The following is a 46602-nucleotide window of genomic DNA, read 5'->3' on the forward strand; positions in this document are numbered from 1 at the left end:
ACTTGGCATCATCGTTGATCTCAACCGTTTCGATTTTTGGTTTTTCTATTTCGATCATCAAATAACCCTCCTTCAAAACGTCGAAACCTCAATTATTTATAATTAATAATTGAAATTCCCCCATGTATACGTTCCCGTTTTGTGCACAACAACTGGAATAAATTTTCTGGAAAAATAAGTATCATATCCATTATAGACGCATGATACGAGTTCTATACAGAAAAATTAAACACGGCGGCGTTTTGGTGGACGGCATCCGTTATGAGGAACAGGTGTAACGTCTTTGATTGCTGTTACTTCAAGACCAGCAGCTTGAAGAGCACGGATAGCAGCTTCACGTCCTGCGCCAGGTCCTTTAACAGTAACTTCTAAAGTTTTCATGCCGTGTTCAATAGATGTCTTAGCTGCAGTTTCAGCTGCCATTTGAGCTGCGAATGGAGTAGATTTACGAGAACCTCTAAATCCAAGTGCACCAGCACTTGACCATGAAATTGCATTACCATGAACATCAGTGATAGTTACGATTGTATTGTTAAATGTTGAACGGATATGCGCGATACCAGATTCAATATTCTTTTTAACACGACGTTTACGTGTATTCGTTTTACGTGCCATTTAAATAACCTCCTTTGCCGATTACTTCTTCTTGTTCGCAACAGTCTTACGAGGACCTTTGCGTGTACGAGCGTTGTTTTTCGTATTTTGTCCACGAACCGGTAAACCACGACGATGACGTAATCCGCGGTAGCAGCCGATTTCCATTAAACGCTTAATGTTAAGAGAAACTTCACGGCGAAGATCACCTTCAACTTTTAATTTGTCGATGATGTCACGGATTTTGTTTAATTCTTCTTCAGTTAAATCACGCACACGAGTATCTTCAGAAACACCAGCTTCTGCTAAAACTTTTTGTGCGGTATTTTTACCAATACCATAAATGTAAGTTAATGAGATTACTACACGTTTTTCACGTGGAATATCTACACCAGCAATACGTGCCATATTGAAGCGCACCTCCTTCAAAATTAACCTTGTTTTTGTTTATGTTTAGGGTTTTCACAGATAACCATAACTTTTCCGCGTCTACGGATAACTTTGCACTTTTCGCAGATCGGTTTAACAGATGGTCTTACTTTCATTATCCTAACCTCCTTAATGGTACGGAGTGCAAGCTGATTATTTGAAGCGGTAAGTAATTCTTCCGCGTGTTAAGTCATATGGAGAAAGCTCAACAGTCACCTTGTCACCCGGAAGGATTCGAATGAAGTGCATTCGAATTTTACCAGAAACATGAGCTAGCACAGTATGACCATTTTCTAATTCTACCTTAAACATTGCATTTGGCAAAGTTTCAATAACCTTACCTTCAATTTCAATAACATCATCTTTGGCCATCATCTCGTCTCCCTTCTGATCATCATATATAAAGCATTTCTTCTCAGTTGTACTACAATAGCAACCTTATAATATTAACATATTGTTCGTCTTCTGTCCGCAAGTAATTTCTACATTATCAGGAATAACGAATTCCACATGTAAGTCTTGCCCAACTCTCGGTCCTACATACTCAGTACAATAGAAAAGCTTTTGCTTCCACATACTTTTGATTTCTTTTGAAGAGATGTTCGAGAGTCGCTCGCTCGGTTTCACTAATGAGCATTAATGCAAGTCCTCAAGCAATTGCTCGATATCAGCGAATACTTTTTGAATATCCTGCTGACCATCAATCGTGCGGAGGTAGCCTTTTGTTTCATAAAAAGTAAGTAATGGTTCTTGCTGTTTGATATTGACGTCTAAGCGATTTTGAACGGTTTCTGCATTATCATCAGCTCTTTGATAAAGCTCACCGCCACAGCGGTCGCATACACCCTCTTTTGCAGGAGGATTAAATACTAAATGATAAGTCGATCCACATTCTTTACAAATCCGGCGTCCCGTCAAACGGTCCATTAGAATACTCTTGTCTACATTTATATTTATCACATAATTGATTTTTTTATTTAAATCAACTAATAGATTTTCCAATGCTTCTGCTTGAGGTACTGTTCTAGGAAAACCATCTAGTAGGAAGCCTTTTTGACAGTCTTCTTTACTTAATCGTTCCCGTACAATCCCAATCGTAACTTCATCAGGAACAAGTTCACCCTTATCCATAAAGGATTTCGCTTTTATTCCTAGTTCAGTTCCTTCTTTCATCGCTGCACGGAACATATCTCCTGTAGAGATATGAGGGATGCCGTATTGTTCGACGATTCTTTCAGCCTGAGTACCTTTGCCGGCACCTGGAAGGCCCATTAATACTAAATTCACACGTGTTCCCCCTCGTGCTATAAATGGGGTTCAGGGAACCAACGGCCCCCAAAACCTATTACTTAATAAAACCTTTATAATGACGTTTAACTAATTGTGATTCAAGCTGCTTATACGTATCAAGTGCAACCCCGACGACGATCAGCAAGCTTGTTCCTCCGATTTGCGCCGATTGCGGCAAATTCGCTATTTTTATAAAAATAGTCGGAAGGACAGCAATCACTGTTAAGAAGATTGCCCCAACAAAAGTTAAACGGTATAAAACGCGAGTTAAGTATTCCTGCGTGCTCTTTCCTGGACGAATGCCCGGAATATAGCCGCTTTGCTTCTGTAAGTTTTCCGCTGCTTGTTCAGGGTTAACTTGGATAAAAGCATAGAAATAAGTAAACGCGATAATCAGTGCTGCATATAGCGTCATCCCAACAGGATGAGAATAGTCAAGATATTTATTAATCCAAAGTGTTACATCATTTTGTGAAAAAAATGATGCAATTGTCCTTGGTGTTACAATAAACGAAACAGCAAAGATTACAGGAATAACGCCGGCTGCGTTAACCTTTAACGGCATGTGCGTGGATTGACCACCTACCGGATTCCGTCCTGCTACTACGCGTTTTGCATATTGAATTGGAATTTTACGGTTTGCTTGTTGAATGAAAATAACTCCAACGATAATGGCAATAACCGCAAGTGCTATTAGAACTACAGTTACAATACGTAAGAAAAGAGCTTCTCCTGCGTTTTCAAATTGCTGTACAAAGATTTGATTAATGGTACTAGGCATACCAGCAACGATCCCGGCAAAGATGATAATGGAAATTCCATTTCCAACACCTTTTTCAGTAATTTGCTCGCCTAACCACATCAAGAAAGCTGTACCGGCAGTTAAAGTAACTGCAATCAATAAATAAGTACCAATTCCAGTGTTTTGAATCAATTGTCCACCGGCTAAGTTATTAAAACCATAAGACATTCCTAATGCTTGGATAAATCCAAGAACGATCGTGAAATAACGGGTGATTTGAGCAATCTTACGACGCCCTGATTCACCTTGTTTGGACCATTCTGTAAACTTCGGAACGACATCCATTTGCAGAAGCTGAATGATAATCGATGCAGTGATATACGGCATGATACCCATCGCGAAAATGGAGAATTGTTTTAATGCTCCACCGCCAAAGGTATTTAAAATACCGAATACACTAAGCTTATCTTGATTAGCAAGCACTTCTGCATTTACATTCGGTACTGGTATAAATGTACCAAGTCGAAATACGACTAACATTAAAAGGGTGAAAATAATCTTTTTTCTTATATCACCCACGCGCATAAAATTGGAGATTGTCTGGAACATTAGTTCACCTCAGTAGTTCCACCGGCAGCTTCGATTGCTTCCTTAGCAGCAGAGGAGAATTTGTGAGCTTTTACAGTCAACTTTTTCTCTAGCGTTCCATTAGCAAGAATCTTAATTCCTGCTTTTTCGTTACTTACTACGCCTGTTTCGATAAGAAGTTCTGGAGTAACTTCTGTACCGTCTTCAAAGCGATTTAACGTATCAAGATTGACAATGGCAAATTCTTTACGGCTGACATTGGTAAAACCACGTTTTGGTAAACGACGGAATAAAGGAGTTTGACCACCTTCGAAACCTAGTCTTACGCCACCGCCGGAACGAGCATTTTGTCCCTTATGACCTTTACCAGCAGTTTTCCCTTGACCAGAACCGATACCGCGTCCTAATCTTTTACGTTCTTTACGGGAACCTTCGGCAGGTTTTAATTCATGAAGTTTCATATTGGCACCTCCTTATGAAAGAAAACAATCAATTATTGTTCTTTAACTGTTACAAGGTGAGCAACTTTGTTAATCATACCGCGAATCGCAGCGTTATCTTGATGCTCAACTGTTTGATTTAATTTACGTAAACCTAATGCAGTAACTGTTGCACGTTGGTCCTCAGGGCGACCAATTACACTGCGGTTAAGGGTAATTAAAAGTTTCGCCATTTGAATTCCCCCCTTATCCTAACAGTTCTTCTACTGATTTACCACGTAATTTCGCTACGTCTTCAGCACGTTTTAATTGTTTTAACCCTTCAACTGTAGCTCGCACCATGTTGATTGGTGTGTTCGTTCCTAATGATTTAGAAAGGATATCAGCTACCCCTGCTAACTCAAGTACGGCACGAACTGGACCGCCGGCAATAACTCCTGTACCTTCAGAAGCAGGTTTTAGAAGAATTTCACCAGCACCAAAACGACCAATTACTTGGTGAGGAACAGTCGTTCCAACCATTGGCACTTCGACTAAGTTTTTCTTTGCATCTTCGATGGCTTTACGAATCGCATCTGGCACTTCTTGTGCTTTACCAGTACCGAATCCGACATGACCGTTTTTATCCCCGACTACTACTAGAGCAGAGAAACGGAAACGACGTCCACCTTTAACAACTTTCGCAACACGGTTAACTGTAACTACGCGTTCTTCAAGTTCAAGTTTGTTTGGATCAATACGACGCATCTTTTTGTGTCCCTCCTTTGTCTATTAAAATTGTAAGCCGTTTTCGCGGGCAGCGTCAGCTAATACTTGAACACGTCCATGGTATAGGTATCCTCCGCGATCAAAGACAACAGAAGTGATACCTTTTTCTACCGCACGTTTAGCGACTAATTCACCGACCGCTTTTGCTGCTTCAACATTACTAGAAGAATCAAGAGTAAATTCTTTATCTAAAGTAGAAGCACTTGCTAAAGTTACTCCGCTCATATCATCAATCACTTGAGCATAAATATGTTTGTTAGAACGAAACACATTTAGACGCGGACGAGCTGAGGTACCGCTAAGTTTCGCACGAACACGAGCATGTCTTTTCTTGCGAGTAGCGTTTTTATCAAGCTTCGTAATCATTTACGTCACTCCTTTCATTTACCTTATGCGGCATTACTTACCTGTTTTACCTTCTTTACGACGAACGAATTCACCTTCGTAACGAATTCCTTTGCCTTTATACGGCTCTGGAGGACGTACTCCGCGAATATTGGCAGCTAATTCGCCAACACGTTCTTTATCAGTACCTTTAATGGTAATCTTTGTATTGGAAGGTACCTCAATTTCAAGACCGGCTTCAGGTTCAAATTCAACTGGATGTGAGTAACCAACGTTTAAAACAAGCTTGTTCCCTTGCTTTTGCACACGGTACCCAACCCCGATTAACTCTAAGTTTCTTGTAAAGCCAGTGGAAACACCTTCAATCATGTTCGCGATTACCGCACGAGTTGTTCCGTGCAATGCGCGGTGTTCCTTCACGTCAGAAGGACGAGTGATTGTAATAATGTTTTCTTCAATGTTAATTGTAATGTCAGGATTAAAAGAACGAGTTAGTTCGCCTTTAGGTCCTTTAACAGTAACAGTATTGTTGTTTAAAGTAACCGTAACTCCTGCTGGAATTTCAATCGGTTTTTTTCCTATGCGAGACATTTAGTGCACCTCCATTCATTCAGAAACTCTCTTACCAAACGTAAGCTAATACTTCTCCGCCGACTTGTTTTGCACGAGCTTCTTTATCAGTAATAACACCAGTAGATGTTGAGACTAATGCGATACCAAGACCATTTAAAACGCGTGGTACCTCAGTAGATTTAGCGTAAACTCGAAGTCCAGGCTTGCTTATGCGCTTAAGACCAGTAATAACACGTTCGTTATTTGCTCCGTACTTTAAGAAGATACGGATGATACCTTGTTTATTGTCTTCGATAAATTCGACATCACGTACGAAACCCTCGCGCTTTAAAATTTCAGCAATTTCTTTTTTCAAATTAGAAGCAGGCACTTCTAACTTTTCGTGACGCACCATGTTCGCATTACGAATGCGAGTAAGCATATCTGCAATTGGATCTGTCATGACCATTATTTTTACCTCCTTCCCAAACTTCTAGTTTTACCAGCTAGCTTTTTTAACACCAGGAATTTGTCCTTTGTATGCTAATTCACGGAAACAAATACGGCAAAGCTTAAATTTACGGTATACAGAGTGTGGACGTCCGCAACGTTCGCAGCGTGTGTACTCTTGTACTTTGAATTTAGGCGTGCGCTGTTGTTTCGCAATCATTGACTTTTTAGCCACGTTTTCGCCTCCCTTATTTAACGATTACTTTTGGAATGGCATTCCAAATTGAGTTAAAAGTTCACGAGATTCTTCATCAGTGTTAGCAGTCGTTACGATAACGATATCCATACCACGAACTTTGCTTACTTTATCGTAATCAATTTCAGGGAAGATTAATTGTTCTTTAATTCCCAATGTATAGTTGCCGCGACCATCGAATGCTTTTTTAGAAACACCACGGAAGTCACGAACACGGGGTAAAGAAACGGAAACTAATTTATCCAAGAATTGGTACATGCGCTCACCGCGAAGTGTAACTTTTGCACCGATTGGCATACCTTCACGAAGACGGAAGCCAGCAATTGATTTTTTCGCACGTGTTACGACAGGTTTTTGACCTGTAATGGTTGCAAGCTCTTCCACTGCATTATCAAGTGATTTTGCATTTGCAACAGCGTCACCAACGCCCATATTAATAACAATCTTATCAAGTTTTGGAACTTGCATAACTGATTTATAGTTGAACTTGCTCATAAGAGCAGGTGTCACTTCTTTAACAAACTTTTCTTTTAGGCGGTTCACTTATTGTACCTCCCTTCTTAATTTTAACTATTTATCTAAAACTACACCGGATTTTGCTACACGTACTTTTTTGCCATCAACCGTTTTGGAACCTACACGGGTAGGGTTACCTGATTTAGGATCGATAGGCATAACATTTGATACATGGATTGGAGCCTCAAAGCTGATAATTCCGCCTTGTGGGTTCACTTGAGAAGGTTTCGAGTGTTTCTTAACGATGTTTACACCTTCGACAAGAACACGGGATTCTTTAGGATAAGCAGCGAGGATTACACCTGTTTTGCCTTTATCCTTACCAGAGATCACTCTGACCTTATCACCTTTTTTAACATGCATCCGTAAGCACCTCCTTAAAGGCAATTTGGATTTAAATTATAATACTTCTGGAGCTAAAGATACGATTTTCATAAAGTTGTTGTCGCGAAGTTCGCGGGCAACTGGTCCAAAGATACGCGTTCCACGTGGGCCTTTATCATCTTTGATAATGACACATGCGTTTTCATCGAAACGAATGTATGAACCATCAGGGCGGCGGGCACCGCTCTTTGTACGAACAATAACAGCCTTAACAACGTCACCTTTTTTAACAACGCCACCAGGTGTTGCTTGTTTCACGGTACAAACGATCACATCACCGATATTAGCGGTTTTGCGGCCAGAACCACCAAGAACTTTAATCGTAAGTACTTCACGAGCACCAGAGTTGTCAGCAACTTTTAAACGTGATTCTTGTTGAATCATGTGTGTAACCTCCCTTCGGAATGTTGCGTAATCCGAACAATTAAATAATAACTGCTTTTTCTACTACTTCAACTAAACGGAAGCGTTTAGTAGCTGAAAGCGGACGAGTTTCCATGATGCGTACTACATCACCAATTTTTGCCTCGTTTTGCTCATCATGAGCTTTAAACTTTTTAGAGTACTTAACGCGTTTACCGTATAATGGATGCTTTTTGTGTGTTTCGACTAAAACAGTAACGGTTTTATCCATCTTGTCAGAAACAACGCGTCCAGTGTAAACTTTGCGCTGGTTGCGTTCACTCATATTCGTGAACCTCCTCTCAATGATTACTTGTTAAAGCTGATTTCTCTTTCGCGAACAACTGTTTTCATACGAGCAATCGATTTACGTACTTCACGAATACGAGCTGTGTTTTCAAGTTGTCCTGTCGCCAATTGAAAGCGAAGGTTGAAAAGTTCTTCTTTTAAAGATTTTACTTTTTGTTCAATTTCAGCAGTGGTAAGGTCACGCAGTTCATTAGCTTTCACTTGATTCACCACCAATTTCTTCTCGTTTTACAAACTTACATTTAACTGGAAGTTTGTGCATTGCTAGTCGAAGTGCTTCACGTGCGATTTCTTCAGAAACGCCAGCGATTTCGAACATGATTTTTCCAGGCTTAACAACAGCTACCCAGCCTTCAGGTGCCCCTTTACCGGAACCCATCCGCACTTCTAACGGTTTAGCAGTGTAAGGCTTATGTGGGAAGATTTTAATCCATACTTTACCGCCACGTTTCATGTAACGTGTCATCGCAATACGGGCAGCTTCGATTTGACGGTTTGTAATCCATGAAGCTTCAGTAGCTTGGAGACCGAATTCACCGAAAGTTACTTCAGTGCCGCCTTTTGCGTTACCACGCATTTTACCACGGTGTTGACGGCGATATTTTACGCGTTTTGGCAATAACATGATTATTTGCCTCCTTCCGCATTTTTCTTCTTAGTAGGAAGGACTTCGCCCTTATAGATCCATACTTTAACGCCTAACTTACCATAAGTAGTATCAGCTTCAGCTGTAGCATAGTCGATATCAGCGCGAAGTGTATGAAGTGGAACTGTTCCTTCGCTGTAGTGTTCAGCACGTGCAATATCAGCACCGCCAAGACGACCAGATACTTGTGTTTTAATACCTTTTGCGCCAGCACGCATTGCACGTTGAATTACTTGCTTTTGTGCACGACGGAAAGATACACGGTTTTCTAATTGACGAGCAATATTTTCAGCAACTAATTTCGCATCAACATCAGCTCTCTTGATTTCAAGAATGTTGATATGAACTCGTTTGCCAGTTAATGAGTTTAATGCTTTACGAAGTGCTTCCACTTCCGTACCGCCTTTACCGATAACCATACCAGGCTTAGCTGTATGGACTGTTACGTTCACACGGTTTGCAGCACGTTCGATTTCTACTTTAGAAACAGAAGCATCTTTTAAACGCTTCGTGATATATTCACGAATTTTAAGGTCTTCGTGTAAAAGAGTAGCGAAGTCTTTGCCTGCGTACCACTTAGATTCCCAATCACGAATGATTCCAATACGCAAACCGACAGGATTTACTTTTTGACCCACAGCTTATCCCTCCTTCTTTTCTGATAATACGATTGTGATGTGGCTTGTGCGTTTGTTAATTTGGCTTGCACGGCCCATAGCGCGAGGACGGAAACGTTTTAAGGTTGGTCCTTCGTCAACAAATGCTTGCTCAACAACTAGATTGTTTACGTCCATTTCATAGTTGTGCTCGGCATTTGCCATAGCTGATTTTAAAACTTTTTCCACGATTGGAGAAGCAGCCTTAGGAGTGAGATTTAAAATCGCCACCGCTTCACCAACTTGCTTACCTCGGATTAAATCAACGACTAAACGTGCTTTACGAGGAGCAATACGAACTGTTCTTGCAACAGCTTTAGCTTGCATTTGGATGCCCTCCTCTCTTAACGTCTTGTTTTCTTGTCATCATTACCATGGCCTTTGTAAGCACGAGTTGGAGCAAATTCTCCAAGCTTGTGTCCTACCATGTCTTCAGTTACATATACAGGCACATGTTTACGACCATCATAAACTGCGATTGTGTGGCCGATAAATTGTGGGAAAATCGTTGAACGGCGTGACCAAGTTTTAATAACTTGTTTACTTTCCGTTTCATTTAACTTTTCGACTTTAACCATTAAATGATCATCAACAAATGGTCCTTTTTTTAAGCTGCGACCCATGAAGGAACCTCCCTTCGTGACTGTTCTACGGCTCTATCCTTGAACCGTAGCAGAGTCCCGTTATTTTTTACGACGACGTACAATAAATTTATCTGATTTATTCTTTTTCTTACGAGTCTTGTATCCAAGAGTTGGTTTGCCCCATGGAGACATTGGTGACTTACGTCCGATTGGTGAACGTCCTTCACCACCACCGTGTGGGTGATCGTTAGGGTTCATAACAGATCCACGAACAGTTGGGCGCTTGCCTAACCAGCGTGAACGTCCTGCTTTACCAATTTTAATAAGTTCATGTTGTTCGTTTCCAACTTGACCGATAGATGCACGGCACTCAGCAAGAATCATACGAACTTCACCAGAAGTTAAACGTACTAGTACGTATTTACCTTCTTTACCAAGTACTTGTGCGCTTGTTCCAGCAGAACGAACTAACTGGCCGCCTTTTCCTGGTTTTAATTCGATGTTGTGTACTACTGTACCAACTGGGATATTTACTAATGGAAGGGAGTTACCCACTTTAATATCAGCCTCAGGGCCTGACATTACTTCCATGCCAACTACTAGGTTTTTCGGAGCTAAGATATAACGCTTTTCTCCATCCACGTAATTAATTAATGCAATGTTTGCAGATCTGTTTGGATCGTACTCGATAGTGGCAACGCGTCCTGGAATGCCATCTTTGTTACGTTTAAAATCGATTAAACGATATTGACGCTTGTGGCCGCCACCTTGATGACGAACAGTTAACTTACCTTGGTTATTACGGCCGCCTTTTCTTGTTAGCGGTGCTAAAAGAGATTTCTCTGGAGTACTAGTTGTGATTTCAGCAAAATCAGAAGTAGTCATTCCGCGACGACCATTGGAGGTAGGTTTGTACTTTTTAATCGCCATTTTATTTCCCTCCTCTTCTTGTTAGGTTCTTATGCTTCAAAGAATTCAATTTCTTTGCTATCAGCAGTTAATTTTACAATTGCTTTACGGCGTTTGTTTGTGTATCCGCCAAATTTACCCATACGCTTGAATTTCCCTTTATAGTTCATGATGTTAACCTTCTCAACATCAACACCAAAGATTACTTCAACAGCATCTTTAACTTGTGTTTTGTTAGCTCTAACATCAACTTCAAACGTATATTTCTTTTCAGCCATTAGGTCAGTAGAACGCTCAGTAATAACGGGGCGCTTAATGATATCGCGTGCATCCATTATGCAAGCACCTCCTCTACTTTTTCAACCGCTGCTTTAGTCATGATTAATTTATCATGATTGACAACGTCCAATACGTTGATTCCATCAGCTGTTACAACTGTTACACCAGGGATGTTACGAGCAGATAATGCTACGTTTTCATCTAAGTCAGCAGTAACGATAAGTGCCTTTTTCTCTACAGAAAGGCCGCCTAATACTGTTTTGAAATCTTTTGTTTTTGGTGCTTCGAAAGCTAAGCTTTCTAATACCAGGATGTTTTCTTCTAATACTTTAGAAGATAATGCAGATTTGATCGCTAAGCGACGAACCTTTTTCGGTAATTTATAGCTGTAGCTGCGTGGTGTTGGTCCAAATACTGTACCACCTCCGCGCCATTGTGGAGAACGAATTGACCCTTGACGAGCACGGCCAGTTCCCTTTTGACGCCATGGCTTACGACCACCGCCGCGTACTTCAGAACGAATTTTAGTTTTATGAGTTCCTTGACGTAATGAAGCGCGTTGCATAACAATTGCTTCAAATAATACGTGTTGGTTAGGCTCAATCCCAAAAACAGATTCATTAAGCTCGATATCACCAACTTGTGATCCGCTTTGGTTTAATAATGCTACTTTAGGCATTCCTTTGTTCCTCCTTTCTTAAAAGGTAATTATGCTTTTACCGCACCTTTAATTTTAAGTAATGCTTTTCTAGCTCCTGGAACGTTACCTTTGATTAAAAGTAAGTTACGCTCAGCATCAACCTTTACAATTTCAAGGTTTTGAACTGTAACTTGGTCTCCACCCATACGTCCTGGTAAAAGTTTACCTTTGAATACGCGGTTTGGAGCAACAGGTCCCATTGAACCAGGGCGACGATGATAACGTGAACCGTGAGCCATCGGGCCGCGGGATTGTCCGTGGCGTTTAATAACACCTTGGAAACCTTTACCCTTTGAGATTCCTGTTACATCTACGATATCGCCTGCAGCGAAAATATCAACTTTGACTTCTTGACCAACTTCATATGCTGCTAAGTCGTCTCCGCGGAATTCGCGAATGAAGCGCTTAGGAGCAGTGTTTGCTTTCGCAACATGGCCCTTTTCTGGTTTGTTAGATAACTTTTCACGTTTGTCTTCAAAACCAACTTGAACAGCTGTGTATCCATCGCTATCAACTGATTTCTTTTGAAGGATTACGTTTGGAGCTACCTCAACTACAGTTACAGGAATTAAGTTGCCGTTTTCTGCAAACACTTGAGTCATACCAATCTTTCTTCCTAAGATTCCTTTGGTCATTTAAGTCACACCTCCTGAATAATTTTTCTTTTATTTAGATTAAAGCTTAATTTCGATATCAACACCTGATGGTAAATCTAAACGCATTAACGCATCAACTGTTTGTGGTGTTGGGTTAACGATGTCGATTAGACGTTTATGTGTCCGCATTTCGAATTGCTCACGTGAATCTTTGTACTTATGAACCGCACGAAGAATCGTATAAATGCTCTTTTCCGTTGGAAGTGGAATCGGTCCTGAAACGGCCGCACCTGAACGTTTTGCTGTTTCTACGATTTTTTCTGCTGATTGATCAAGGATTCTGTGATCATACGCTTTTAAACGGATACGAATTTTTTGTTTTGCCATTATTTTCCCTCCTTTATTCGCCTATTTTTCAAATAGACATTCTCAGTGAAAATTTCCCACACACTCGCCATGGCAAAGCGGCCGGGTGTGTCAGCAACCTTTCACATCATCGCAGTCAAAGACCAACATTGTCTATTATACATAAAACATAAAGCAAACGCAACATTAATTACGAATTTTTTTAGGCTTCTCTGCTGAACACTTTTCCTATTATATAGACTGCATTAATTTTTTTCAATAGCTTTTGATTATCTCCAATAATCTCCTAATTATATATGAGGATTTAATGAGGAAACATTATATATAGAAGGAACTCAGTCTTTATTTTTAAAAAACAAGGCTGTGTTAAGGAACATTGTTGATTACGAGCACAATGTTGATTGGAGTGGAAGGCGCGAGACTCCTGCGGGAGCAGCGGGACAGGTGAGACCCCGCAGGCGCTTTAGTGCCGAGGAGGCTCACCGCTCGCGCCTGGAACGGAAATCAACATTCTCTTTTAACACAGCAAAAAACAAAAAAGCAGATGGGTCGTCACCCATCTGCTTTTTCTATATTGTGATTACTCTTGGATTGTTGTGATTGAACCTGAACCTACTGTACGTCCACCTTCACGAATAGAGAACTTAGTTCCTTCTTCGATAGCAACTGGAGCGATAAGTTCAACAGTCATTTCAATGTGATCGCCAGGCATAACCATTTCTACGCCTTCTGGAAGATTACAAATACCTGTAATATCAGAAGTACGGAAATAGAATTGTGGACGATAGTTTGTGAAGAATGGAGTATGACGTCCACCTTCTTCTTTAGATAAAACGTAAACTTGTGCTTTGAACTTTGTGTGTGGAGTGATTGATTTCGGCTTAGCCAATACTTGGCCACGCTCGATTTCTTCACGTGCTACACCACGAAGAAGGGCACCAATGTTGTCTCCAGCTTCTGCAAAATCAAGAAGCTTACGGAACATTTCTACACCTGTTACAGTAGTAGATTTTGGCTCTTCAGTGAAACCTACGATTTCAACTACGTCACCAACTTTAACTACACCACGCTCAACACGTCCTGTAGCAACTGTTCCACGACCAGTGATTGAGAATACATCCTCAACTGGCATCATGAATGGTTTGTCAGTGTCACGTGTTGGTGTTGGAATGAACTCATCAACAGCAGTCATAAGTTCGATAACTTTTTCTTCCCATGCAGCTTCGCCTTCTAATGCTTTAAGAGCAGAACCTTTGATAACTGGAGTGTCATCGCCAGGGAAGTCGTATTCTGATAATAGATCACGAATTTCCATTTCTACTAACTCAAGAAGTTCTTCGTCATCAACCATGTCACACTTGTTCATGAATACTACAAGGTATGGTACGCCTACTTGACGAGAAAGAAGAATGTGCTCACGAGTTTGTGGCATTGGGCCATCAGTTGCAGATACAACTAGGATACCGCCGTCCATTTGTGCAGCACCAGTGATCATGTTTTTAACATAGTCAGCGTGTCCTGGGCAGTCTACGTGTGCATAGTGACGAGCATCAGTTTCGTACTCAACGTGTGATGTAGAAATTGTGATACCACGCTCTTTTTCTTCAGGTGCTCCGTCGATTTGATCATAACCGCGTGCTTCTGCTTTACCAGATTTAGCAAGTACAGAAGTGATTGCAGCTGTTAAAGTTGTTTTACCATGGTCAACGTGTCCAATTGTACCAATGTTAACGTGTGGCTTAGAACGGTCGAATTTAGCTTTTCCCATTAGAAAATCCTCCTCTTAATATAAAAGTTAAGTATATTTTTTATGGAAGCTGCAGGTGGTTGTCCCAACTTATCAGCTTCCATGCTTACAATAGTAGTTATACTTTAAAGAAAGGCGAAAATCAATTACTCACCTTTATTTTTTTTGATGATTTCTTCAGAAATTGATTTTGGTACTTCTTCGTAGTGATCAAAGTGCATAGAGAATACTCCACGGCCTTGTGTACTTGAACGAAGTGCAGTTGCATAACCAAACATTTCTGAAAGTGGAACCATTGAACGAACGACTTGTGCGTTACCACGAGCATCCATACCTTCAACACGGCCACGGCGAGCAGTGATTTGTCCCATGATATCTCCTAAATATTCTTCAGGAATTGTAACCTCAACCCTCATCATTGGCTCAAGGATTACTGGACTACACTTAGATGCAGCATTCTTAAGTGCCATTGAAGCGGCAATCTTAAACGCCATTTCTGAGGAGTCGACATCATGGTATGATCCATCGAACAATCTTGCTTTGATATCAACCAATGGATATCCAGCAAGAACACCACGATCAAGGGAATCTTCTAGACCAGCTTGAACGGCTGGGATGTATTCACGAGGAACGACACCACCGACAATTCCGTTAACAAACTCGAAGCCTTTACCTTCATCATTCGGTCCGAATTCAATCCAAACGTGTCCGTATTGTCCACGACCACCAGATTGACGAGCAAATTTACCTTCAACTTGGGCAGAACCACGGAAAGTTTCACGATAGGCAACTTGTGGTGCACCTACGTTAGCTTCAACCTTAAATTCACGACGCATACGGTCAACTAAAATATCAAGGTGAAGCTCTCCCATACCGGCAATGATAACCTGTCCAGTTTCCTGGTCAGTATGTGCACGGAATGTTGGATCTTCTTCTTGAAGCTTTTGTAATGCCGTAGTCATCTTGTCTTGGTCTGCTTTAGATTTTGGTTCTACTGAAAGTTGAATTACTGGCTCAGGGAATTGCATAGACTCTAGGATGACAAGGTTTTTATCATCACAAAGAGTGTCGCCAGTTGTTGTATCTTTCAGACCTACAGCTGCAGCAATGTCACCAGCAAAAACCTTTGAGATTTCTTGACGGCTGTTTGCATGCATTTGCAGGATACGTCCTACACGTTCACGTTTCCCTTTAGTAGAGTTCTGAACATATGAGCCAGACTCTAGCATTCCGGAGTAAACGCGGAAGAATGTTAATTTACCAACATAAGGGTCAGTCATAACTTTGAATGCAAGAGCTGAGAATGGCTCTTCGTCACTAGAATGACGTTCTACGACTACATCTTCTTCATCAGGTGCATGACCTTTGATTGCAGGTACGTCTAATGGAGATGGAAGATAATCGATAACTGCATCCAGCATCAGCTGAACACCTTTGTTTTTGAATGCTGATCCACAGATTACAGGGTAGAATTCAACATTAACGGTACCTTTACGAATGCCGGCTTTAAGCTCTTCTTTAGTGATTTCTTCACCACCAAGGTATTTCTCCATTAACTCTTCATCAAGTTCTGCTACTGCTTCAACTAGCTTCTCACGATATTCCTCTGCCAGTTCTTTATACTCTTCGGGAATCTCACGTACTTCAATATCAGTACCTAAGTCATTTCCGTAGAATGTCGCGTTCATTTCCACAAGGTCAATGATTCCGTTAAACTGATCTTCAGCACCAATTGGTAACTGAATTGCGTGCGCATTTGCTTGCAGACGGTCATGGATTGTTCCTATAGAATATAAGAAATCAGCACCAATTTTATCCATCTTATTAACATATACTACACGTGGTACACCATAAGTTGTTGCTTGACGCCAAACTGTTTCAGTTTGCGGTTCAACACCTGATTGTGCATCTAGAACAGCTACAGCGCCATCAAGGACACGAAGAGAACGTTCAACTTCAACTGTGAAGTCTACGTGTCCTGGTGTGTCGATGATATTTACGCGGTGACCCTTCCATTGTGCAGTTGTAGCTGCGGAAGTGATTGTGATTCCGCGTTCTTGTTCCTGCTCCATCCAGTCCATCTGAGAAGCGCCTTCGTGTGTTTCACCGATTTTATGAATCTTACCAGTGTAATAAAGAACACGCTCAGTGGTCGTCGTTTTACCAGCATCAATGTGAGCCATGATACCAATATTACGAGTGTTTGCTAAGGAGAACTCTCTTGCCATTGGGTCTTTCTCCTTCCTAGTTTAAAAGTTATAAGGTTAAATTACCAACGATAGTGCGCAAACGCTTTGTTTGCTTCTGCCATTTTGTGTGTATCTTCACGCTTTTTAACAGCTGCACCAGTGTTGTTAGCTGCATCCATGATTTCATTAGCTAAACGCTCTTCCATCGTCTTTTCTCCACGATTACGTGAATAGTTCACTAACCAGCGAAGACCAAGAGTTGTACGGCGGTCAGGGCGCACCTCAACTGGAACTTGATAGTTTGCACCACCTACACGGCGAGCTCTTACTTCAAGTACTGGCATGATGTTTTTCATCGCCGCATCGAAGATTTCCATTGGCTCTTTGCCGGTACGTTCACGAATGGTATCAAACGCTGAATAAAGAATCTCTTGAGATTTACCTCTTTTACCGTCAACCATCATTTTGTTGATTAGACGAGTAACTAATTTTGAATTATATAGCGGATCTGGTAATACGTCTCTTTTTGCTACAGGACCTTTACGTGGCATGTATTTTCCTCCTTTCAAAGAAGCTTCTATTTAAAGTGATTATTTTTTCGCTGCTTTTGGTCTCTTTGTACCATATTTTGAGCGACTTTGCATACGGTTGTTTACACCAGCTGTATCAAGTGCGCCACGGACGATATGATAACGTACCCCTGGTAAGTCTTTTACACGTCCTCCACGGATAAGAACAACACTGTGCTCTTGAAGGTTGTGGCCAATACCAGGAATGTATGCAGTCACCTCGATACCGTTTGTCAAACGTACACGAGCATATTTACGTAACGCTGAGTTCGGTTTCTTCGGAGTCATAGTACCAACACGAGTACATACTCCGCGTTTTTGTGGTGAAGATACATTCGTTTGTGATTTCTTAAAGCTGTTATAACCTTTATTAAGCGCAGGAGATTTTGACTTCTCCGCCACTGATTGACGAGGCTTGCGCACTAGTTGGTTAATAGTAGGCATGATTTGTTTCCTCCCTTCATTATTTGTAAGCCCACACATCCAGGTGGTTCATTTTTTGGCAAAAACAAAGTTTTTGCAGACTTCTCTATCTACAAAAACAGTTTTTAACGGATAATTGCAACTGCTGCAGCACCCACTTCAATCCCGCATGCTTTCCCAAGTTTTTTCTTGGAGTCTACATAGAGGACGGGAACATCCGATCCAAGAGCTTCACTGATAATTTTCGCTGTCAAGCTATTGTCAGCGTCATTAGCAACTACCATCTCTTTTACAAGTCCCTCTTTAAGTGCCTTCACTGTTTGTTTTGTTCCTATAACGATTCTTTGTGCCTGTAATACTTTTTCATAAGACATAAAGCATATCCTCCAAAGTATCAGGTGAATAGGAGCACCTTTGATATAGTAACATCTTCGCAAATGGATGTCAACACCACATTTTACTTTTCTTTAAATACGGTATCCGCCCAGAGGGCAGATACCGCGTTAATTAATCAATTGTTACGGTTTCTTCGGATGTTGTATCTCTTAGCACCGGCTCAGCTTTACGGTAACGCGGCATGCCAGTTCCAGCTGGAACAAGTTTCCCGATGATAACATTCTCTTTTAAGCCGAGTAATTCATCGCGCTTGCCTTTAATAGCTGCATCGGTAAGAACTCTTGTTGTTTCTTGGAACGATGCGGCAGACAAGAATGAATCTGTTTCAAGGGAAGCTTTCGTAATTCCAAGTAAGACTGGACGTCCTGTCGCTGGTAATTTCCCGCTTAAGAGTGCTTTTTCATTCGCATCCCTAAACTGATGAATATCAAGAAGTGTGCCTGGAAGAACATCTGTTTCACCTGCATCACTCACACGAACTTTACGGAGCATTTGACGAACCATTACTTCAACGTGCTTATCGCCAATTTCAACCCCTTGCATGCGGTAAACCTTTTGTACTTCACGCAATAGGTATTCTTGAACCGACTTAACGTCTTTCACTTTGATCAGTTCTTTCGGATCAATTGAACCTTCCGTTAACTCTTGGCCGCGTTCAATTGGATCATTGATTGCTACCTTCAAGCGCGCTGTATATGGCGCATTATAAGTACGTGATTCGACCTCACCTTGAACAACGATTTCATGCTGACGATCACGACCCTCATTAATGCCAACGACAATCCCGTCAATTTCTGAAATTACCGCAACCCCTTTCGGGTTACGAGCTTCAAAAATTTCTTGGATACGTGGTAAACCTTGGGTAATATCGTCTCCTGCTACACCACCAGTATGGAAAGTACGCATCGTTAACTGTGTACCTGGCTCACCGATGGATTGAGCAGCAATAATACCAACTGCTTCACCAACCTCCACCTCTTGACCAGTTGCCAAGTTACGGCCATAACACTTTTTACATACACCATGACGGGTATTACATGTAAATGCAGATCGGATTTTAACCTCTTCCACACCGGCACCAACAATGATTTCAGCTAAATCCTCAGTAATCAAGCCATTTTCCGGAACAAGAACTTCTTTTGTTTCAGGATGCTTGATAGCATTTCTTGCATAACGGCCAATTAGACGTTCGTCCAATCCTTCGATTATTTCAGTACCGTCTTTTAAGGCACTGATTAAGAAGCCGCGGTCAGTTCCGCAATCATCTTCACGAACAATAACATCCTGAGCAACATCAACAAGACGGCGTGTTAAATATCCAGAGTCAGCCGTTTTAAGGGCTGTATCAGCAAGACCTTTACGCGCACCGTGTGTAGAGATAAAGTACTCTAATACCGTTAATCCTTCACGGAAACTTGATTTGATTGGTAACTCAATGATTCGTCCAGCCGGGTTGGCCATCAGACCACGCATACCAGCAAGCTGTGTAAAGTTGGAAGCATTACCACGGGCACCGGAATCACTCATCATAAAGATTGGATTCGTTTTATTCAAGGATTTCATCAGTTTACCTTGAATAACATCTTTTGCTTGGCTCCAGATAGCGATAACACGATCATAACGTTCATCTTCAGTAATCAGACCACGTCTGAATTGCTTTGTCACATTATCAACTTTTGCTTGGGCCTCATGGAGGATCTGTTCCTTTTCGCCAAGAACGACAATGTCTGCTACCCCTACGGTAATACCAGCTTTTGTCGAATGTTTGAATCCTAAATCCTTCATGCGGTCAAGCATTTTGGACGTTTCGGTAATTTTGAAACGTTTGAATACTTCTGCAATGATATTTCCAAGAATCTTCTTTTTGAATGGATCAACTAAAGGCATTTGAATAATTTTCGCCCTAATGTCTTCCCCTTTTTCAACAAAATACTTCTGAGGCGTTTCAACCTCTAGATTATTTCTTGTTGGTTCATTGATATAAGGGAATGATTTCGGCAGAATTTCATTAAAAATAAGCTTACCAACCGTGGTAATTAACAGCTTATTGTTTTGTTCTTCCGTAAATGTTTCATTTCCCAATGAGCCAGCATGAACAGCAACTCGCGAATGGAAGTGAACATAACCATTTTGATAAGCAAGGATTGCCTCGCTTGTATCTTTAAAAATCATACCCTCGCCAATTGCGCCTTCTCGTTCTAGGGTTAAGTAATAGTTCCCTAATACCATGTCCTGGGAAGGAGTAACAACTGGTTTACCATCTTTAGGGTTCAAGATGTTTTGCGCAGCCAGCATTAACAGGCGTGCTTCCGCTTGAGCTTCAGATGATAGCGGTACGTGAACAGCCATTTGGTCACCGTCAAAGTCCGCATTGTATGCCGTACATACAAGTGGATGAAGACGAATTGCCCGTCCTTCAACAAGGGTTGGTTCAAATGCCTGAATTCCTAATCTATGCAATGTTGGGGCACGGTTTAATAAAACCGGATGCTCTCTGATGACATCTTCGAGTACATCCCAAACATCTGGTGAAACTCGTTCGATTTTACGTTTTGCTGATTTGATGTTGTGGGCTAAACCTTTCTCAACAAGTTCCTTCATCACAAATGGCTTGAAAAGTTCAAGTGCCATTTCTTTTGGAAGACCACATTGATACATTTTCAAGTTTGGTCCAACAACAATAACGGAACGTCCTGAATAGTCAACCCGTTTTCCAAGCAAGTTCTGACGGAAACGTCCTTGCTTTCCTTTTAGCATATGGGAAAGTGACTTTAATGGACGGTTACCAGGACCTGTGACCGGGCGGCCGCGACGGCCGTTATCAATCAAGGCATCAACCGCTTCTTGAAGCATCCGCTTTTCGTTTTGAACGATAATGCTCGGTGCACCAAGATCTAATAATCGCTTTAAACGGTTGTTACGGTTAATAACACGACGATAAAGGTCGTTTAAGTCAGATGTTGCAAATCTTCCCCCATCCAATTGAACCATTGGACGAAGCTCTGGCGGAATGACTGGAAGAACATCAAGAACCATCCAATCTGGCTCATTTCCTGAACCACGGAATGCCTCTAACACTTCAAGACGTTTAATAGCTCGTGTGCGGCGCTGGCCTTGAGCGGTTTTTAATTCTTCTTTTAAAAAGTCAACTTCCTTGTTTAAATCGATATCAGAAAGAAGTTTTTTTATCGCTTCTGCGCCCATGGCTGCTTGGAATTTGTTTCCGTACTTATCACGGTACGCGCGATATTCTTTTTCAGATAGAAGCTGCTTCTTATCAAGGGCGGTATCACCGGATTCTGTCACTACATACGAAGCGAAGTAAATGATTTCCTCCAAAGCCCGTGGTGACATGTCTAATACTAGTCCCATTCGGCTTGGAATCCCTTTGAAATACCAAATATGTGAAACAGGTGCAGCAAGCTCAATATGACCCATTCGTTCACGACGAACCTTTGCACGGGTTACTTCCACTCCACAGCGGTCACAAACGACGCCTTTATAGCGGACACGCTTGTATTTGCCGCAATGACATTCCCAGTCCTTTGTTGGACCGAATATTCTTTCGCAGAATAGACCGTCCTTTTCAGGCTTTAAAGTACGATAGTTAATGGTTTCTGGCTTTTTAACCTCTCCGAATGACCACGAGCGGATTTTATCCGGTGAAGCAAGACCAATTTTCATATACTCAAAATTATTAACGTCCAGCAAGGGGCCTACCTCCCTTTCGATCTCCAGGTTTTTCCCTTATTGCGAAGTAAAGCTGAAGCGCACGAAAGTGCGCTGCAGCTAGAATAAATAATTACTCTTTTGAACCGACTTTTTCTGATTCTAAGTTTTGCGCTTCAGGTGCAATGTTTAACGTATCGACTTGCTGTAAGTCATCATCATCTTCCGTATCGCGCATTTCAATTTCTTGTTCGTCACCGGAAAGAATTTTCACATCCATACCAAGACTTTGAAGTTCTTTAATTAATACCTTGAATGATTCTGGAACGCCTGGTTCCGGAACATTCTCACCTTTGACAATTGCTTCATATGTTTTCACACGGCCAACAACGTCATCTGATTTAACGGTAAGAATTTCTTGAAGTGTGTATGCTGCACCGTAAGCTTCAAGTGCCCAAACCTCCATCTCACCGAAGCGCTGTCCGCCAAATTGTGCTTTACCGCCAAGTGGCTGCTGCGTTACAAGTGAGTAAGGTCCAGTTGAACGGGCATGAAGCTTATCATCAACCATGTGTGCCAGTTTAATCATATACATGACACCAACAGAGACACGGTTATCAAATGGTTCACCGGAACGTCCATCATATAGAACTGTTTTTGCATCACGGGACATTCCCGCTTCTTCAATCGTTCCCCACACATCCTCCTCAGTGGCTCCATCAAATACCGGAGATGCCACATGAATACCAAGGTAACGGGCTGCCATCCCAAGATGAAGCTCTAACACCTGGCCAATGTTCATCCGTGATGGAACACCTAAAGGATTTAGCATGATATCAACAGGCGTGCCATCTGGTAAATACGGCATATCCTCTTCAGGTAAAATCCGAGAGATAACCCCTTTATTTCCGTGACGGCCAGCCATCTTATCGCCCTCATGAATCTTACGTTTCTGAACAATATATACACGGACAAGCTGATTTACTCCCGGTGGAAGTTCATCACCATCTTCACGATTAAACACTTTAACGTCGTGAACAATTCCGCCGCCGCCATGTGGAACTCTTAATGAGGTATCGCGTACTTCACGAGCTTTTTCTCCAAAAATAGCATGGAGTAGACGTTCTTCTGCCGTTAATTCGGTTACTCCTTTTGGCGTAACTTTACCTACAAGCAGGTCACCGTCTTTTACTTCCGCACCGGTGCGAATAATTCCACGCTCATCTAAATTGCGAAGCGCATCTTCACCCACGTTTGGAATATCACGGGTAATTTCTTCCGGTCCGAGCTTTGTATCACGGGATTCAGATTCGTATTCTTCAATATGAATCGATGTATAAACATCGTCTTTTACAAGACGTTCACTCATGATAATCGCATCTTCATAGTTATAGCCATCCCATGTCATAAACGCAACAAGTACATTACGTCCAAGGGCAAGTTCACCTAACTCCATGGAAGGACCATCGGCAAGGATTTCACCTTTTTTCACCCGGTTACCGACAGCAACGATTGGACGTTGGTTATAGCAAGTACCTTGGTTGGAGCGGATAAATTTCAAGAGCCGGTATTTTTTAAGATCACCTTTTACCTCTTGACCATCTACTTCTTTAATTTCACGTACCCAAACTTCACGCGCTTCAACATGTTCGACAATACCCTCATGCTTACAAATCACTGCTGCACCTGAGTCTTTTCCTGATACATATTCCATCCCCGTACCTACTCTTGGTGCTTCCGGCTGCATTAGTGGTACAGCCTGCCGCTGCATGTTCGCACCCATCAAGGCACGGTTAGAGTCATCGTTTTCAAGGAATGGGATACACGCCGTTGCCGCAGAGACAACCTGTTTAGGCGATACATCCATATAATCGATGCGATCGCGATTTACAACCGTGTTTTCACCACGGAAACGAGCAACAACATCGTTATCAAGGAATGAACCATCGTCATCAAGACGGGAATTTGCCTGTGCTACTACATAGTTATCTTCTTCATCTGCGGTTAAGTAATCGATTCGGCTCGTTACCTTTCCTGTGTCAGGATTAACACGACGGTATGGCGTTTCGATAAATCCAAAGCGATTAACTTTTGCATATGATGATAATGAGTTAATTAATCCAATGTTCGGACCCTCTGGTGTTTCAATCGGACACATCCGCCCATAGTGGGAATAGTGTACGTCACGAACCTCAAATCCGGCGCGTTCACGGGTTAAACCACCAGGCCCAAGGGCTGATAGACGACGCTTGTGTGTTAATTCAGCAAGCGGGTTTGTTTGATCCATGAACTGCGATAACTGCGAGCTTCCAAAAAACTCTTTTATCGAAGCAATAACTGGACGAATATTAATTAATTGCTGTGGTGTAATCGTTGCTGTATCTTGAATGGACATTCTTTCACGAACCACACGCTCCATCCGAGACAAACCAATACGGAACTGATTTTGCAGTAATTCCCCAACAGAACGAAGACGTCTGTTTCCTAAATGGTCGATATCATCCGTGTCGCCTACTCCATGTAATAAATTGAAGAAATAGCTAATTGATGAGATGATATCTGCAGGGGTAATATTTTTAATTGGTTCAGCCACATAGGCATTACCCAGTACATTAATGACCTTTTCATTCTCATCACCAGGCGCATAGATTTTGATTCCCTGAAGAATGATTTCATCTTCCACAACTCCGCCAACAGGACTGAAGCCTCTGAAATTAATATTTTTTTCAAGTGCCGGAATAATTCTGTCAAGATTTCTTCTGTCAAGAACAGTTCCCTTTTCAGCAATAATTTCCCCTGTTTCCGGATCGGCGAGTGATTCTGCTAAACGTTGATTGAATAGGCGGTTTTTAATATGAAGCTTTTTATTGATTTTATAACGCCCTACATTAGCAAGATCATAGCGCTTTGGATCAAAGAAGCGAGATACCAATAAACTCTTAGCATTATCAACGGTTGGCGGTTCACCTGGACGCAGACGCTCATAGATTTCTAAAAGCGCTTTGTCGACACCTTCCGTGTTGTCTTTCTCTAACGTATTGCGAATATACTCGTTATCTCCAATCAACTCGATAATTTCTTGATCAGAGCCGAAGCCTAGTGCACGCAAAAGAACCGTAACGGGCAGTTTCCGAGTACGATCTATTCTCACATATACGACATCTTTGGCATCTGTTTCATACTCCAGCCAAGCGCCGCGGTTCGGAATTACAGTAGCTGTAAATCCTTTCTTTCCATTCTTATCAAGTTTTCCATTATAGTACACGCTCGGTGAACGGACTAATTGTGAAACAATAACGCGTTCTGCCCCATTAATGACAAACGTGCCAGTCTCCGTCATAAGTGGAAAATCACCCATGAAGACATCTTGGTCTTTTACTTCACCAGTTTCTTTGTTTACAAGACGTACTTTCACACGCAATGGAGCAGAATATGTAACGTCCCGTTCTTTTGATTCTTCAACTGAATACTTTGGATCGCCAAGGCTGTAATCAATAAATTCCAGTGATAGGTTACCAGTAAAGTCTTCAATTGGTGAAATATCCTGAAACATTTCACGCAAACCCTCATCAAGAAACCATTGATATGAAGAGGTTTGGATTTCAATGAGATTTGGTAATTCTAATACTTCACTGATTCGTGCGTAACTTCTTCGTTGGCGGTGTCGTCCATACTGAACTAGTTGACCTGTCAACTGATTCACCCCTCAAATCAAGCGTTATTTATTAAATCTATTTACGTCTACCAGGAGGAAATAAACATCTTCCCAGCAGACAAAAAGAAAAAGGGTTTTTTAACCAAAAAACCACATTTTCACATTTTGGCTATTATTTTGTCATCTTTTCCTTCTTACTCCGTTTTTATACTAAAAAATAAGTATTTTTAGGAATAAATCGGAAATTATTATGATGGCATTTTATAATGCTACCACAACGGATATTTAGAGTCAACTACTTTGTTGCCTTTATGATAAAATAACCTTTGGATTTGTCAATAGTCTCTACAACGGAAAACATCGTCTCTAATTTTTCAAATGTAGATGGCGCCCCTTGTTTCTTTTGAATGACTACCCAAAGCGCGCCTCCAGAAACAAGATGCTCAAAGCTTTGTTCATATATATCATGAACCGTCTTTTTCCCTGCTCTTATTGGCGGGTTTGTTATGATGGCGGCAAACGTAGTTTCTTTTACACTTAGCAGCCGGTCACTCTCATAGATTTCAACATTGTTGATTCCATTCAGGGCTGCATTTTCCTTGGCCAGCTCTATCGCTCGTTCATTAACATCCACCATATGAACCTTACGTCCATGGTTTTCTTTCGCAATCGATAAACCAATCGGTCCATAGCCGCAGCCTACATCAAGAACAAGCCCTTCCACCTCCGGCATGATAAAAGACTCAATTAGCAAACGGGAGCCAAAATCTACTTCCTTTTTCGAAAAAACACCGTTATCGGTTTTAAAACGAAAAAGATGATTCTTTAGGGTGAAATCCCAATACTTCGGATCACTTTCAACCTTTTGAGTTCGAGAATAGTAGTGTTCAGACATCAGACTCACCTCCCGGGGAGTATTAAAAATAGAGGTAATCGGGGATATTTATCAAGCGAAAAAAAGCCCGCTTAAAAAGCGAGCTTTTTTATAGAAAAATTACTTAACTTCAACGTTAGCTCCAACTTCAGCAAGCTTAGCTTTAACTTCTTCAGCTTCTTCTTTAGAAACGCCTTCTTTAAGAGCTTTTGGTGCGTTGTCAACAAGGTCTTTTGCTTCTTTAAGTCCAAGACCAGTGATTTCACGAACAACTTTGATAACTTTGATTTTTTGGTCGCCAGCGCTAGCTAGGATTACATCAAATTCAGTTTGCTCTTCAACAGCTGCAACAGCCGCGCCGCCCATTGCTACTGGAGCAGCAGCAGTTACGCCGAATTCTTCTTCGATTGCTTTTACTAGATCGTTAAGTTCTAAAACAGTCATAGATTTAACTGCTTCAATGATTTGTTCTTTAGTCATGATTAAGTTTCCTCCTTAGTTTTCGTTCAAGTTTATTGGTTAAAGCTTAAGTTTAACTTACGCGCCTTGTTCTTCTTTTTGATCTGCCACAGCTTTTGCAGCAAGAGCAAGATTGCGAATTGGAGCTTGTAGTACGCTGAGTAGCATAGATAGCAAGCCTTCGCGTGATGGTAGGTCAGCAAGAGCTTTGATTTCTTCAGCCGTTGCAACGTTCCCTTCAATTACACCTGCTTTAAGTTCAAGTGCTTCATGCTTCTTCGCGAAATCATTCAAAATTTTAGCTGGTGCTACAACATCTTCGGTACTGAACGCGATTGCGTTTGGACCTGTTAATGCTTCGTTTAAGCCTGAAAGCTCAACAGCTTCAGCCGCACGGCGTACCATTGAGTTTTTGTACACCTTAAACTCGACGCCAGCTTCGCGAAGTTGTTTACGAAGTTCAGTAACTTCAGAAACAGTAAGACCACGATAATCAACAACAACAGTTGATACACTCGCTTTTAATTTATTTGAAATTTCTTCAACAATGTGTTTCTTTGCTTCGATTGCACTGCTCATCTTTACACCTCCTGTAGAATATCTACATTTATACCAGGTAAGTAAAAGCCTCCATATCAGTTTTCAGACATGGAGGCAGCATACATCAGCTGAAACGGTTCAGCTAAATCTATTCTCTAACCTCGGCAGGAAATTAAGCGCAAACGCACCTGCTGTCTACAGTACAAATGTTTATTATTTTAAACAACATAACAGATTATATAAAATGTAGTTATGTTTGTCAATTGGAAAAATTACTTAACTGCAACGGATGAAGGATCTACCTTCACTCCAGGTCCCATTGTTGAAGCAACAGTTACGTTCTTCATGTATGTGCCTTTTGCAGCAGCAGGCTTAACTTTTAACAAGGTTTCAAACACAGTGTTAAAGTTCTCAACCAACTTTTCGTTTTCGAAAGATGCTTTACCGATTGGTACGTGGATGTTGCCAGACTTATCAACGCGGTATTCAACTTTACCTGCTTTAATTTCATTGATTGCTCTTGTTACATCAAATGTAACAGTACCTGTTTTAGGGTTTGGCATTAAGCCTTTTGGTCCTAATACACGTCCAAGTTTACCAACTTCACCCATCATGTCAGGAGTTGCAACGATAACATCAAATTCAAACCAACCTTGTTGGATTTTGTTGATGTATTCTGCATCGCCTACATAATCAGCGCCAGCTGCTTCTGCTTCCTTCACTTTTTCACCCTTCGCGAATACTAATACGCGTTGAGTTTTACCAGTTCCGTTTGGAAGTACAACTGCACCACGGATTTGTTGGTCTGCTTTCTTAGGGTCAACGCCTAAACGGAAAGCAACTTCAAGAGTCGCATCAAATTTTGTGTAGTTTGTTTTCTTTGCAAGATCAATTGCTTCTGCAATTGGGTATGCCTTTAGGCGATCTACAAGCTTAGTCGCTTCTAAATACTTTTTACCTTTTTTAGCCATTTTTATTTCCTCCTAGAATGTGGTTTTAACGTTGAATAACTCCCACTTATTAAAGCGGAGGCGCCTTGTTCAGCCCCGACAGGCATAAGACGAGCCGGCTAGAAGGTTGTTCTTTAACCTTCTGGGCGGATTGGCTTATGACCCGAGGGGCTAGGCGCCGCAGCTAGCAAAGAATAAAGGTTGCGTAACCACGCAACCCCCACTCATTACAAACAGTTCACATGGATTAGTCTTCGATAACGATTCCCATGCTGCGTGCAGTACCTTCAACCATGCGCATTGCTGCTTCAACGCTTGCTGCGTTTAGGTCAGGCATTTTTTGTTCCGCAATCCCGCGTACTGTATCACGCTTTACTGTTGCTACTTTATTACGGTTAGGTTCACCTGAACCAGACTGAATTCCAGCTGCTACTTTCAATAGAACGGCAGCAGGAGGAGTTTTCGTAATAAATGTAAATGAACGGTCTTCAAAAACCGTGATTTCAACAGGAATGATCAATCCAGCTTGATCTGCTGTACGAGCGTTAAATTCTTTACAGAATCCCATGATGTTAACACCGGCTTGACCTAGTGCAGGACCAACTGGCGGCGCTGGGTTTGCTTTACCAGCAGGAATTTGTAATTTAACAACTTTAATTACTTTTTTAGCCACGAGACACACCTCCTTAAAGTCCGTGATGTGGTAATTGGGAACCTTTGGAACCCTCCCACTCAGGTATCTGTCCTTATATATTAATCATAAAGAACTTGATTAAAGTCTTGTCTCATTAAGAGACATACTGACCTATGAAATATTACCACTTTTTAAAAATGATTTCAAGTTTTTTTACAATATCAGTTTATTTTTCTTTAAAACCTAATTAAATTATAGTTTTTCAATTTGTGTAAAATCTAGTTCTACCGGGGTATCCCGTCCGAACATATTTACAAGAACTTTTAGTTTTGATCTGTCCTTGTCCAATTCTTCAATAGACCCCGTGAAGTTTGCGAATGGACCTTCCTTCACCCGTACTGTTTCCCCGAGTTCATAATTAACATCGACACGTTTTTCTTCTACGCCCATCCGTTTAAGAATCATCACTACTTCTTCCGGAAGCAGCGGGGTTGGTTTGGAACCCGATCCCGCAGAGCCGACAAATCCTGTTACACCAGGGGTATTGCGAACAACATACCAAGAATCGTCCGTCATCACAATTTCAACCAGGACATACCCTGGAAACACTTTCCTTTTGACTACTTTTTTCTTGCCATTTTTGAAATCAGTTTCTTCTTCTTCTGGAACAACGACACGGAATATTTTATCCGACATCCCCATTGATTCCACACGCTTTTCTAAGTTGGCTTTTACTTTATTTTCATACCCCGAGTACGTATGAACTACATACCAATTCTTTTCCATTTAAGAGGACTAGAGCGTCCGTCCCTCCCTATTCTATCAGTTCAAAATTTGTTTTTAAGCAAATGAAAAAACCCGCATAGACGGGCTTTTAGATAAAATTTCCTTATTAATCACCATTATACCACGAAAGGTAACTTATTATTCAAGAATTAAACGAATCAATTTTGAAATTCCTAAATCAAGAACGGCGAAGAACGCTGCGAAAAAAACAACGGTCGATAATACAGTAACGGTGGAACGAGTTAATTCACCGCGCTTTGGCCAACTGACCTTTCTCATTTCACGGATAACATCACTGAAGAACTTCGTTATGCGCTGCATCTTTAGTAACCCCCAAAATCTAAAAATAACTGCTAGAAAATCTATCTACTTTTATTTTGTTTCCCGGTGTACCGTTTGGGCTGTGCAAGTTTTGCAGAATTTCTTCAATTCTAACCTTTTTGTTTGTGTCTCTTTGCTGACGGTCGAATAATTCCGCGAGCCGCAGTCAACACAAGCAAGAATTACCTTTTTGCTCATATTTCGACACCTTCACCCATTTTTCTTTATATCCTTAAAAATGTAACACGACACCTAATTAATGTCAATATCTAATAAGAACGGATTCAACATAATCGCAATGATTCAATTTACAAGGAAAATTCCCGAATTTCTAAGTATCGTTCAAGCTTTCTTTTCACTCGCTGCAAGGCATTATCAATCGATTTAACATGGCGGTTAAGCTCCTCCGAAATCTCTTGATATGATTGACCATCTAAGTAAAGGGCTAGAACTTTCCGCTCTAAGTCGCTTAATAATTCAGACATTTTTACCTCTATATGGTCATATTCCTCTTGATTAATAATTAATTCTTCCGGGTCAAGTACTTTAGCACCTGACAGAACATCCATTAATGTCCGGTCTGATTCTTCATCATAAATAGGCTTGTCCAAAGAGACATAGGAATTCAACGGGATATGCTTCTGCCGTGTTGCCGTTTTAATCGCAGTAATAATTTGTCGGGTTATACACAGCTCGGCAAACGCCTTGAAGGAGGTAAGCTTGTCTTCGCGGAAGTCTCGAATCGCCTTATAAAGTCCGATCATTCCTTCTTGGACAATATCTTCCTTATCAGCGCCAATTAAAAAATAGGATCTTGCTTTTGCACGTACAAAATTACGATACTTATGGATTAAATAATCCAATGCTTCACTATCACCCTGATGCACTAAGTCGACAATTTCCTCATCTTCCATTACGAAGAAATGGTCATTGCTTTTTGTCCTGAAGTCCGTACTCAACGTAGATCCCCTCCACCGAACAAGCATAGATATTAATAGTATACATTAGAAGTAATTTGAAGTCGAGAGCTCATTTCTGTCCTCTGCGCCATTTTTCAAAAATTTCTGCCATTTCTTCGCTAATCGGTATTTTGGAAACTGGTTTTTTTTCTTGAATGTTCTTCACTTTTTTTTCAATGCCTTTTTCAATCGAGGACATTTCTATAAGGAGCTCGCGTGCTGACTTCCTTAGAGCCCCTTGTCCGAAAATCGCCCATTGTTCTGTGAAATCCGACGTGGCAACATGCACCTGCGTTCTCCGATTATTTAAACTAATGGCTAACTTTTCAATCCGCTCATCCGCTGTTTCATTTTCCTTTGTAAAAATGACCTCTACTTTATGGTTTTTATATTTTTTTTCTGTCCCTTGCACATAATAGGCATCGAAAACAACTATTACACGGTAACCGGAAAATGCCTGGTATTCCGCCATTCTTTCCACTAAGCGGTCCCTGGCCGCGGGCAGGTCACGATCCTTTAACACCTTTAGTTCTGGCCAGGCACCGATAATGTTATATCCATCAACGAGCAGGATATCCATAAGCTACCTCTCGAGCGGATGCCGTTTTCGATAAACCTCATACATGAGCAATGACGCAGCCACAGAGGCATTCAAGGATGTTACTTTCCCGGCCATCGGCAAATGAATGAGAAAATCACATTTTTCTCCGATAAGCCGGCCCATCCCTTTCCCTTCACTGCCGATGACTAAGCCCAGTGGCAGTGTGCCATCTATTTGGCGGTAATCTTGTTTGCCTTTGGCGTCCGTTCCGGCAATCCATACGCCTCGTTCCTTTAATTCATCAATCGTCCGCGCCATATTGGTCACGCGGGCTACCGGTATATATTCAATTGCGCCTGTCGAAGCTTTTGCGACTGTCGCCGTTAACCCCACAGCCCTTCGCTTCGGAATTATAATCCCATGGGCGCCGACCGCATCCGCCGTTCTCATAATCGAACCAAGGTTATGCGGGTCCTCAATTTCATCCAACAACAAGAAGAATGGAGGTTCATTTTTCTTTTCAGCCGCCGCAAACAAATCATCAATTTCCGCATATTGATAGGCAGCAACATAGGCCAAGACCCCTTGATGATTTTCTCCTGAGATTTGGTCTATTTTTTTCTTCGGGACAAATTGAACGAGCACATTTGCTTCTTTTGCTAATTGGGTAATCTGCTGCATCTGCCCGCGCTGCGACCCTTCTGCAATTAAGATTTTATTAATATCCCTTTCTGATTTAAGTGCTTCGATAACTGGATTTTTCCCCACGATGTATTCCTGGTCCATCTAGCGCTCCTCCTTTCTTTCCTCCACATATAAAAATGCTTTCTGAATAAGCTCCTCTAAACGATTCTGCTTACCAGTCAAATATAAATATCCCATCAACGCTTCAAACGCTGTACTGTAGTGATAGGTCTGGACATCTGTATTTTTCGGAACGGTCCCTGATTTTGCATTTCTGCCGCGGCTAACCACAGCTAATTCTTCCTCATCCAACAGGTTATCTTCCTTCATTTGAAAAAGAATATGGCATTGCGCCTTCGCTGAAACGTACTTCGTTGCCGTACGATGCAGCTGATTCGGCCTAACCTTACCGCTGTACAACAGGTGCCGCCTTACATAGGTTTCAAAGATTGCGTCACCCATGTAGGCCAGCGCGAGGCTGTTTAATTGTTTTACATCAATTGTCTGTTCATAATCAAGCATAAACTCAGCCTCTTTTCCACCTAGTACCTTGCGGTGTGTCTTCTAAAATAATATTCATGTCCTTTAATTGATCTCTAATTTGATCAGACAATTGGAAGTTCCGGTCTTTCCGTGCCTGAATTCGTTTTTCAATCAGTGCATCAATTTCTTCATCCAATAATTCTTCAATTTCAAGCGTCAGCCCTAGAACACGAAATAATTCGTCGAATTGGTTCGTAAATGCATCAATAACTTCCACTGCAGTATTCTTTTCTAAAAGGTAATAATTAGCCAGCTTTGAAAGATCAAATAAAACGGAAATGGCCTTAGCTGTGTTAAAGTCATCATCCATTGCCTCAATAAATTGTTCACGGGAAGCAGCAATTTTATTAAGCCACTCATGATTATTATCTGTTAAATTCGTACTCGCTTCTTTGCGATGCTTTAAATTTTGATAAGAGGTTGTCAAGCGTTCCAAGGCTGCCTTTGTACTTTCCAATAATTCCTCGCTGTAATTAATCGGATTGCGGTAATGGACGGATAACATAAAGAACCGTAACACTTGCGGATTATGTTTTTGAATAATTTCATGAACCAACACAAAATTGCCAAGTGACTTAGACATTTTTTCATTATCGATGTTAATATAGCCGTTGTGCATCCAGTAGTTGGCAAAAGGTTTCCCGGTAAGGGCCTCTGTTTGAGCAATTTCATTCTCATGGTGAGGGAACGTTAGATCCTGACCGCCGGCATGGATGTCGATCGTTTCGCCTAAGTACTTTTTCGCCATTGCTGAGCATTCAATATGCCAGCCTGGCCGGCCAAGACCCCATGGGCTTTCCCAGTAGATTTCCCCTTCTTTTACCGCCTTCCATAAGGCAAAGTCTAGGTCATCTTGCTTTTTATCACCGACTTCAATTCTTGCTCCAACCTGCAAATCATCGATTGATTGATGGGAAAGCTTACCGTAACCATCAAATTTTCTTGTCCGAAAATAAACATCGCCTTCTGATTCATACGCATAGCCCTTTTCGATCAATTGGCTAATGAAATCAATGATGATTCCCATGTTTTCCATAACCCGTGGATGGACATCTGCTTTTTGGCAGCCTAATGCGGAAACATCCTCATGGTAGGCGTTGATAAAACGGTCGGCAACGGCTGGAACATCTTCCCCTAACTGATTGGCAGCCCGGATTAACTTGTCATCTACATCGGTAAAGTTCGATACGTACTTGACATCATAGCCGCGGTATTCAAAATAGCGCCGGACCGTATCAAAGACAATTGCCGGGCGGGCATTTCCAATATGAATATAATTATAGACTGTCGGACCGCAAACATACATTTTGACCTTTCCTTCTTCGAGCGGTACGAACGTTTCTTTCTTGCGCGTAAGTGTATTATAAATTTGAATGTTCATTGAAATTAATCCTTTCACCTTTGATATCTTCCAGTTCTTTCTTTAGCTCATTTAGTTCATTTTGCATTTCTCTTAAGCGGTCCGCAACCGGATCTGGCAGGTCACAGTGGTTTAAGTCCTTATTAATCCGTTTCCCATCTTGAATGACAACCCTGCCCGGAATCCCTACTACGGTTGAATTAGGGGGCACTTCTTTTAAGACAACCGAGCCGCCGCCAATTTTGGAATTCTCTCCAATTGTAATCGATCCGAGTACTTTCGCTCCGGTGGCAATGAGGACATTATCCTTAATCGTTGGATGCCGTTTCCCTTTTTCTTTCCCCGTTCCACCCAGCGTTACTCCTTGATAGATAGTTACATTATCCCCAATTTCACAGGTTTCCCCAATCACCACTCCCATACCGTGGTCAATAAAGAATTTCCTTCCTATTTTTGCCCCTGGGTGAATTTCAATTCCGGTAAAAAACCGGCTTATCTGCGAAATCACCCTGGCAAGGAAAAGTAATTTACGATTAAATAATGCGTGTGCCACCCGATGCGCCCAAATAGCGTGTAATCCTGAATAGGTCAGGATTACCTCAATGGAGCTTCTTGCTGCAGGATCCTGTTCAAAAACGACCTCAACGTCCTCCCTCAACTTTTTGAACATTGCCATTCCCCCTGTTTTTTGAATAAATAAAACGTAAAAAGCGCCCCTGTCGTATTCGACAGAGACGCTTGTGCGTGGTTCCACTCTGATTAGACCGGATTAGCTCATCAGAAATTGAAGCTAGATGCTGGTCTCACTCTGCCTGTTAACGGATAGGTTCCGCCCATATCTACTAGAGTTGACTCTTTCGAAATGGGACTCAGAGGTGCATTTCAAAAAATGAGAAGCTTAAACCACTTTCAGCCGGTGATGGTTCTCTCTTTCAGCATCATTTTTTTACTTTTCCTCTTCAACACTTTAGAATGTATGAAATTCTTTCTTTTACTATATTACATTTCCCCAATAATGTTAACCAATAATTTTTTGAATTCTCATTTGGACTTTATTTTTACCTAAGAGTTCGATTGCTTGCGGCAGGTCTGGTCCGTGTGTCTGACCTGTTACTGCGGCACGAATCGGCATAAATAGATTCTTTCCTTTTTGGCCGGTGGACTTTTGCACAGCTTTCATCGCTGCCTTAATTCCATCGGCTTGGAAGCTTTCAAGCTGGTCAAGTTCGTTTGAAAATGCTTTTAATACTTCCGGCACCTGTTCCCCGGAGAGAATTTCCTTTGCATCTTCTTCATATTCAGCATCATCTTTAAAGAACATATCTGATAATTCAACGATTTCAGCACCAAAGCTCATTTTTTCCTGTAGCAGGGCTGCTAATCCGCGAGCCCAATGATGCTCTTCATCAGTCAAATTTGCACTTAAATGTCCTGCCTTAATTAAGTGTGGAAGCGCAAGCTCAAGGACCCGGTCAACCTCAATCTTTTTCATGTATTGATTGTTCATCCATGTAAGCTTTTGCTTATCAAATAAGGCGGGTGATTTGGAGAGGCGGTTCGCATCAAACAGCTCAATAAACTCATTCTTAGAGTGAATTTCCTCTTCACCACCTGGCGACCAGCCAAGCAAGGTTATAAAGTTAAATAAAGCTTCCGGAAGATAGCCCAAATCTTCATATTGTTCAATGAATTGAATAATCGATTCATCACGCTTGCTTAGTTTCTTGCGGCTTTCATTAACAATCAATGTCATATGGCCAAAAATTGGCGGCTCCCAGCCCAATGCCTCATACACCATCAGCTGTTTAGGCGTGTTAGAAATATGATCATCGCCGCGGAGGACATGGGAAATCTCCATTAAATGATCGTCAATGGCTACAGCAAAATTATAGGTTGGCGTTCCATCCTTTTTTATAATGACCCAGTCGCCCATTCCTTCTGATTCAAAGGAAACAGGTCCTTTTACCATATCATTAAACGTATAGGTCTTCCCTTCAGGTACTGCGATACGAATGCTTGGTTCGCGGCCTTCGCTTTCTAGTCTTTGACGGTCTTCCGGAGTTAAATGACGGCATTTACCGGAATAATGGGGATTTTCGCCCCTTTCAGATTGGGCCTCGCGCTCGGCTTCAATCTCAGCTTCTGTACAATAACATTTGTACGCATGTCCTGTCTCGAGCAATTGTTTATAGTACGTTTCGTAAATATCATTTCTTTCAGATTGACGGTACGGGCCAAACTCCCCGCCCACATCGACACTTTCATCCCAATCGATGCCAAGCCATTTTAAATATTTTAACTGGCTTTCTTCGCCACCGGCAATATTCCGTTTTTTATCCGTATCCTCAATGCGGATAATAAATTTCCCGCCTTGATTCCGAGCAAACAAATAATTGAATAGTGCTGTACGGGCATTCCCTATATGTAAATGTCCTGTTGGACTTGGAGCATACCTTACACGAACTTCGTTTGACATAATAATGCCTCCATTCAGAAAAGCGGAAGCGCCTTGCTCAGGGGCGACAGGCATAAGACGAGCCGGCGAGAAGGCTGTTCTTTAGCCTTCTTGACGGATTGGCTTATGACCCGAGCCCCTAGGCGCTGAAGCTAGACACTTTTCCAAGTTTAAATTTTCACTAAAATATTTTATCATTTCTTTTTCAATAAAACTACTACTTGGGAGGCAATTCCCTCGCCCCTACCGGCAAAGCCGAGCTTCTCCGTCGTTGTCGCCTTTACATTGATTTGCTCCGGTGCTGCTTCTAGCAATTCGGCAATCCGTGCACGCATTTGCTCAATGTAGGGGGCCATTTTTGGCTTTTGTGCGATAATGGTACAATCGGCATTGACAAGCTCGTACCCTTTTTCCTTAACGAGCTGCCAAACATGCTCCATCAGCTTCGCGGAGTCGGCATCCTTAAAGTTTGGATCGGTATCTGGAAAATGTTTTCCGATATCGCCTTCCCCAATTGCCCCAAGACAAGCATCGGAAACCGTATGTAATAATACATCGGCATCGGAATGGCCCAAAAGGCCTTTTTCATAAGGAATCGTGATGCCGCCAATAATCAGCGGACGTCCTTCTGTTAATTGGTGAACATCAAAGCCTTGTCCAATTCGAAACATCATTAAAAACCCCTTTTTTTCAAAATTGCTTCTGCAAAAAATAAATCTTCCGGTGTGGTCAGCTTAATATTATCGTAGTTTCCTTCCACAATTGCTACGGGATGCTGCAGCCGCTCCACTAAACTGGAATCATCTGTTCCAAGAAAGCAGTCTTTTTCAGCCTTTTCATATGCTTGTCTAAGCAAGGAAATGCGAAAAGCTTGTGGGGTTTGAACAGCCCACAAGCTTGAACGCTCGACAGTTTCTACTACCACACCACTTTGTATCTTTTTCATCGTGTCCTTTACCGGTACTCCCATAATGGCAGCACTGGTGTCTTCCGCAGTTGCGATTAAACGGTGGATTTGTTCTTTTTGGATAAACGGTCTTGCTGCATCATGAACAAGAATAATTCCATCAGACTTTGCTGTTTTCAGGGCATTATGGATGCTATGCTGACGTTCTTCCCCGCCTGGTACTAGATTACTTACTTTCGTCACGTTATACCTTGTCAGCAAAGCTTTAAATTCCGCCTCATCCTGCGGGTGAATGGCTAGAATAATCCCCGTGCAGGCTTCATCCTCTTCGAAAACTCTTAATGTATGGATCAGCACAGGCATTCCCTTAAGTTCTAATAAAAGTTTGTTTTTTCCTGCTCCCATTCTTTTTCCCATGCCTGCAGCAGGGAGAATGACTTGGTAAGTCATATGATTACCTCTCTCTATCTATAAAGCTTTTTCGAGTAATTTTGGTTTAGCAAAGATCATCCTGCCGGCAGAGGTCTGAAGAACACTTGTCACAAGAACCTCGATTCTTTTGCCGATGTATTCTCTTCCTTCTTCGACAACAATCATCGTTCCGTCATCTAAATAGGCCACGCCTTGATGATACTCTTTTCCATCCTTAATCACTTGGACTGTTAGTTCTTCACCCGGAAGAACGACTGGTTTCACGGCGTTCGCTAAATCATTTATGTTTAAAACGGAGACATTCTGCAGTTCACATACCTTGTTTAAGTTAAAATCATTGGTGACTAGGATGCCATTTGTTATTTTCGCAAGCTTCACCAGCTTCGAATCCACTTCGCTAATTTCTTCAAAATCACCCTCGTAAATTTCGACCTTAATAGAGAGTTCCTTTTGGATCCGGTTTAAGATGTCCAAGCCTCTGCGGCCGCGATTTCGTTTCAACACATCTGAAGAATCAGCGATATGCTGTAATTCCTCAAGCACGAACTGTGGAATAACAATCGTACCTTCCAAAAACCCTGTCTGGCAAATATCAGCAACACGGCCATCAATAATAACACTAGTATCTAATATTTTCCAATCTACACCAATAGCCTTTTCGTTTTCCTCTTCGGCTGACTTTTTCTTATTGCTTCGATTGCCAAAAAGCCCTAGCAATTCATCCCTTTTTTTGAAGCCTACCTGAAAGCCAAGGTAGCCAAACAAAAGCGTCAGCAAAATGGGCGCGACAGCATTTAAAAATTGTACCTGTACAGCATTTAGCGCAAAACCAATCAAAAAAGCAACAATCAAACCAAAAATCAATCCTACACTGCCGAAAAGCACATCTGTTACAGGAATTTTCACTAACGAATCTTCAGCCCATTTAATAAAATTAAAGACATAATCTACTGCCCAAAAGGTTATAAGATAAAAAATAATAGCACCTAAAATAGCAGCGACATACGAATTGTTAATCACTGGAATGTCATTAATATGAAATAATTTGAACAATTCCGGTAATAACAAGATTCCAAGCGTACCTCCAATAATGAGGAAGCAAGCTTGCACGATACGTTTTAACATTCCTTCACCTCCTCTAATTCATTATAAACATATTCCCAGAATTGAAACCTTGATTTGTTGATTATTTTTCCAAATTGTAAACGGTTTGAAATATAGTTGTTATCTTCAAGTCTTACTCTTCATAGGGTAGCACTGGAAAAAAACCGTGTCAAACAAATGGCGGCGCGAAAAACCCTATTGCTTTTACAGCTGCCGCTCGGTGTTTAAACGCTCCTTTATCAATCTAAAGCCTTCCTGGATTTTTTTCGCCCGTACTTCGCCGATCCCCTCTACATCATCCAACTCTTCGACCGTAGCAGAGGTAATCTTTGAAAGCTCACCAAAACTACTAATTAGATTTTCACTAATGACCGTCGGCAGTCTTGGTATCTTTTGAAGAATTCGATAGCCACGCGGATTTCTATTTTCCTCCAAATGAACATAGCCAAGATACCCCATAAGCTTTAATAAAACGATATCCTCAATAGAGCCGTTATTCGCTAAAACCTGCATTCGATTAAGGACATCCTGGGCTTTAATGTCACGTTCGAAGGTATAATCCTTAATGATCAGCATGACCTCTTTTTCCAAATCGGTTAAAATCTCATTCAACTGCAGGCGTATGAGACGTCCCTCTGTCCCAAGTTCATGCAGATAGGTTAGCAATTCATTTTTAATCTTTAAGACCATTTCAAAACGGTGGAGAACTAGTAAAAAATCGTTATATGTAACCGATTCCTCAAACTCTAAAATACTCAAATTAGTTATACTATGCTCCATTACTACCTTGTACTTTTCCAGCGTCTGAATTGCTTGATTGGCTTTTGCTAGGATGACGGCAATATCCTTTAATGCATAGCGGAAATTCCCTTGATATAGGGTAATGACATTTCGCCGTTGTGAAATCGCAATACATAAGGCTTTTGTCTGTCTAGCCGCTCTTTCGGCCGTACGGTGGCGCATCCCTGTTTCTGTCGATGGTATTTCAGAGTTTGGAACAAGTTGAGCATTAGCAAAAAGGATTTTGCTGCCTAATTCATTTAAGATGATGGCACCATCCATTTTTGCCAGTTCATATAAAAAGCTTGGCGAAAAAGGGCAGTTGATTTCAAAACCGCCGTCAACAATCCCCTTTACCTTTTCGTTATAACCTACAACGATAAGACCCCCTGTGTTCGCCCGGAGGACATTGTCAATTCCCTCGCGAATTGGTGTACCGGGTGCTAGAAACTGTAAAACATTACTGACAGATTGCTCACCAAGCTTCTTATTTTCCATTTGTGTTAACCTCCCAGAGCTGCTTTAAGTGCTTCACTGACAGATGAAACACCAATGAGTTGAACACCGGCTGGCCCCTTCCAGCCGCTCAAATTATTTGCAGGTAATATCACGCGTTCAAAGCCCAGCTTTGCGGCTTCCTGGACGCGCTGCTCAATTCTCGAAACTCTCCTAACTTCACCAGTTAACCCCACTTCACCAATAATGCAATCCGTTGGCCTTGTTGGTTTATCTCTAAAACTGGAGGCAATACTGACAGCAACAGCGAGGTCAATCGCCGGTTCATCCAATTTGACCCCTCCGGCTACTTTTAAATAGGCATCCTGATTTTGCAGAAGCATGCCGACCCGCTTTTCCAAAACCGCCATTAAAAGCGGGACTCGGTTATGATCGATTCCTGTTGCCATTCTTCTCGGGTTCCCGAAGCTCGTCGGCGAGATTAAGGCTTGTATTTCAACAAGGACTGGCCGCGTCCCTTCCATCGAGGCAACAACAGTCGAGCCTGCCGCACCCCTTGAACGTTCTTCTAGAAAAATTTCCGATGGATTCTCCACTTCATCCAGACCAAATTCCTTCATTTCAAAAATACCCATTTCGTTGGTTGAGCCAAAGCGATTTTTCACAGCCCTAAGGATTCGGTAGGTGTGGTGTCTCTCCCCTTCAAAATATAGAACCGTATCCACCATATGCTCCAGCAGTCTCGGACCAGCGATCGAACCTTCTTTTGTCACATGTCCGACAATAAAAATGGCAATTCCTTTGGTTTTGCCAATTCTCATTAATTCAGACGTACATTCACGGACTTGTGATACACTACCCGGTGCCGACGTTACATCCGGATGAAAGATGGTCTGAATCGAATCAATGATCACGAAACTTGGGTTTGTACTTTCAATGGTCCGATTAATTTCTTCCAAGTTTGTTTCGGCATAGACGAACAAATTTGCCGATGATATCCCTAAACGTTCTGCCCGTAGTTTGGTTTGCCGCAACGACTCCTCACCGGAAATATATAAAACCTGGTTGCCTTTATTGGCAAGCTGTGAAGATACTTGCAAAAGCAGGGTTGATTTGCCAATCCCGGGGTCTCCGCCTATTAACACTAACGAGCCCTTAACCACGCCCCCGCCTAGAACCCGGTTCAGTTCATTTAAGTCCGTTAAAATTCTCGGTTCATTTTCCATTTCAATCGTATTGATCGGCATGGGTTTAGATAAAACGGTTGAACCGCTTTGAGAATGAGCAAAGGCTCCCCGTCTAGCTGCACCCGTTACTTCTACTTCTTCAATCATCTTATTCCACTGTCCACAGCCAGGACATTTCCCCATCCACTTAGGGGATTCATACCCGCACTCTTGACAGATAAACTTTGTTTTTCGTTTTGCCATAACCACTCTACCCCGCTAGTTATATAAAAAATAGAAAAGAGGTACACGATTCTACCTTATTCACGTGTACCTCTGCTTGTTGTAAAGCATCTAAATTCATTATTGATGATTCTATTTTCCTAAACTTACTTTCTCAGTCATTTTTACGATAAATTCACCATTATCCACATCAATAACAGCATGCTGACCCGTTAATAAGGTTCCTTTTAATAGCTCTTCAGACAACCGGTCTTCAATATGCTTTTGAATCGCACGGCGTAAAGGTCTGGCCCCATACTCTGGGTCATATCCCTCTTGTGAAATTTTCTCCTTCGCTGCCTCCGTTAACTCTATCGAAATATCCTGCTCCCTTAAGCGTTTGATTAACTGATCAGACAACAAAGTGACAATTTCATTAAGATGCTTTCTCTCTAACGCATGGAATACAATGATCTCATCAATCCGATTCAAGAATTCAGGACGGAACGCTTTCTTGAGTTCCTCCATCACTTTACTCTTCATGTCTTTGTAATCCTGCTCACCATCCTGAATATTAAAGCCGACATACTTGTTGCGTTTAAGCGATTCAGCACCAACATTTGATGTCATAATCAGGACAGTATTACGGAAATCAACCGTTCTTCCTTTTGAATCTGTCAGCCTGCCATCCTCAAGGACTTGCAGAAGGATATTAAATACATCCGGATGCGCCTTTTCAATTTCATCCAGTAAGATAACAGAGTACGGTTTCCTGCGGACCTTTTCCGTTAATTGTCCGCCTTCTTCATAACCGACATAACCCGGCGGCGACCCAACAAGCCTCGAGGTAGAATGCTTCTCCATGTATTCGGACATATCGATCCGAATCATCGCATCCTCATCACCAAACATCGCTTCAGCCAGTGCACGTGCTAATTCGGTTTTTCCGACACCGGTTGGTCCAAGGAAAACAAACGAACCTATCGGGCGCTTCGGATCTTTTAATCCTGCCCTTGCCCGGCGAACGGCCTTTGATACAGCTTTAACGGCTTCCTCTTGACCAATAATTCGGGAATGAAGAATTTCCTCTAAATTAAGTAACTTTGCTGTTTCCGTTTCGGCAAGCTTGGAGACTGGTACGCCGGTCCAGCTTGAAACCACACTGGCGATATCTTCCACCGTTACTTCATTGTTTTCTTTTCCCTGCTTTTCTTTCCAAGTCTTCTTCGTTTCTTCCAACTGTTCGCGAAGACGCTGTTCTGTATCCCTTAATGAGGCAGCTTTTTCAAATTCCTGACTTTGAACAGCGGAATCTTTTTCTTTTCGTACTTCCTCAAGCTTTACCTCTAATTCTTTTAAATTAGGAGGAGTAGTATAAGAACGAAGCCGTACTTTTGAACCAGCTTCATCAATTAAATCAATCGCTTTATCAGGCAGGAATCGATCAGAAATATAACGGTCTGAGAGCTTTACAGCTGCCTGGATAGCTTCATCGGTAATGGAAACACGATGGTGGGCCTCATAACGGTCACGCAGTCCTTCTAATATTTGAATCGATTCTTCGGCCGTTGGTTCATCAACACGAATCGGCTGAAACCGTCTTTCCAGCGCCGCGTCTTTTTCAATATATTTCCGGTATTCATCAAGCGTTGTTGCTCCAATACACTGAAGTTCTCCGCGGGCAAGCGATGGTTTTAAAATATTCGAAGCATCAATCGCCCCTTCTGCACCGCCAGCGCCAATTAAGGTGTGAAGCTCATCAATGAATAAAATAATATTTCCTGCCTGGCGGATTTCATCCATGACTTTTTTCAGACGGTCCTCAAACTCACCACGGTATTTCGTCCCTGCTACAACGGTACCCATATCAAGCGTCATCACTCGTTTATCACGAAGGATTTCCGGTATTTCATTATTGACAATTTGCTGTGCAAGTCCTTCGGCAATCGCAGTTTTACCTACACCAGGCTCCCCAATTAACACAGGGTTATTCTTCGTCCGGCGGCTTAATACCTCAATAACACGTTGAATTTCCTTGCTCCGGCCAATCACAGGGTCTAGGCTGCCTTCGCGGGCAATCGCTGTTAAATCTCTAGCGAGGCTGTCAAGTGTCGGCGTGTTTGCGCTGACAGAGGCGCCACCCTGATGACTGCCGGATTCATTACTGCCTAATAATTGAAGCACCTGCTGGCGTGCTTTATTTAAGCTTACACCAAGGTTATTAAGTACGCGGGCTGCAACCCCTTCTCCCTCACGGATTAAGCCGAGGAGAATGTGCTCTGTACCCACATAGGAATGTCCTAACTTACGAGCCTCATCCATTGATAATTCAATGACCTTTTTAGCTCTAGGAGTATAATGTATCGTTTGAGCTGTTTCTTGTCCCTTACCAATTAAATTCTCCACTTCTTTTTGGATCTTGTCAGAGCCTAAACCAAGACCATAAAGTGCTTTCGCAGCAATTCCTTCCCCTTCGCGAACTAATCCCAATAAAATATGCTCTGTTCCTATGTTGTTATGCAAAAGACGAATTGCTTCTTCTTGAGCTAAAGCAAGAACCTTTTGTGCTCTTTCAGTAAAACGGCCAAACATCATATTCTCTTCCTCCTCACCTATTTTTCCTGCTCCATTTTTAGTCGTTCCCTAATTAATGCTGCACGTCTAATATCTCGTTCATGCGGCCGTAACGGACCGCCGGCATATTGCTGTAAAAACCCTGGCTGGGTTAAAATCATTAATTCATTTAAAATTGTTTTAGGTAATTTTTCGATAAACCCCATATCTATTCCAAGCCGAACATCTGATAAACACCTGGCTGCCTCTTTTGATTCAATAATTCGGCTATTAGCCAGCACACCTAATGAACGGTATATCCTATCTTCTAATTGTATGTTCGAAGTCTTTCGTAATGCTTCACGGGCTGACCTTTCTTGTGAAATAAGCTGGCTTACCACCCCTTTAAGATCATTGCCAATATCCTCTTCTGATTTACCAAGCGTAATTTGATTAGAGATTTGAAAAATATTCCCTAGCGCCTCACTGCCCTCACCATAAATTCCTCTGACAACTAGACCCAATTGGTTGATAGCTGGAATAATTCGATTGATTTGCTGGGTTAAGATTAACCCTGGCAAATGCATCATAACGGAAGCACGGAGGCCTGTGCCAACATTGGTCGGACAGCTTGTTAAATAGCCATGCTTTTCATCAAAGGCATATTGAATGTTACTTTCAAGCCAATCATCAATTTCATTAGCCGCATCCAACGCCTCCGATAACTGCAGCCCTGGGAACAGACATTGAATCCGAATATGATCCTCTTCATTAATCATAATACTAACTTCTTCATTTTCGGTTAATAAAACGGCACCATATGGTGAATCTTCGGCAAGATGTGGACTAATCAAATGCTTTTCAACTAATACCCTTTTCTGAAGCGGCTGCATTTCATCGATTTTCAACAATTCCATTTGACCAAATTTTTGAAAATCCGATTTCCCTATTGTATCTTCCATATTTACAATAATCATTTTTGCATCTTCATGTGAAAAAAGTGTTGGAAATTTATAGTCCTCGAAGTTCCGAGCCAAACGGATTCGAGAACTTAGGACAATATCTGAGTCAGGTCCTTCCTCGCTCATCCAGGAGCTGACAGCAGTCTTTAGAAAACGTTCAAGCGACACGCTATTCCCCTCCCTTATCGCTTCCGGCTAATTCTTTCTCTAATGTACGGATTTCATCGCGAATCTCGGCCGCCTTCTCAAATTCTTCTTGGTTGATAGAATTTCTCAAGTCATTCTTCAATTCTTCTATTTGTTTGCGAAGATGAAGACCGCCGCCAATTCTTTTTGGAATTTTGCCGTTATGTGTCCAATTCCCACTATGGAGGCGCCTTAAAACAGGATTTAACTGTTCTTTAAAGGTTTCATAGCAATGAGCGCAACCAAAGCGTCCTACCTTTAAAAACTGCGGAAACGTCATTGAACAGTGCTCACATTGTAGGATTTCCTCCTGGTGAAACGGACTTTGACTTGGCTTTTGAAAAGCAGGATCGATATTTAATAAACCTGCCAACAGATTATTAAAGGCAAAACCTGTTTCGCTATTAAAAATAAACATTTCACCCTTTTCCTGAGCACACTTCTCACAAAGTTGTACTTCGGTCTTTTCACCATTAATAATTTTGGTGAAATGAAGTGCTGCAGGCCTTTGATTACATTCCTGGCAAATCATTGCTTTCACCTCTCCGGCTGCGATAATTATTTATATTTTAAAGATGTTAACATTGCTTTTAACATTCTTGCTCTTAATTCATCCCGATATGGAAGATCAATATATAAAACAGAACGATCAATTACACTCAGCATGATTTTCGCTTCGCGCTTTGTAATAATCTCCTCTTGGACAAGGCGGATAATGACATCCTCAGCACTTGTTTGACTAATTCGGCTTTGGACAAGCGTAAGCAATTGGTCAATTAAATGGGCCAAATCATGTGATTGAACTTTTATTATCCGAATATAACCGCCGCCGCCCCGTTTACTTTCTACAACATACCCTCTTTCAATGGTAAAGCGGGTATTGATTACATAGTTAATTTGTGAAGGAACGCATTGAAACTTATCAGCAATTTCACTTCTTTTTATTTCAACAAGATCCTTCTCACTCATTTCCAAAACTTGTTTTAAGTATTTCTCGATAATATCGGAGATGTTCCGCATTTTCCCACCCCCTGTCTTTTGACTTTGACTATATTTGACTTAAATTATACTTAAATTTTTCTTTGGATGCAATGATTCACTACTATTGATTTTCCCCAAATCTTGCAGTTGTAAAACCTGCCTTTATTTAAATAATATCTTGTTTATCGGTTTAAAAAGAAGGATGTGTTAAAAGTGAATGTTGATTTCCGTTCCAGGCGCGAGCGGTTCGCGGGGCGGGCGGTGAGCCTCCTCGGCGCTAAAGCGCCTGCGGGGTCTC

General features: G+C 41.7%; 58 protein-coding genes and 2 other annotated features. All 58 genes read right to left on the bottom strand.

Features of this window, described 5'->3' with window-relative positions; all coding sequences use genetic code 11:
* Positions 1-225: 225 nt before the first annotated feature.
* A complete protein-coding gene (rpsK, locus tag ACFVSW_RS24395; protein WP_024027886.1) occupies positions 226-615 on the bottom strand; it encodes a 30S ribosomal protein S11 in 390 nt (129 codons plus the stop codon).
* A 21-nt stretch (positions 616-636) separates the two neighbouring features.
* Complete coding sequence (rpsM, locus tag ACFVSW_RS24400) at positions 637-1002, bottom strand: 30S ribosomal protein S13 (protein WP_024027887.1); 366 nt, start codon at positions 1000-1002, stop codon at positions 637-639.
* 23 nt (positions 1003-1025) lie between these two features.
* The gene (gene rpmJ / locus ACFVSW_RS24405) at positions 1026-1139 is read right to left on the bottom strand and encodes a 50S ribosomal protein L36 (RefSeq protein ID WP_000868344.1); all 114 of its coding nucleotides are present in this window, start codon (positions 1137-1139) and stop codon (positions 1026-1028) included.
* 37 nt (positions 1140-1176) lie between these two features.
* Positions 1177-1395: a translation initiation factor IF-1 gene (gene infA / locus ACFVSW_RS24410; protein ID WP_007085268.1), complete on the bottom strand. Its 219-nt coding sequence runs from the start codon at positions 1393-1395 to the stop codon at positions 1177-1179.
* A gap of 264 nt (positions 1396-1659) precedes the next feature.
* Complete coding sequence (locus ACFVSW_RS24415) at positions 1660-2310, bottom strand: adenylate kinase (RefSeq protein ID WP_387319221.1); 651 nt, start codon at positions 2308-2310, stop codon at positions 1660-1662.
* A gap of 58 nt (positions 2311-2368) precedes the next feature.
* A complete protein-coding gene (secY, locus tag ACFVSW_RS24420) occupies positions 2369-3664 on the bottom strand; it encodes a preprotein translocase subunit SecY (protein WP_387319222.1) in 1296 nt (431 codons plus the stop codon).
* Positions 3664-4104: a 50S ribosomal protein L15 gene (gene rplO / locus ACFVSW_RS24425; RefSeq protein ID WP_024027890.1), complete on the bottom strand. Its 441-nt coding sequence runs from the start codon at positions 4102-4104 to the stop codon at positions 3664-3666. The genes secY and rplO overlap by 1 nt, the downstream gene beginning before the upstream one ends.
* Before the next feature lie 32 nt (positions 4105-4136).
* Positions 4137-4316: a 50S ribosomal protein L30 gene (gene rpmD / locus ACFVSW_RS24430; protein WP_024027891.1), complete on the bottom strand. Its 180-nt coding sequence runs from the start codon at positions 4314-4316 to the stop codon at positions 4137-4139.
* A 13-nt stretch (positions 4317-4329) separates the two neighbouring features.
* Entirely contained in the window at positions 4330-4830 is a 501-nt protein-coding gene (rpsE, locus tag ACFVSW_RS24435) for a 30S ribosomal protein S5 (RefSeq protein ID WP_248736922.1), read from the bottom strand.
* A 24-nt stretch (positions 4831-4854) separates the two neighbouring features.
* Complete coding sequence (gene rplR / locus ACFVSW_RS24440) at positions 4855-5217, bottom strand: 50S ribosomal protein L18 (protein ID WP_024027893.1); 363 nt, start codon at positions 5215-5217, stop codon at positions 4855-4857.
* A gap of 33 nt (positions 5218-5250) precedes the next feature.
* A complete protein-coding gene (rplF, locus tag ACFVSW_RS24445; protein ID WP_387319223.1) occupies positions 5251-5787 on the bottom strand; it encodes a 50S ribosomal protein L6 in 537 nt (178 codons plus the stop codon).
* Between the two features lie 31 nt (positions 5788-5818).
* The gene (rpsH, locus tag ACFVSW_RS24450; RefSeq protein ID WP_024027895.1) at positions 5819-6217 is read right to left on the bottom strand and encodes a 30S ribosomal protein S8; all 399 of its coding nucleotides are present in this window, start codon (positions 6215-6217) and stop codon (positions 5819-5821) included.
* A 30-nt stretch (positions 6218-6247) separates the two neighbouring features.
* The gene (gene rpsN, locus ACFVSW_RS24455) at positions 6248-6433 is read right to left on the bottom strand and encodes a 30S ribosomal protein S14 (protein ID WP_007085277.1); all 186 of its coding nucleotides are present in this window, start codon (positions 6431-6433) and stop codon (positions 6248-6250) included.
* Between the two features lie 24 nt (positions 6434-6457).
* A complete protein-coding gene (gene rplE / locus ACFVSW_RS24460; protein ID WP_387319224.1) occupies positions 6458-6997 on the bottom strand; it encodes a 50S ribosomal protein L5 in 540 nt (179 codons plus the stop codon).
* Positions 6998-7024: 27 nt separating this feature from the next.
* Positions 7025-7333: a 50S ribosomal protein L24 gene (gene rplX, locus ACFVSW_RS24465; protein WP_024027897.1), complete on the bottom strand. Its 309-nt coding sequence runs from the start codon at positions 7331-7333 to the stop codon at positions 7025-7027.
* A 36-nt stretch (positions 7334-7369) separates the two neighbouring features.
* Positions 7370-7738: a 50S ribosomal protein L14 gene (gene rplN, locus ACFVSW_RS24470; RefSeq protein WP_024027898.1), complete on the bottom strand. Its 369-nt coding sequence runs from the start codon at positions 7736-7738 to the stop codon at positions 7370-7372.
* A 40-nt stretch (positions 7739-7778) separates the two neighbouring features.
* On the bottom strand, positions 7779-8042 hold the full coding sequence (gene rpsQ, locus ACFVSW_RS24475) for a 30S ribosomal protein S17 (RefSeq protein ID WP_007085281.1): 264 nt from the start codon (positions 8040-8042) through the stop codon (positions 7779-7781).
* A 23-nt stretch (positions 8043-8065) separates the two neighbouring features.
* Complete coding sequence (gene rpmC / locus ACFVSW_RS24480) at positions 8066-8266, bottom strand: 50S ribosomal protein L29 (protein ID WP_024027899.1); 201 nt, start codon at positions 8264-8266, stop codon at positions 8066-8068.
* Complete coding sequence (rplP, locus tag ACFVSW_RS24485) at positions 8256-8690, bottom strand: 50S ribosomal protein L16 (RefSeq protein WP_024027900.1); 435 nt, start codon at positions 8688-8690, stop codon at positions 8256-8258. The genes rpmC and rplP overlap by 11 nt, the downstream gene beginning before the upstream one ends.
* A 2-nt stretch (positions 8691-8692) precedes the next feature.
* The gene (gene rpsC / locus ACFVSW_RS24490) at positions 8693-9349 is read right to left on the bottom strand and encodes a 30S ribosomal protein S3 (RefSeq protein WP_024027901.1); all 657 of its coding nucleotides are present in this window, start codon (positions 9347-9349) and stop codon (positions 8693-8695) included.
* A 3-nt stretch (positions 9350-9352) separates the two neighbouring features.
* On the bottom strand, positions 9353-9694 hold the full coding sequence (gene rplV / locus ACFVSW_RS24495) for a 50S ribosomal protein L22 (protein WP_024027902.1): 342 nt from the start codon (positions 9692-9694) through the stop codon (positions 9353-9355).
* A gap of 17 nt (positions 9695-9711) precedes the next feature.
* Positions 9712-9990 carry a 30S ribosomal protein S19 gene (gene rpsS / locus ACFVSW_RS24500; RefSeq protein WP_026565526.1) on the bottom strand — a complete coding sequence of 93 codons (279 nt, stop codon included), beginning with the start codon at positions 9988-9990 and terminating at the stop codon, positions 9712-9714.
* Positions 9991-10050: 60 nt separating this feature from the next.
* Complete coding sequence (gene rplB, locus ACFVSW_RS24505) at positions 10051-10881, bottom strand: 50S ribosomal protein L2 (RefSeq protein WP_024027904.1); 831 nt, start codon at positions 10879-10881, stop codon at positions 10051-10053.
* A 29-nt stretch (positions 10882-10910) separates the two neighbouring features.
* Positions 10911-11195, bottom strand: coding sequence for a 50S ribosomal protein L23 (gene rplW, locus ACFVSW_RS24510; RefSeq protein ID WP_024027905.1), 285 nt, complete (start codon positions 11193-11195; stop codon positions 10911-10913).
* On the bottom strand, positions 11195-11818 hold the full coding sequence (rplD, locus tag ACFVSW_RS24515) for a 50S ribosomal protein L4 (protein WP_387319226.1): 624 nt from the start codon (positions 11816-11818) through the stop codon (positions 11195-11197). Before rplD ends, rplW begins: the two co-directional genes overlap by 1 nt.
* 29 nt (positions 11819-11847) lie before the next feature.
* Entirely contained in the window at positions 11848-12474 is a 627-nt protein-coding gene (gene rplC, locus ACFVSW_RS24520) for a 50S ribosomal protein L3 (protein WP_387319227.1), read from the bottom strand.
* A gap of 39 nt (positions 12475-12513) precedes the next feature.
* Positions 12514-12822, bottom strand: a complete 309-nt coding sequence (rpsJ, locus tag ACFVSW_RS24525) for a 30S ribosomal protein S10 (protein ID WP_034676072.1) — start codon at positions 12820-12822, stop codon at positions 12514-12516.
* Positions 12823-13381: 559 nt separating this feature from the next.
* On the bottom strand, positions 13382-14569 hold the full coding sequence (gene tuf / locus ACFVSW_RS24530; protein ID WP_387319228.1) for an elongation factor Tu: 1188 nt from the start codon (positions 14567-14569) through the stop codon (positions 13382-13384).
* Positions 14570-14694: 125 nt separating this feature from the next.
* Complete coding sequence (gene fusA / locus ACFVSW_RS24535) at positions 14695-16776, bottom strand: elongation factor G (protein WP_387319229.1); 2082 nt, start codon at positions 16774-16776, stop codon at positions 14695-14697.
* A 41-nt stretch (positions 16777-16817) separates the two neighbouring features.
* A complete protein-coding gene (gene rpsG / locus ACFVSW_RS24540; protein WP_387319230.1) occupies positions 16818-17288 on the bottom strand; it encodes a 30S ribosomal protein S7 in 471 nt (156 codons plus the stop codon).
* Positions 17289-17327: 39 nt separating this feature from the next.
* Entirely contained in the window at positions 17328-17750 is a 423-nt protein-coding gene (rpsL, locus tag ACFVSW_RS24545) for a 30S ribosomal protein S12 (protein WP_248736895.1), read from the bottom strand.
* Between the two features lie 104 nt (positions 17751-17854).
* Positions 17855-18103 (bottom strand): 50S ribosomal protein L7ae-like protein, encoded by a 249-nt coding sequence (locus ACFVSW_RS24550; RefSeq protein WP_387319231.1) that lies wholly within the window; start codon positions 18101-18103, stop codon positions 17855-17857.
* A 133-nt stretch (positions 18104-18236) separates the two neighbouring features.
* Complete coding sequence (rpoC, locus tag ACFVSW_RS24555) at positions 18237-21836, bottom strand: DNA-directed RNA polymerase subunit beta' (RefSeq protein ID WP_387319232.1); 3600 nt, start codon at positions 21834-21836, stop codon at positions 18237-18239.
* A 91-nt stretch (positions 21837-21927) separates the two neighbouring features.
* Positions 21928-25488 (bottom strand): DNA-directed RNA polymerase subunit beta, encoded by a 3561-nt coding sequence (rpoB, locus tag ACFVSW_RS24560; RefSeq protein WP_387319233.1) that lies wholly within the window; start codon positions 25486-25488, stop codon positions 21928-21930.
* Between the two features lie 256 nt (positions 25489-25744).
* The gene (locus ACFVSW_RS24565; RefSeq protein ID WP_387319234.1) at positions 25745-26344 is read right to left on the bottom strand and encodes a class I SAM-dependent methyltransferase; all 600 of its coding nucleotides are present in this window, start codon (positions 26342-26344) and stop codon (positions 25745-25747) included.
* Positions 26345-26443: 99 nt separating this feature from the next.
* Positions 26444-26803, bottom strand: a complete 360-nt coding sequence (gene rplL, locus ACFVSW_RS24570; RefSeq protein ID WP_387319235.1) for a 50S ribosomal protein L7/L12 — start codon at positions 26801-26803, stop codon at positions 26444-26446.
* 57 nt (positions 26804-26860) lie between these two features.
* A complete protein-coding gene (gene rplJ / locus ACFVSW_RS24575; protein WP_387319236.1) occupies positions 26861-27361 on the bottom strand; it encodes a 50S ribosomal protein L10 in 501 nt (166 codons plus the stop codon).
* Positions 27362-27394: 33 nt separating this feature from the next.
* Positions 27395-27541: a sequence feature (ribosomal protein L10 leader region), on the bottom strand.
* A 53-nt stretch (positions 27542-27594) separates the two neighbouring features.
* Positions 27595-28293 (bottom strand): 50S ribosomal protein L1, encoded by a 699-nt coding sequence (gene rplA, locus ACFVSW_RS24580; RefSeq protein ID WP_387319237.1) that lies wholly within the window; start codon positions 28291-28293, stop codon positions 27595-27597.
* Between the two features lie 226 nt (positions 28294-28519).
* Positions 28520-28945 carry a 50S ribosomal protein L11 gene (gene rplK / locus ACFVSW_RS24585; protein WP_066094659.1) on the bottom strand — a complete coding sequence of 142 codons (426 nt, stop codon included), beginning with the start codon at positions 28943-28945 and terminating at the stop codon, positions 28520-28522.
* Positions 28946-29158: 213 nt separating this feature from the next.
* Positions 29159-29692 (bottom strand): transcription termination/antitermination protein NusG, encoded by a 534-nt coding sequence (gene nusG, locus ACFVSW_RS24590; RefSeq protein WP_024027920.1) that lies wholly within the window; start codon positions 29690-29692, stop codon positions 29159-29161.
* Positions 29693-29830: 138 nt separating this feature from the next.
* Positions 29831-30013, bottom strand: a complete 183-nt coding sequence (gene secE / locus ACFVSW_RS24595; RefSeq protein WP_387319238.1) for a preprotein translocase subunit SecE — start codon at positions 30011-30013, stop codon at positions 29831-29833.
* Positions 30014-30064: 51 nt separating this feature from the next.
* Entirely contained in the window at positions 30065-30211 is a 147-nt protein-coding gene (gene rpmG / locus ACFVSW_RS24600; protein WP_387319239.1) for a 50S ribosomal protein L33, read from the bottom strand.
* A 110-nt stretch (positions 30212-30321) separates the two neighbouring features.
* Positions 30322-30927 (bottom strand): RNA polymerase sporulation sigma factor SigH, encoded by a 606-nt coding sequence (gene sigH, locus ACFVSW_RS24605; RefSeq protein ID WP_387319255.1) that lies wholly within the window; start codon positions 30925-30927, stop codon positions 30322-30324.
* Between the two features lie 115 nt (positions 30928-31042).
* Positions 31043-31552: an NYN domain-containing protein gene (locus ACFVSW_RS24610; protein WP_387319240.1), complete on the bottom strand. Its 510-nt coding sequence runs from the start codon at positions 31550-31552 to the stop codon at positions 31043-31045.
* A gap of 3 nt (positions 31553-31555) precedes the next feature.
* Complete coding sequence (gene rlmB, locus ACFVSW_RS24615) at positions 31556-32299, bottom strand: 23S rRNA (guanosine(2251)-2'-O)-methyltransferase RlmB (protein WP_387319241.1); 744 nt, start codon at positions 32297-32299, stop codon at positions 31556-31558.
* Complete coding sequence (locus ACFVSW_RS24620; RefSeq protein WP_387319242.1) at positions 32300-32719, bottom strand: Mini-ribonuclease 3; 420 nt, start codon at positions 32717-32719, stop codon at positions 32300-32302.
* 4 nt (positions 32720-32723) lie between these two features.
* Positions 32724-34121, bottom strand: coding sequence for a cysteine--tRNA ligase (gene cysS, locus ACFVSW_RS24625; protein WP_387319243.1), 1398 nt, complete (start codon positions 34119-34121; stop codon positions 32724-32726).
* Positions 34102-34770: a serine O-acetyltransferase gene (cysE, locus tag ACFVSW_RS24630; RefSeq protein ID WP_387319244.1), complete on the bottom strand. Its 669-nt coding sequence runs from the start codon at positions 34768-34770 to the stop codon at positions 34102-34104. The genes cysS and cysE overlap by 20 nt, the downstream gene beginning before the upstream one ends.
* Before the next feature lie 57 nt (positions 34771-34827).
* Positions 34828-35072: a binding site (T-box leader), on the bottom strand.
* A gap of 46 nt (positions 35073-35118) precedes the next feature.
* The gene (gene gltX, locus ACFVSW_RS24635; RefSeq protein WP_387319245.1) at positions 35119-36576 is read right to left on the bottom strand and encodes a glutamate--tRNA ligase; all 1458 of its coding nucleotides are present in this window, start codon (positions 36574-36576) and stop codon (positions 35119-35121) included.
* Between the two features lie 173 nt (positions 36577-36749).
* On the bottom strand, positions 36750-37226 hold the full coding sequence (gene ispF / locus ACFVSW_RS24640; protein ID WP_387319246.1) for a 2-C-methyl-D-erythritol 2,4-cyclodiphosphate synthase: 477 nt from the start codon (positions 37224-37226) through the stop codon (positions 36750-36752).
* A gap of 2 nt (positions 37227-37228) precedes the next feature.
* Positions 37229-37912 carry a 2-C-methyl-D-erythritol 4-phosphate cytidylyltransferase gene (ispD, locus tag ACFVSW_RS24645; RefSeq protein WP_387319247.1) on the bottom strand — a complete coding sequence of 228 codons (684 nt, stop codon included), beginning with the start codon at positions 37910-37912 and terminating at the stop codon, positions 37229-37231.
* Between the two features lie 18 nt (positions 37913-37930).
* A complete protein-coding gene (locus ACFVSW_RS24650; protein ID WP_387319248.1) occupies positions 37931-39019 on the bottom strand; it encodes a PIN/TRAM domain-containing protein in 1089 nt (362 codons plus the stop codon).
* A gap of 183 nt (positions 39020-39202) precedes the next feature.
* A complete protein-coding gene (gene disA / locus ACFVSW_RS24655) occupies positions 39203-40276 on the bottom strand; it encodes a DNA integrity scanning diadenylate cyclase DisA (protein WP_387319249.1) in 1074 nt (357 codons plus the stop codon).
* 5 nt (positions 40277-40281) lie between these two features.
* Complete coding sequence (gene radA / locus ACFVSW_RS24660; RefSeq protein WP_387319250.1) at positions 40282-41664, bottom strand: DNA repair protein RadA; 1383 nt, start codon at positions 41662-41664, stop codon at positions 40282-40284.
* A 111-nt stretch (positions 41665-41775) separates the two neighbouring features.
* The gene (gene clpC / locus ACFVSW_RS24665) at positions 41776-44217 is read right to left on the bottom strand and encodes an ATP-dependent protease ATP-binding subunit ClpC (RefSeq protein WP_387319251.1); all 2442 of its coding nucleotides are present in this window, start codon (positions 44215-44217) and stop codon (positions 41776-41778) included.
* 17 nt (positions 44218-44234) lie between these two features.
* Positions 44235-45305 carry a protein-arginine kinase McsB gene (gene mcsB / locus ACFVSW_RS24670; protein WP_387319252.1) on the bottom strand — a complete coding sequence of 357 codons (1071 nt, stop codon included), beginning with the start codon at positions 45303-45305 and terminating at the stop codon, positions 44235-44237.
* A gap of 1 nt (position 45306) precedes the next feature.
* Positions 45307-45855 (bottom strand): protein-arginine kinase activator protein McsA, encoded by a 549-nt coding sequence (mcsA, locus tag ACFVSW_RS24675; protein WP_387319253.1) that lies wholly within the window; start codon positions 45853-45855, stop codon positions 45307-45309.
* 26 nt (positions 45856-45881) lie between these two features.
* The gene (locus ACFVSW_RS24680) at positions 45882-46343 is read right to left on the bottom strand and encodes a CtsR family transcriptional regulator (RefSeq protein WP_387319254.1); all 462 of its coding nucleotides are present in this window, start codon (positions 46341-46343) and stop codon (positions 45882-45884) included.
* Positions 46344-46602 lie beyond the last annotated feature (259 nt).

Origin of the sequence: Neobacillus sp. NPDC058068, assembly GCF_042885335.1 — a bacterium.
Lineage (GTDB): Bacteria > Bacillota > Bacilli > Bacillales > Cytobacillaceae > Neobacillus.

Excerpts from the sequence above, each read along its gene's own strand:
- rpsK (WP_024027886.1), bottom strand. The coding sequence starts at position 615 with ATGGCACGTAAAACGAATACACGTAAACGTCGTGTTAAAAAGAATATT.
- rpsM (WP_024027887.1), bottom strand. The coding sequence starts at position 1,002 with ATGGCACGTATTGCTGGTGTAGATATTCCACGTGAAAAACGTGTAGTA.
- rpmJ (WP_000868344.1), bottom strand. The coding sequence starts at position 1,139 with ATGAAAGTAAGACCATCTGTTAAACCGATCTGCGAAAAGTGCAAAGTT.
- infA (WP_007085268.1), bottom strand. The coding sequence starts at position 1,395 with ATGGCCAAAGATGATGTTATTGAAATTGAAGGTAAGGTTATTGAAACT.
- secY (WP_387319222.1), bottom strand. The coding sequence starts at position 3,664 with ATGTTCCAGACAATCTCCAATTTTATGCGCGTGGGTGATATAAGAAAA.
- rplO (WP_024027890.1), bottom strand. The coding sequence starts at position 4,104 with ATGAAACTTCATGAATTAAAACCTGCCGAAGGTTCCCGTAAAGAACGT.
- rpmD (WP_024027891.1), bottom strand. The coding sequence starts at position 4,316 with ATGGCGAAACTTTTAATTACCCTTAACCGCAGTGTAATTGGTCGCCCT.
- rpsE (WP_248736922.1), bottom strand. The coding sequence starts at position 4,830 with ATGCGTCGTATTGATCCAAACAAACTTGAACTTGAAGAACGCGTAGTT.
- rplR (WP_024027893.1), bottom strand. The coding sequence starts at position 5,217 with ATGATTACGAAGCTTGATAAAAACGCTACTCGCAAGAAAAGACATGCT.
- rplF (WP_387319223.1), bottom strand. The coding sequence starts at position 5,787 with ATGTCTCGCATAGGAAAAAAACCGATTGAAATTCCAGCAGGAGTTACG.
- rpsH (WP_024027895.1), bottom strand. The coding sequence starts at position 6,217 with ATGGTCATGACAGATCCAATTGCAGATATGCTTACTCGCATTCGTAAT.
- rplX (WP_024027897.1), bottom strand. The coding sequence starts at position 7,333 with ATGCATGTTAAAAAAGGTGATAAGGTCAGAGTGATCTCTGGTAAGGAT.
- rplN (WP_024027898.1), bottom strand. The coding sequence starts at position 7,738 with ATGATTCAACAAGAATCACGTTTAAAAGTTGCTGACAACTCTGGTGCT.
- rpsQ (WP_007085281.1), bottom strand. The coding sequence starts at position 8,042 with ATGAGTGAACGCAACCAGCGCAAAGTTTACACTGGACGCGTTGTTTCT.
- rplP (WP_024027900.1), bottom strand. The coding sequence starts at position 8,690 with ATGTTATTGCCAAAACGCGTAAAATATCGCCGTCAACACCGTGGTAAA.
- rplV (WP_024027902.1), bottom strand. The coding sequence starts at position 9,694 with ATGCAAGCTAAAGCTGTTGCAAGAACAGTTCGTATTGCTCCTCGTAAA.
- rpsS (WP_026565526.1), bottom strand. The coding sequence starts at position 9,990 with ATGGGTCGCAGCTTAAAAAAAGGACCATTTGTTGATGATCATTTAATG.
- rplB (WP_024027904.1), bottom strand. The coding sequence starts at position 10,881 with ATGGCGATTAAAAAGTACAAACCTACCTCCAATGGTCGTCGCGGAATG.
- rplW (WP_024027905.1), bottom strand. The coding sequence starts at position 11,195 with ATGGATGCACGCGATATCATTAAGCGCCCCGTTATTACTGAGCGTTCT.
- rplD (WP_387319226.1), bottom strand. The coding sequence starts at position 11,818 with ATGCCTAAAGTAGCATTATTAAACCAAAGCGGATCACAAGTTGGTGAT.
- rplC (WP_387319227.1), bottom strand. The coding sequence starts at position 12,474 with ATGACCAAAGGAATCTTAGGAAGAAAGATTGGTATGACTCAAGTGTTT.
- rpsJ (WP_034676072.1), bottom strand. The coding sequence starts at position 12,822 with ATGGCAAAACAAAAAATTCGTATCCGTTTAAAAGCGTATGATCACAGA.
- tuf (WP_387319228.1), bottom strand. The coding sequence starts at position 14,569 with ATGGGAAAAGCTAAATTCGACCGTTCTAAGCCACACGTTAACATTGGT.
- fusA (WP_387319229.1), bottom strand. The coding sequence starts at position 16,776 with ATGGCAAGAGAGTTCTCCTTAGCAAACACTCGTAATATTGGTATCATG.
- rpsG (WP_387319230.1), bottom strand. The coding sequence starts at position 17,288 with ATGCCACGTAAAGGTCCTGTAGCAAAAAGAGACGTATTACCAGATCCG.
- rpsL (WP_248736895.1), bottom strand. The coding sequence starts at position 17,750 with ATGCCTACTATTAACCAACTAGTGCGCAAGCCTCGTCAATCAGTGGCG.
- ACFVSW_RS24550 (WP_387319231.1), bottom strand. The coding sequence starts at position 18,103 with ATGTCTTATGAAAAAGTATTACAGGCACAAAGAATCGTTATAGGAACA.
- ACFVSW_RS24565 (WP_387319234.1), bottom strand. The coding sequence starts at position 26,344 with ATGTCTGAACACTACTATTCTCGAACTCAAAAGGTTGAAAGTGATCCG.
- rplL (WP_387319235.1), bottom strand. The coding sequence starts at position 26,803 with ATGACTAAAGAACAAATCATTGAAGCAGTTAAATCTATGACTGTTTTA.
- rplJ (WP_387319236.1), bottom strand. The coding sequence starts at position 27,361 with ATGAGCAGTGCAATCGAAGCAAAGAAACACATTGTTGAAGAAATTTCA.
- rplA (WP_387319237.1), bottom strand. The coding sequence starts at position 28,293 with ATGGCTAAAAAAGGTAAAAAGTATTTAGAAGCGACTAAGCTTGTAGAT.
- nusG (WP_024027920.1), bottom strand. The coding sequence starts at position 29,692 with ATGGAAAAGAATTGGTATGTAGTTCATACGTACTCGGGGTATGAAAAT.
- secE (WP_387319238.1), bottom strand. The coding sequence starts at position 30,013 with ATGCAGCGCATAACGAAGTTCTTCAGTGATGTTATCCGTGAAATGAGA.
- rpmG (WP_387319239.1), bottom strand. The coding sequence starts at position 30,211 with ATGAGCAAAAAGGTAATTCTTGCTTGTGTTGACTGCGGCTCGCGGAAT.
- sigH (WP_387319255.1), bottom strand. The coding sequence starts at position 30,927 with ATGGAAGATGAGGAAATTGTCGACTTAGTGCATCAGGGTGATAGTGAA.
- ACFVSW_RS24610 (WP_387319240.1), bottom strand. The coding sequence starts at position 31,552 with ATGGATATCCTGCTCGTTGATGGATATAACATTATCGGTGCCTGGCCA.
- rlmB (WP_387319241.1), bottom strand. The coding sequence starts at position 32,299 with ATGGACCAGGAATACATCGTGGGGAAAAATCCAGTTATCGAAGCACTT.
- ACFVSW_RS24620 (WP_387319242.1), bottom strand. The coding sequence starts at position 32,719 with ATGCTTGATTATGAACAGACAATTGATGTAAAACAATTAAACAGCCTC.
- cysS (WP_387319243.1), bottom strand. The coding sequence starts at position 34,121 with ATGAACATTCAAATTTATAATACACTTACGCGCAAGAAAGAAACGTTC.
- cysE (WP_387319244.1), bottom strand. The coding sequence starts at position 34,770 with ATGTTCAAAAAGTTGAGGGAGGACGTTGAGGTCGTTTTTGAACAGGAT.
- gltX (WP_387319245.1), bottom strand. The coding sequence starts at position 36,576 with ATGTCAAACGAAGTTCGTGTAAGGTATGCTCCAAGTCCAACAGGACAT.
- ispF (WP_387319246.1), bottom strand. The coding sequence starts at position 37,226 with ATGTTTCGAATTGGACAAGGCTTTGATGTTCACCAATTAACAGAAGGA.
- ispD (WP_387319247.1), bottom strand. The coding sequence starts at position 37,912 with ATGACTTACCAAGTCATTCTCCCTGCTGCAGGCATGGGAAAAAGAATG.
- ACFVSW_RS24650 (WP_387319248.1), bottom strand. The coding sequence starts at position 39,019 with ATGTTAAAACGTATCGTGCAAGCTTGCTTCCTCATTATTGGAGGTACG.
- disA (WP_387319249.1), bottom strand. The coding sequence starts at position 40,276 with ATGGAAAATAAGAAGCTTGGTGAGCAATCTGTCAGTAATGTTTTACAG.
- radA (WP_387319250.1), bottom strand. The coding sequence starts at position 41,664 with ATGGCAAAACGAAAAACAAAGTTTATCTGTCAAGAGTGCGGGTATGAA.
- clpC (WP_387319251.1), bottom strand. The coding sequence starts at position 44,217 with ATGATGTTTGGCCGTTTTACTGAAAGAGCACAAAAGGTTCTTGCTTTA.
- mcsA (WP_387319253.1), bottom strand. The coding sequence starts at position 45,855 with ATGATTTGCCAGGAATGTAATCAAAGGCCTGCAGCACTTCATTTCACC.
- ACFVSW_RS24680 (WP_387319254.1), bottom strand. The coding sequence starts at position 46,343 with ATGCGGAACATCTCCGATATTATCGAGAAATACTTAAAACAAGTTTTG.